The organism is Sapientia aquatica, assembly GCF_004358105.1.
Classification (GTDB): Bacteria; Pseudomonadota; Gammaproteobacteria; order Burkholderiales; family Burkholderiaceae_D; genus Solimicrobium; species Solimicrobium aquaticum.
In genome coordinates this window covers 115,343-163,459 of sequence record NZ_SMYL01000008.1, presented here as the reverse complement: position 1 = coordinate 163,459, position 48,117 = coordinate 115,343, and the positions used below count along the sequence as shown (strand labels likewise).

Annotated in this window: 35 protein-coding genes and 1 pseudogene (1 of these 36 running past the window's edge); 21 read left to right on the top strand and 15 right to left on the bottom strand. The window is 49.0% G+C overall.

The annotated features are described in order from the left end of the window. The first annotated feature begins 406 nt into the window (after nt 1-406). Entirely contained in the window at nt 407-2,104 is a 1,698-nt protein-coding gene (locus E2I14_RS14650) for a M14 family zinc carboxypeptidase (RefSeq protein WP_133329832.1), read from the top strand. A gap of 69 nt (nt 2,105-2,173) precedes the next feature. Here the strand turns inward: E2I14_RS14650 and E2I14_RS14645 are convergent, their stop codons facing one another. After that, the gene (locus E2I14_RS14645; RefSeq protein WP_133329830.1) at nt 2,174-3,424 is read right to left on the bottom strand and encodes a DEAD/DEAH box helicase; all 1,251 of its coding nucleotides are present in this window, start codon (nt 3,422-3,424) and stop codon (nt 2,174-2,176) included. Between the two features lie 405 nt (nt 3,425-3,829). On the opposite strand from E2I14_RS14645, the gene E2I14_RS14640 reads away from it, so the two are divergent. After that, entirely contained in the window at nt 3,830-4,591 is a 762-nt protein-coding gene (locus E2I14_RS14640) for a hypothetical protein (protein ID WP_133329829.1), read from the top strand. A gap of 59 nt (nt 4,592-4,650) precedes the next feature. On the opposite strand, the gene E2I14_RS14635 is transcribed toward E2I14_RS14640, so the two are convergent. Beyond that, nucleotides 4,651-5,151 (bottom strand): GNAT family N-acetyltransferase, encoded by a 501-nt coding sequence (locus tag E2I14_RS14635; protein ID WP_165967849.1) that lies wholly within the window; start codon nt 5,149-5,151, stop codon nt 4,651-4,653. 265 nt (nt 5,152-5,416) lie between these two features. Between E2I14_RS14635 and E2I14_RS14630 the strand changes: the two genes are divergently transcribed. The 3 genes from E2I14_RS14630 to E2I14_RS14620 all read left to right on the top strand — a co-directional run bounded on the left by E2I14_RS14630 (nt 5,417) and on the right by E2I14_RS14620 (nt 9,347). Next, nucleotides 5,417-6,439 (top strand): NADP-dependent oxidoreductase, encoded by a 1,023-nt coding sequence (locus tag E2I14_RS14630; protein ID WP_133329827.1) that lies wholly within the window; start codon nt 5,417-5,419, stop codon nt 6,437-6,439. A 179-nt stretch (nt 6,440-6,618) separates the two neighbouring features. After that, a complete protein-coding gene (locus E2I14_RS14625; protein ID WP_133329826.1) occupies nt 6,619-7,026 on the top strand; it encodes a cupin domain-containing protein in 408 nt (135 codons plus the stop codon). Between the two features lie 119 nt (nt 7,027-7,145). Further along, complete coding sequence (locus E2I14_RS14620; RefSeq protein WP_133329825.1) at nt 7,146-9,347, top strand: OsmC domain/YcaO domain-containing protein; 2,202 nt, start codon at nt 7,146-7,148, stop codon at nt 9,345-9,347. 105 nt (nt 9,348-9,452) lie between these two features. Here E2I14_RS14620 and E2I14_RS14615 read toward each other — a convergent pair whose 3' ends face one another. The 10 genes from E2I14_RS14615 to E2I14_RS14570 form a co-directional block, all read right to left on the bottom strand. Next, nucleotides 9,453-9,938, bottom strand: a complete 486-nt coding sequence (locus tag E2I14_RS14615) for an FKBP-type peptidyl-prolyl cis-trans isomerase (RefSeq protein ID WP_133329824.1) — start codon at nt 9,936-9,938, stop codon at nt 9,453-9,455. 98 nt (nt 9,939-10,036) lie between these two features. Further along, on the bottom strand, nt 10,037-10,549 hold the full coding sequence (locus tag E2I14_RS14610; protein ID WP_227544752.1) for an FKBP-type peptidyl-prolyl cis-trans isomerase: 513 nt from the start codon (nt 10,547-10,549) through the stop codon (nt 10,037-10,039). A 158-nt stretch (nt 10,550-10,707) separates the two neighbouring features. Beyond that, nucleotides 10,708-11,400, bottom strand: a complete 693-nt coding sequence (locus E2I14_RS14605) for a TonB family protein (protein ID WP_133329822.1) — start codon at nt 11,398-11,400, stop codon at nt 10,708-10,710. Beyond that, entirely contained in the window at nt 11,401-11,799 is a 399-nt protein-coding gene (locus tag E2I14_RS14600) for an ExbD/TolR family protein (protein ID WP_133329820.1), read from the bottom strand. Nucleotide 11,800: 1 nt separating this feature from the next. Then, nucleotides 11,801-12,511, bottom strand: a complete 711-nt coding sequence (locus E2I14_RS14595; RefSeq protein ID WP_133329818.1) for a MotA/TolQ/ExbB proton channel family protein — start codon at nt 12,509-12,511, stop codon at nt 11,801-11,803. 95 nt (nt 12,512-12,606) lie between these two features. Then, nucleotides 12,607-14,850, bottom strand: a complete 2,244-nt coding sequence (locus E2I14_RS14590) for a TonB-dependent receptor domain-containing protein (protein WP_133329816.1) — start codon at nt 14,848-14,850, stop codon at nt 12,607-12,609. A gap of 332 nt (nt 14,851-15,182) precedes the next feature. After that, nucleotides 15,183-16,649, bottom strand: a complete 1,467-nt coding sequence (locus E2I14_RS14585; RefSeq protein ID WP_227544751.1) for an efflux transporter outer membrane subunit — start codon at nt 16,647-16,649, stop codon at nt 15,183-15,185. Nucleotides 16,650-16,658: 9 nt separating this feature from the next. Continuing rightward, a complete protein-coding gene (locus E2I14_RS14580) occupies nt 16,659-19,781 on the bottom strand; it encodes a multidrug efflux RND transporter permease subunit (RefSeq protein ID WP_133329814.1) in 3,123 nt (1,040 codons plus the stop codon). Then, nucleotides 19,778-22,924, bottom strand: coding sequence for an MdtB/MuxB family multidrug efflux RND transporter permease subunit (locus tag E2I14_RS14575; protein ID WP_133329812.1), 3,147 nt, complete (start codon nt 22,922-22,924; stop codon nt 19,778-19,780). Before E2I14_RS14575 ends, E2I14_RS14580 begins: the two co-directional genes overlap by 4 nt. A 3-nt stretch (nt 22,925-22,927) precedes the next feature. After that, on the bottom strand, nt 22,928-24,268 hold the full coding sequence (locus E2I14_RS14570) for an MdtA/MuxA family multidrug efflux RND transporter periplasmic adaptor subunit (RefSeq protein WP_133329810.1): 1,341 nt from the start codon (nt 24,266-24,268) through the stop codon (nt 22,928-22,930). A gap of 707 nt (nt 24,269-24,975) precedes the next feature. Here E2I14_RS14570 and E2I14_RS14565 point away from each other — a divergent pair. Then, the gene (locus E2I14_RS14565) at nt 24,976-25,785 is read left to right on the top strand and encodes a class I SAM-dependent methyltransferase (protein ID WP_133329808.1); all 810 of its coding nucleotides are present in this window, start codon (nt 24,976-24,978) and stop codon (nt 25,783-25,785) included. A gap of 159 nt (nt 25,786-25,944) precedes the next feature. Beyond that, nucleotides 25,945-26,358 carry a lactoylglutathione lyase gene (gene gloA / locus E2I14_RS14560; protein WP_133329806.1) on the top strand — a complete coding sequence of 138 codons (414 nt, stop codon included), beginning with the start codon at nt 25,945-25,947 and terminating at the stop codon, nt 26,356-26,358. 21 nt (nt 26,359-26,379) lie between these two features. Here the strand turns inward: gloA and arfB are convergent, their stop codons facing one another. Then, on the bottom strand, nt 26,380-26,787 hold the full coding sequence (gene arfB / locus E2I14_RS14555) for an alternative ribosome rescue aminoacyl-tRNA hydrolase ArfB (protein ID WP_133329804.1): 408 nt from the start codon (nt 26,785-26,787) through the stop codon (nt 26,380-26,382). Nucleotides 26,788-26,963: 176 nt separating this feature from the next. Between arfB and E2I14_RS14550 the strand changes: the two genes are divergently transcribed. From E2I14_RS14550 to E2I14_RS14540, 3 genes are all read left to right on the top strand, one after another. Then, nucleotides 26,964-29,270, top strand: coding sequence for a TonB-dependent receptor plug domain-containing protein (locus E2I14_RS14550; RefSeq protein ID WP_227544750.1), 2,307 nt, complete (start codon nt 26,964-26,966; stop codon nt 29,268-29,270). A 289-nt stretch (nt 29,271-29,559) separates the two neighbouring features. After that, complete coding sequence (locus tag E2I14_RS14545) at nt 29,560-32,037, top strand: ATP-binding protein (protein WP_133329802.1); 2,478 nt, start codon at nt 29,560-29,562, stop codon at nt 32,035-32,037. Nucleotides 32,038-32,088: 51 nt separating this feature from the next. After that, entirely contained in the window at nt 32,089-34,314 is a 2,226-nt protein-coding gene (locus tag E2I14_RS14540) for a CHASE domain-containing protein (RefSeq protein WP_133329800.1), read from the top strand. Nucleotides 34,315-34,364: 50 nt separating this feature from the next. On the opposite strand, the gene E2I14_RS14535 is transcribed toward E2I14_RS14540, so the two are convergent. Both E2I14_RS14535 and E2I14_RS14530 read right to left on the bottom strand, forming a co-directional pair. Further along, entirely contained in the window at nt 34,365-34,757 is a 393-nt protein-coding gene (locus tag E2I14_RS14535; RefSeq protein WP_133329794.1) for an Hpt domain-containing protein, read from the bottom strand. After that, nucleotides 34,754-35,152 (bottom strand): response regulator, encoded by a 399-nt coding sequence (locus tag E2I14_RS14530; RefSeq protein ID WP_227544749.1) that lies wholly within the window; start codon nt 35,150-35,152, stop codon nt 34,754-34,756. The genes E2I14_RS14535 and E2I14_RS14530 overlap by 4 nt, the downstream gene beginning before the upstream one ends. A 439-nt stretch (nt 35,153-35,591) precedes the next feature. On the opposite strand from E2I14_RS14530, the gene E2I14_RS14525 reads away from it, so the two are divergent. The 11 genes and pseudogenes from E2I14_RS14525 to E2I14_RS14475 form a co-directional block, all read left to right on the top strand. Beyond that, nucleotides 35,592-35,999 carry a response regulator gene (locus tag E2I14_RS14525; RefSeq protein ID WP_133329790.1) on the top strand — a complete coding sequence of 136 codons (408 nt, stop codon included), beginning with the start codon at nt 35,592-35,594 and terminating at the stop codon, nt 35,997-35,999. Between the two features lie 75 nt (nt 36,000-36,074). Further along, nucleotides 36,075-36,983 (top strand): annotated as a pseudogene (locus E2I14_RS19915) (methyl-accepting chemotaxis protein); the annotation flags it as partial. A 463-nt stretch (nt 36,984-37,446) separates the two neighbouring features. After that, nucleotides 37,447-37,824 (top strand): response regulator, encoded by a 378-nt coding sequence (locus E2I14_RS14515; RefSeq protein WP_133329786.1) that lies wholly within the window; start codon nt 37,447-37,449, stop codon nt 37,822-37,824. Between the two features lie 39 nt (nt 37,825-37,863). Continuing rightward, entirely contained in the window at nt 37,864-38,154 is a 291-nt protein-coding gene (locus E2I14_RS14510) for an STAS domain-containing protein (protein ID WP_133329784.1), read from the top strand. Continuing rightward, entirely contained in the window at nt 38,151-40,427 is a 2,277-nt protein-coding gene (locus E2I14_RS14505) for a chemotaxis protein CheA (protein ID WP_133329782.1), read from the top strand. The genes E2I14_RS14510 and E2I14_RS14505 overlap by 4 nt, the downstream gene beginning before the upstream one ends. Then, nucleotides 40,424-43,285, top strand: coding sequence for a methyl-accepting chemotaxis protein (locus tag E2I14_RS14500; protein ID WP_165967847.1), 2,862 nt, complete (start codon nt 40,424-40,426; stop codon nt 43,283-43,285). Before E2I14_RS14505 ends, E2I14_RS14500 begins: the two co-directional genes overlap by 4 nt. A gap of 48 nt (nt 43,286-43,333) precedes the next feature. Continuing rightward, nucleotides 43,334-43,855, top strand: coding sequence for a chemotaxis protein CheW (locus E2I14_RS14495; protein ID WP_133329780.1), 522 nt, complete (start codon nt 43,334-43,336; stop codon nt 43,853-43,855). A gap of 65 nt (nt 43,856-43,920) precedes the next feature. Next, the gene (locus E2I14_RS14490; RefSeq protein ID WP_133329778.1) at nt 43,921-44,742 is read left to right on the top strand and encodes a CheR family methyltransferase; all 822 of its coding nucleotides are present in this window, start codon (nt 43,921-43,923) and stop codon (nt 44,740-44,742) included. After that, nucleotides 44,739-45,239 carry a chemotaxis protein CheD gene (locus E2I14_RS14485; RefSeq protein WP_133329776.1) on the top strand — a complete coding sequence of 167 codons (501 nt, stop codon included), beginning with the start codon at nt 44,739-44,741 and terminating at the stop codon, nt 45,237-45,239. Before E2I14_RS14490 ends, E2I14_RS14485 begins: the two co-directional genes overlap by 4 nt. Then, on the top strand, nt 45,236-46,321 hold the full coding sequence (locus tag E2I14_RS14480; protein ID WP_133329774.1) for a protein-glutamate methylesterase/protein-glutamine glutaminase: 1,086 nt from the start codon (nt 45,236-45,238) through the stop codon (nt 46,319-46,321). The genes E2I14_RS14485 and E2I14_RS14480 overlap by 4 nt, the downstream gene beginning before the upstream one ends. A 9-nt stretch (nt 46,322-46,330) precedes the next feature. Then, nucleotides 46,331-48,117, top strand: the 5' portion of a protein-coding gene (locus tag E2I14_RS14475; protein WP_133329772.1) for a PAS domain-containing protein. The gene runs 1,387 nt beyond the window's last position; only the first 1,787 of its 3,174 coding nucleotides appear in the window; the start codon lies at nt 46,331-46,333; its stop codon lies off the right edge, out of view.

The window sequence follows — 48,117 nt, the reverse complement described above, 5'->3', positions numbered from 1 at the left end:
GTTTTAAGCAGTAAGTGGTATTCAAACAGATGATTCATGGCGTCAGAACCGGACAGACGCACGGGGATTAGGGCGGATGGATCGTTGATTTGTGGGATGGCTGGGCTGTGGATGGAGAGGGTGCGGGTGGGATGCGGCATGGAGGTTCCTAATGTGCGTGGGAAATAGTAAAAATAGCATATTTATTTAGCAATAAAAACAATTCTATGAATCTTACGTTTTTTGCAGGAATTGACGTAATGAGTTTATTTTGTGTTGTTGGTGGTGGGGGCTTGTGAACTTCGTGCACCCAACACAGCTTAAACATGGTCGTTGAAGTGGGTAGATATAGGGTAATTTTTAAAAATGCTACAATGCCGCGCATTCATTTTTACATCGTATTCCCAATTTAATTGCAAGGATTGCCATGCTGCCTGACTTACTGACTCCCTATGAAAAAGGGAATAAAAACCAAACGACGACTTGGGAAGAATGCATCGCTTTTTATCAACATTTAACAGCACGCTTTCCGAACGTTGTGCGCTTGTTTCAGATCGGTACTTCTGATGGCGGCGTGCCTTTGTATGCAGGTGTGGTGACTGCGGACGGGGTGTTTGATTTAGAAGAAATTAAGCGCGAAGCGCGGCCGGTTTTTTTTAATAACAACGGTATTCATCCGGGCGAGCCGGAAGGCATTGATGCGTGTATGGCGTTGGTGCGTGATTTTTGTATTGAGCCGGGACGCTTGGCGGCCTTGGGTCGCACGGTGTTTTTGTTTGTGCCGATTTATAACGTTGATGGTTGCTGGAATCGCCAGAATACCTCGCGCGTAAATCAAGATGGGCCTGAAATGTTTGGCTTCCGCGGCAACGCTTTGAACATGGATTTGAATCGCGATTTTATTAAATGCGATAGTTTAAATGCGCAGGCGTTTAATCAACTGTTCAGCGCGTGGAGCCCGGATGTCATGGTCGATACGCATACTTCTAACGGGGCCGATTACAGCTATACGATGACGCTGATTCAAACGCAGGCGGATAAATTAGGTGGCGGTTTAGGAACGTTTTTGCGTGCAACGATGTTGCCAGAAATTTTCGCGCAAATGGAGCAACGCGGCTGGCCGACCTGCCCTTATGTGAACCCGCATAACCAAGTGACCGATATCCCTGATGATGGCATTGAAGACTTTTTAGAAGTTCCACGCTTCTCCACAGGTTACGCCGCGTTGCATCACACCATCGGTTTTATGCCAGAGACGCACATGCTTAAACCTTACGCTGATCGTTATGAATCCATGCGTAATTTAGTGGAAGTGGTACTAAATTTTACGATCAAGCATGCTGATCAAATCCAGCAATTACGCGCCGCCGATAAGCACGCGGCTGCTCAAAAAACGCAATGGCCAGTCCAATGGAAAGCCGATCAAAGTAAGCCTTCGCATTTCCGCTTTAAGGGTTACGCTGCCGTTTATCGTCCGAGCTTGATCGGTAACTACACGCGCCTAGCCTACGACCGCAATCAACCGTGGGAAAAAGATATCGCCTATTACGATAATTTTGTGCCGGACGTTACCGTGCCAGCGCCAAAAACTTACGTCATCCCGCAAGCATGGCGCGAGGTCATTGCGCGTTTGCAGTGGAATGGCGTGCAATTAGAACGCGTTGTAGAATCGGGTCTGCATACGCTGCACACCTATCACGTTAAGAAGTTCACTTCTCGCGCTACGCCGTATGAAGGTCATATGTTCCACGATGAAGTTGAACTCGAAACACGTACCGAACAAATCATGCTGCGGGCTGGCGATTATCTGCTGCACCTCAATCAAGCCAACGCCCGTTACGCGGTTGAGACCTTGGAGCCGCAAGCGCACGATAGTTTTTTTAGATGGGGATTTTTTAATAGCGTGCTGGAGAAAAAAGAAGCATTTTCAAATTACGTGTTTGAAGACACCGCGCTGGAATTGCTTAATTCCGAACCTGAATTAAAAGCTAAGTTTGAACAATGGAAGACCGCCAATCCAGCTTTGTTATCGGATCAAGAGCAAGTGTTGAGTTTTATCTTCGCGAACTGCAAGCGCTATAACGAACCTGAGTGGCTGCGTTATCCCGTTTATCGGATGATGTGAGATTGATTGATGTAATTAGCAAGCGCTTGCGATGGGGTTTATCCATCGGAAGCGCTTTTTTATTTGAGGCTAACTTTTATTTTCTTGCGCTGCTAAGGCGCGCAATTTATCTTTTTTGCTTGGGCGCTTACCTTTGATGCCGCCATTCGATTTATCTTCGGTGGACACTGAAACGTCTTTTTCCGTCGGTTCAAATCCAGCAATAATTTCGCGCTCCACTTTGACCTGTTGACGCTGCTCGATCAAGCGGAAATGCGCTTCATTTCCAGTGCTAATAAAGCTGACCGCCAAGCCCGCTTCACCCGCCCGACCTGTGCGACCTATTCGATGGACATAATCATCGGTCGAGCGCGGCAAATCGAAATTAACCACCACCGGTAAGTTCGCAATATCAATCCCACGCGCTGCCACATCAGTTGCCACGACCACCCGAATGCGTTGCGCCTTAAAGTCAGCTAAAACCTGTGTGCGTTTGCCTTGACTTAATTCACCGTGAAACGGCTCGGCAGCGATGCGTGCTTTGCGTAATTTGAGTGCGATCACTTCGGTTGCATAGCGACTGGCTGCAAAAACCAAAACGCGATCCCAGTTTTCACTATCAATTAAATGGCGTAGCAGTTGCGTGCGGTTAGCCGTATCAACCACGATAGCGCGTTGGCTAATCTCAGGAGTTGTGATTTCGGTCGCTGCAATATCGATGCGCGTTGGTGACTTTAAAAAGTCTTGCGCCAAGGCTGATAATTGCTCGGGAAAGGTCGCTGAAAATAAACAGTTTTGGCGCTGCGCCGGTAACAACTTCAGTAGTTGATTGAGTTCATCCTGAAAACCCAATTCCAGCAAACGATCTGCCTCATCCAACACCAAGGTCTGCACGCTTGAGATCGACAGCGCATTGTGCGCAATTAAATCCAGCAGGCGTCCGGGAGTAGCCACCACCATATCCGCGCCGCCGCGCAAATGCATCATCTGCGGATTGATCGATACCCCGCCAAACAATACCGCCAGCTTAATTGGCTTGGGTAAAAATGCCGCCAAGCTGCGCAAAGTATCGCCCACTTGGGTCGCCAATTCGCGCGTTGGCACCAAGATCAACACACTGACTTTACGCGGCGTGGCAGGTGTTTGTTGGTTCCAGCGCTGCAACAGGGGTAAACAAAACGCCGCCGTTTTCCCCGAACCCGTTTGTGCACACGCCACCAGATCGCCGCCGCCCACGATGACAGGAATAGCCGCGGATTGGATTGCTGTTGGCGTGCTATAGCCGCGTTCAGATATCGCGCGTTGCAGATCGGGAATGAGTTGGAGTGAGGAAAATGGCATGGAGGGCTTTACACAGACGCTAGAAAAGCCGCCATTTTAGTGTAGCTGGCGTGGTTGTCCAAATTAGCTTGTTAGGAAGATATTGATCATCGAGCCGCTAACTTGTTGATAGCTCCTTCGAGGGGCGACGGCGCTGGACGCTTAAAAATTTGTATTAAATCACCAAAATACCAAACGGTAATATTAATACCAATCAGTATCTTTTTTGATTGATTGGTATTAGACTTCAGAAAGCGGTTAAATTAAGCCCTAAAAAGGTGGAATTTGCCGCACGAAGCCCAGCGCCGTGATTCAACACAAACTTGAGCCACAGTTTGCGGATAGATCGACCAATTCCCCATTGGCGGAACAAGGCTCGACGGCTCAACGAACGAATCCTAAACTGACTTTTTACGGAGAAAATACATGAAAAAACTGCCATTTGCGCTATCTGCAGTAGGTATATTTCTATGTGCCTTGGATATCCAAGCACAGGAGACGCACGATAGCTTTGAGCTAGAAGGCGGAATAATTTCCACCCAAAATATGGAAATTCATGGTTTCAATCAGGGCGACGCGACCAGCGATTTTAAAAAAAGTACCGCCGACGTGCGCATGGAATATTGGCGTCGCGAGGCGAACGATTGGGATTACGGCGTTGTGCTGCAACCGTTGACGGTCAACTATTCCGGTCGCCTTTCCAATACATTGACCTACCACGGTATTGATTATCAGAAGGGTGATCAAGCATCGCTTCATTATGAATTCCCCACGCTGCGCTTGACAGCCAATTACCCGATGTACCAATCCCAGGATAGTAAAGACTATATTCGTCTGGGCGGTTCCGCCATCGTTCGCTACGCAAGCGTAAAGCTAGCGACTAACAGCCATTCATTTGCCGACACTAATTTGCTGGCGCTGCCGGTTTTTAATGTCGAAGCCAATAAAAGCCTGGGCAATAGTTATAGTTTATTTACCCGCTCTGATTTTCTGCCGAGCGTTAACGGGAATACATTTTTAGACGGCTTGTTTGATATTTTTGTCGGAGTTCGCACACAACTCGGCAGCGGCGATACCGTTGATGTGGGCGTTCGATCGTTTTTTGGGGGCTATGATCCCAAAGAAAAAGACAATTACGCAAATCGGATATTTTTTAATGCGGTAGTGGTGCGGTATAGCTGGAAATAGTGCGGCACACCGCTGCGGAAGGCGTTGGCGATTGATTCACTTCAATTGCGTAAAGGGTCTTAAAGCGTCTTTTGCGCTGGGATCATGAATAACATTTGCGGACGAATTCGATGCTCATTCTCTGGAATTGGCGCGGCGATGCTGTAGGAACGGATCGCGCCGCACGACAGATAAAATCGTTCGGCGTTGGGGTCAGCGTTAATCGAGATTGCTCTGGCATCCTGTTGTTGCGCTAGTTCGACGGCAAACTGAAATAGCTTTTTCCCTATGCCCTGATGCATCCACGCTTCGGCGACAAATAAATGGCTTAGCTTCCACGTCATTTTGGCGGGCAGTAACACCATTACTGCGACAACTTCCTCCTCAACGACAGCGACGTGCACCCTCCCGCTAAAAATATCGTCCGCTTGCACCGCTAATTCGCCACGCCAAGCCGCTACTTGTTCGGGCGTATAGCCCCAGCGCGCCTTGGATGCAATGGACAATGCCGTTAGTTGCTCTGCCTCCCCGACCAAAGCCAGTCTGATTTGTACATCGATCGCATTTTCTGAAGTGGTCATTGTTGTTCCATTCATCCTAAAAAGAAATCGGGCGTTTCGGTCTGAGCGCGAAGTTATTGTTGTCGCGTCCTAGCTGTTTGAAAAAATTGAGCTAAAACGAATGTTTCGGATAATAACGAATTATTGGGTAACGGCGAAGTAGTGAATCACATAAACTGGGTTGATTGTTAAATAATTTTCAATGATTTGTAAAAAAAGCAGACCAGCGACCCGATTGGACTTGCTGTAAGCTGTCGGCCTTTCAGTCTTTTTGCGGGAGTTTGTTATGTCTTTGTACACCAATCGTCAGTGGTTTTACGTCAAACGGCCCGAGGGCAGAGTCGGTGCCGAACATTATGAATTGCGCGAAACACCGATGGATGAGGAGTTGGCGATTAACGAAGTGTTGGTCGAGCAGCGTTTCATTAGTGTCGATCCCTACATGCGCATTCAGCAGGCTGAGCGCAACACCTACGATCTGCCGCATCCGCTCGGCATTGTGCAACGCGCCGCCACAGTTGGTCAGGTGCTGCAATCAAATAGTAGTCAATTTAAACCGGGCGATTGGGTACTCGGTTACAGCGGCTGGCAAACACTGGCCAAATGCCACATCAGCGAATTGCAAAAACTTGACCCCGAACTGGCACCCGTTAGCACCGCGCTCGGTGTGTTGGGTATGCCGGGGCGCACGGCGTGGTTCGGCTTGATGGAAGCAGGTCGTCCGCGGGCCGGCGATACGTTGCTAGTCTCGGGCGCGGCGGGTGCGGTTGGTTCCCTCGTAGCGCAATTTGGTAAAAAAGCCGGTTGCAAAGTGATTGGTATCGCTGGTGGTCCGGCTAAGTGCGAATATTTAATCAATCGCTTGAAATTGGATGGCGCAGTCGATTACCGCGCTTTCTCCACTACAGCAGCGCTGGCGCAAGAGTTGGAACGCGTTACCGGTGGTTGGGATGTGTATTTTGATAACGTTGGTGGTTGGATTACCGATGCGGTGATGCCCTTATTGAAGTTACGGGCGCGGGCCGTGATTTGCGGCGCGATTGCCCAATACGACGGCGGCTTGGATCAGCCGGATTTAGGGCCGCGCTTCTTGCAGCACATGCTATTTAAGCGCGCCACGATTCAAGGAATTTTGGCGCGCGATTTTACCCATCGCATGGAAGAGCTGCGCGCCGCGGTTGGGCCTTGGGTGAAATCGGGCGAGGTGTTTTTGGACGAGACAATAGTGGAAGGCTTCGATCAATTGCCGGAAGCGTTAAATAGTTTGTTTGAGGGCGCTAATACGGGCAAATTGTTGGTCAAGGTTTAACACTTGCTTAGCCATTCTGGTGATAGGTGAATTCTTGCTGTAAGCTGGCGACTTTCCTGAAAGCGGCCTTGATTAGGCTGCTTTGTTGAACTCGGTGAGCGGCGCGATAAGCTTAGGTTGTGGCGCGAACTTGGCAAGATATTCCGAAACTCGCGCTGTATAAGCCAATAGGATTTCGTATGACTTTCCCAAAATCGATCAGCAGTTTTCCGATTCACCTTGGACTCGGCGCGGTGGCGGAAGCGCTGCCTGAATTTACTGGCGAGATGAGTTGGTACGAGCACTATTCCCAGCGCTGCGCTATCGATGGCAATGAGGGTCGATTGGTTAGCCTGCATAGTTTCGACGCTCCGTGGAATTCGTGGGAGATGCATCCTGCTGGCAGCGAGGTTGTTGTGTGTATTTCGGGTGCGATTACGTTGCATCAGGAAGATCAGAGTGGAGCGCGGCAAACGGTGCTACTCAATTCTGGTGAATACGCCATAAATCAAGCCGGAATCTGGCACACCGCCGATGTGGTTGAGCCCACAACGGTATTATTTATTACCTCTGGACTAGGCACGCAGCATCGCGCCCGCACTACGTAAGCCAACGCTGGCGGTAAGCTTTGCTTGAGTTTGGTGCGACTTGCGGATCACGCTGTTGCCCAAATTATTTGCCTCATCTCTTTGAACATTGTATTGAACATTATTTTGGAATTCCCTGTATGGAAATTAAAGTCAACTTTCTCGACAAGCTGCGCCTAGAAGCCAAGTTTGATGATTTCACGGTGATCGCTGATCAGCCGATACGCTACAAAGGCGATGGCTCAGCGCCAGGGCCGTTCGATTATTTTTTAGCTTCGTCCGCATTGTGCGCGGCCTACTTCGTGAAGTTGTACTGCAACACGCGCAATATTTCGACCGAAAATATTCGGCTCTCGCAAAACAATATCGTTGATCCTGATAACCGCTACCAGCAAATTTTTAAAATTCAAGTTGAGTTACCGGCCGATATATCGGACAAAGATCGGCAAGGGATTTTGCGCTCGATTGAACGCTGCACCGTTAAAAAAGTAGTGCAGGCCGGACCGGAATTTGTGATTGAAGAAGTAGAGAATTTAGATGCCGATGCGCAGGCTTTGTTGACCATTAATCCGGCTAACGACGCAGGCACGTTCATCTTAGGCAAGGATCTGCCGCTGGAACAAACGATTGCCAATATGTCGTCGCTGTTGGCAGGTTTAGGTATCAAGATTGAAATCGCTTCTTGGCGCAACATCATTCCCAATGTGTGGTCTTTGCACATCCGCGACGCGCATTCACCGATGTGTTTTACCAACGGCAAAGGCGCGACCAAAGAGAGCGCGTTGGCGTCTGCCTTGGGCGAATATATTGAGCGGCTAAGCAACAATCACTTTTATGCGGGCTCGTATTGGGGCGAGGAAATCGCCAACGCCGATTTCGTGCATTACCCCAATGAACGTTGGTTTAAGCCGGGCAAAAAAGATGCGCTGCCGCCCGACATTCTCGATCAGTATTGTCTCGATATTTACAACCCCGACGATGAATTGCGCGGCTCGCATTTGATCGACACCAATTCCGGCAATGTGAAGCGCGGTATTTGTGCGCTGCCGTTTGTGCGTCAATCGGATGGCGAGGTCGTGTATTTTCCGTCCAACTTAATTGAAAACCTGTACGCCAGTAACGGCATGAGCGCCGGCAATACCTTGGCGGAAGCGCAGGTGCAATGTTTGTCGGAAATTTTTGAGCGCGCCGTAAAGCGTGAAATTTTGGAAGGTGAACTGAGCTTGCCCGATGTGCCGCAAGAAGTGTTAGCGCGCTTTCCGGGTATCGTGGCGGGTATCGCTGGTTTAGAAGAGCAAGGCTTTCCGGTCTTAGTCAAAGACGCTTCACTCGGCGGTCAATATCCCGTGATGTGCGTGACCTTAATGAACCCGCGCACCGGCGGCGTGTTTGCTTCATTCGGCGCGCATCCTAGTTTGGAAGTTGCCTTGGAGCGCAGCTTGACGGAATTATTGCAAGGACGCAGTTTTGAAGGTTTAAACGATTTGCCGCAACCGACTTTTGTCAGCAATGCGGTGACCGAACCGAATAATTTCGTCGAGCATTTTATTGATTCCAGCGGCGTGGTGAGTTGGCGCTTTTTCAGTGCTAAATCCGATTATCAATTTGTCGATTGGGATTTTTCAGCAAAAGATGAAAACGCCAACAGCACAGAAGCGGCAACCTTGTTCGGCATCCTGCAAGAAATGGGCAAAGAAGTCTATGTTGCGGTCTATGACCAGCTAGGCGCAACCGCTTGCCGCATCTTGGTACCGGGTTATTCGGAAGTCTATCCAGTTGAAGATTTGATCTGGGATAACACCAATAAGTCGTTATTATTCCGCGCTGATATTTTGAATTTGCATCAGCTTGACGACGAACAGCTGGAATCGCTGTTAGAGCGTTTAGAGAATAATGAGTTGGATGATTACAGCGATATCTCAACCTTAATCGGTATTGAGTTTGATGAGAACACCGTTTGGGGGCAGCTCACCGTATTAGAGTTAAAACTTCTGATTCAACTGGCTTTGCAACAATACGAAGAAGCGCATGAATTGGTAGGTAGCTTTTTGCAATACAACGACAATACTGTTGAGCGCGGCTTGTTTTATCAGGCCTTAAATGTGGTGCTAGAAGTTGAGTTGGATGATGATCTGGAGTTGGACGATTACATCACCAATTTCCGCCGTATGTTCGGTAACGACAGAATGGACGCGGTGCTCGGCTCCTTAGACGGCAGCGTGCGCTTCTTTGGTTTGACGCCGACCAGCATGAAACTGGAAGGATTAGATCGTCATCAGCGGCTATTGGATAGCTACAAAAAACTGCATGCAGCGCGGGCGAAGTGGGTAGCTGCTGCGTAAAGAAATAATTTACTGGTGAAGCCAGTTCAAGCGCTCAATCCGACTTTAGTAGGCGGATTGGGCTAGTGCAAAAAGTTTGCCGCACCTTGTGCGAAATTCCCTAAGCTACTTAATTCCCACTAACTCGATATCGAAAATCAAGGCGGCGTTTTTAGGGATTAATCCGTGCCCCGCGCCGCGTTCGCCGTAGCCCAATTCACTCGGGATGATTAAGGTGCGTTTGCCGCCGACCTTCATGCCAATCACGCCTTCGTCCCAACCGGGAATGACTTGATGCGCACCGACATAAAACGTGAAGGGATTGCCTTTGCTGCCGTCAGCCTTTAATGAACTATCAAATTTTTTGCCATGCAAATCGGCGGCATTGGCGTCGTACAGCCAACCGGTGTAATGCACGGTGATTTGCTGGTTGTTTTTCACCTCCGCGCCGCTGCCGATTACGCTATCTTTGCTACTCAATGCAACGACCTTATTTGCTTCGGCTTGGGCTACTGGATTGCTTGGCGCGGTTTCGGGTTTATCGCAAGCTGCTAGTGCCAATAAAACCAAGGCTGCGGCAATGGTTAGCTTATTTTTGATTTGTGGGTGCATGGTATTTTTAATTAGGTTACAGGGTATTGGTGATTTGAAAATTTGATGGCGGACGAATTAGTAAGTTGAATTCAACTTATTCAACAGCGAATTCCAACTTATTTGGCGCTTAATAATTCCACTTCAAACAGTAACGTCGCATTCGGAGGAATTACTCCGCCAGCACCGCGTTCGCCATAGGCCAATTCGCTCGGAATAATTAAGGTGCGCTTGCCACCGACTTTCATTCCTTGCAGCCCTTGTTCCCAACCCGGAATAACGCGATGTGCGCCAAGCGGGAAGGTTATCGGCTGGGCGCGGTCGCGTGAGCTGTCAAATTTTTTACCGTGGCCAGTTTTTTGGCTTGGATCGTACAACCAGCCGGTGTAATGCACGCTGACCAGATTGCCATCAACGGCTTCGGCGCCAGTGCCGATTTTGGTGTCGGTGATTTTGACTTGGGGTAGTTGTGCGGCTTGGGTGATTTCGGGCGCTGGCTGCTCAGTTGTCGCAGTTGTTGGCGTCGTGGGTGTTGTGGTTTCCGTGCTGTGTTCTTGCGCGAAGACTAGGCTGGATGCGCTGAGTAGTAGCGCTAGCATTGCGATTTTGAGGTGGTTTCGTGATTTGGTCATGGTTAGTCCCTGCAGTGTAGTACTTGTGGTGCTGGGATTATAAGGTATCGAAGACCGAGAGCGCAGAGAAGGCTGAGGTGGTTGTTGTAATGCGCGGTGTTTTGGCGTTGGGGCAGGGCGCCCACGAGGGGCGCCCTACGTTGCATTGACCGAGTTGGTTAATGCGTCGCTAGTTCTACCCAGATTTGATAGTGCAAATCTTGACCGCGTAATTGTTCTGGCGGTGCCGGGTAATGGGCTACTTGTACTGCTTGCAGCGCTGCTTTATCAAACAAACCGATACCGCAAGTTTGTAAGACGTGCGATTCCGTGACGTGTCCATCTTTGAGTTGGAACTCAACTCGGACGCGGCCTGAAAAGCGCATGGCTGCGGCGGCGGCTGGATAGAAATACGCCGCTTGCACGGCTTCGTGCACCTTGCCCGCGTACTCGGCGTTTGGATCGACTTTGCCAGTAGTTGGTGGTTGCGGTGGTGGGCTGGCTTTTACCGGCGCTGGTTGGGCAAAGGCTGTTTGCACATCCGATTCCACAGCGGCTAAGGGCGGCGTTGGTTCGGTCACGACGGGTTGTTGCGGTGGCGTCGGCGTTTTAGGTGGCGCGACCTTACTAACCATTTTGACCGGCTCTGGCTTTGGTTCGGGCTTGGGATCGGGCTTTTTCTCTGGCTCGGGTTCTGCTTGAGCTAGTGTCAGCGGCACGGGTTCGTGCGCCGCTTGTATGGCTGAGCTACTCGCTAACAGACCAGCAACACCTGCCACCAGCGCGACCTCGATTAGCAAGGCAAGACCAAAGGCTTGCGTGGCTGACGATTTGCCCTGAGTAGGAATTGCTTCGTAGGTTAAATCAGACATTTATTTCCCCGTCGGATGCCGAGTCGATAAACTGATCTCCGTTGCCCCACCTAATTTAATCGCATCAATGACTGACATCACTTGCTGCAACGAAGCGGTTTCATTGCCAGCAATGGTCACTGCCGTTTTGCTGTTATTGCGTTGCAATAACATGGCGGTTAACTGTTCGGACGTGATCGCTTGGTTTTCCACCAACAGAGTTCCGTCTGGGCTGATTTCGACCAATAGTTTTGGCGGTGGAATCGTGGCGGCCGTTGAGCTGGTTGGCAGCTTAGTGACATGGCCGGAAGTAGGAATCATCTTCAAGGTCATCATGGCAAAAAACACCAACAAAAACAGCATGATGTCGATCATTGGAATGATCTCGATCCGTGCTTTTTTAGTTTCTAAGTAACGCATATTAAGCCCTCGCAGGAGTGCGAATTAATTCGACTTGTCCGGCGCGATTGGCTAGCTCGGCGTCGCTAGTTGCAGCTTTTTGTTCGGTTGCGGTTTGACGGTTCACCATCATAATTTTGATGGTTTCTAATTGATGCAACACGATACGCACGCGGTTATGCAAGGCGTTGAAGAACAACAAGCCGATCATCGCAATCAACAAGCCGCAAGCAGTTGACACCAATGCTTCGGCAATCCCGCCAGTCACTTGTGCTGCGCCATTTTGTGCGTCGCCCAATACGTGGAAGGCGTTAAACATACCAATAATGGTGCCGAACAAACCAAGCAGTGGAGCTAAGGTAATAACGGTATCCAATACCCACAAGCTGCGATCCAACGTTGGTACTTCGTGCATGATGGCTTCTTCCAAATGGCCGCTCAACTCGTTACGTTTTTGTTCTAGGCTCAGCGCCGGCTTGTTGGCGTCATTGCGTAATACGGCGAATAAGCTTGCGTGCGGCAAGCTAGCTAATTTTTTAGAGAGTTCAATTTTTTCAATCGAAGCGTTCTCATTTTTGAGCATGCCGATCAATTTCTCGCCGCCTTTTTCCATCGATGCTAAGTAGCGGGTGCGCTCGATGATAACGGTCAGTGCCACCAATAACAGCAGCAACATGATGTACAGAATGCCACCGGATTCGTTGGCCAGATCAGCTAAGTAAGAGATATTCATAATAATTTCTTCAAGAGTACAAAGTGAAAATGGTGGACTTGGAAAAATCCAAGCCCACCGAATAAAACTAACAACTTATTTAACTAATCAATCGATTAGAAATCCGCTGTCAATGTCAATGAAACGCTACGTGCTGGCAATGTCGTGATCAAGTCACCCGCCAATGGGTTTGAATCAGAGCCACTACCTTTAATACCGGTGATGTTATGTTTGTCGAACAAGTTGTTCACAGCCAATTGGACTTTCGCTTTTTTGGCGTAAGCGACTGGATTCTTGATCGTGTAGTTGACAAACATATTGGTCAACACAACTGGGTTGATGGTGTACGACGAAGTGTATTGACCGTCGTTGTACATTTTGCCTACGCGCTTAGTCAAGACAGAAGCATTCCAATCTGCGTCGGTGTAGATTAGACCGAATGTTTCGGTGTCTTTCGGTGCGCCAGCGACCCAAGTGCCATTGCTATATTTAGTTGTGCCTGATGTGCCGTTAGCGTAGATGCTCAAACCGCTACCCAACAGCAATGTGCCTTCTAATTCCACACCTTGTGTTGTTTCAGTGCCGCTCGCTACGCAGATCTGTGTTGTTGGATCGAGTGGATCAACATTACAGGTGTAGCTGTTGTCGAGTTTGACGTGGAACACGTTGGCGTTGAAGTTCCAGTCATTGGCCGCGTACACAGTACCGATTTGGTAAGTAGTCGATTTTTGTACTTTTGGTGGCTGAGCGACTTTGGCATTTGGTACGTCAAAGACGGATGTAGGTGGAATCAAATCACCTTCTGCTGCCTGAACATAGGTTGTCCAGTTTGGTTGGATTTGATAATGCACATCCAGCGATGGCAATACATCGTTGTAGCTGATGCTGTTCTTAACATCACCCAAACCGCCGGTTGTTACACCGGTTGTTTTGCTGTATGTACCGCCCAATAAACCAACTTTTTTCAAGTCAGCTAAGTGGTCGTAGTTTTGCAAGTAGTAAGCGTACTTCACACCTGGAGTGATTTTCAGATCGTCAGTAACCTTGAACTCAAATTCAACGTAAGGTTGGAATGTTGTTGTTTGGTATTTTTCACTGAAACGCGGTGTTGCTTTATCTTGCCAGCCGTTTAATTCGTTAGAGTCGTATTGATGACGATCGCTGTTGGCGTATTCCAACCAAGTACCAGTGCGCAAGGTACCCAAGCTAGAATCTTGCGAAACGCGCAGCAAGTTACCAGTGGTGTGATACGAGTTCAACTTATCGATACCAGTTTCGTTCGCTGGTACGGCCGCTGTTGCTGGCACTGTTGGTGTGCTGACTGGAACTGCGCCGGCGATGTTTTGTTGATTGTGGTAGCTGTAGGAGTAGAGCTTGTCGTCCAACTTCCAACCGCCGCCCAAGTTCGATGCGACGCCGATGTAGGAGAAGCCAGTTTCAACGTTGTACAGGTTGTAGCCGAAGTAGTTTGATTGCGTTGGGTCGTTGCTGTTTAAATAGTTAGGACCGAATTGAGCTACTTGAGCGCGTGTCGGAGCGCCAGCGTCTAACTGATGATTACGCACGTCCATCCATGATGCAAATGCGGTAACAACCGTGTCTGAGTTGACGATGTATTGGTATTTAGCCGACAACGCACGACGATTTTGGTTGTTGTACGTTTGGTAGCCGTCGGAAGTCATTTGCTGAACGTTGACCAACAAGTTCGACGCACCGTTTGGACCAAATTGACCTGATTCGTTTTCCAACACGATCATGCCGGTGTTCCATGTGCCATACGAACCAGTAACGCTTGTGCGTTTATCTGTTTCTAAATTACGGGACAACAAATTCAACGAGCCACCGAAAGTCGCTTGACCAATCGTTGCAGCAGAACCTGGGCTGCGATCAACTACCGCGCCGCCGATTTCCATGGCTGGGAAGAATACGTAGGAGTGATGGCTAACACCGTTAGTGTCGTTGAATGGAATGCCATCAAAAGTCACTAAGTATTGGCTATCAGACAAACCGCGCACGGTTGTGTTGGAGTTACCTTGACCAACGCCGTTTGGGCTGTAGCTGAACGCGCCTGGAGTGACTTGGAATACTTGGCTGAAATCAGAAGCTGGAGCCATGAAGTCGCGCACGAAGGTATCGCTGACAACAGATTGAGCTGAGCGTGCTTCCAAAGGTGCTTGGGAGATCGCTGCTTTGCTGGCTTCAGTCACAGGTGCTGCTGCAGTTGCGCCGTTGCCGCTCGCGCCAACTGTACCTAAATCAGTGGTTTGTTGTGCAGAAGCGATCATTGGAGCAGCTAAGCACATTACAGAGAGAGCGCGGATAACATTGAGTGCGCAAGGCTTCAGGTCAAACTGGTTCATCAAAGACTCCGTTGTGAGAAAAACGGCAATCTTAGGGTTGCTATATGTCAACAATGTGAAGAATTTATTACGGTTCCATGACATAGCAACACTTTGTCACTTCTTAAATAAATTATTTCATCGTCTACGAATCATGCTAATTAACGGTTGCAGAAAGGAAAAACAATTCGGCAAGTGAATTAATCATTGGACGATTATTTCGTTGCGTGGATTACGCTGACGGCCAAAAAAGTTGGCGTTGGAGAGGCGGAGGGAGAATAAAAAAAGGAAGGGCTGAATTCCGCCCTTCCTTTACTTAGATGACCATGCCTTGCTTACGTTGTTTACTAGGCTTATTTTGTGACGGCGATTTGGTTTTGATCCAACCCAGTCCAACCTCCACCCAAGGCTTTGATTAGCCCGACTGCGGCTGCTAAACGTGAATTAGTAATTGTCAGTTCGGTACGTTGATTAGTTAAGGTCGTGGTTTGGGCGGTGACGACATTGAGGTAATTGACCGTTCCGGCCTTGTATTGATTCAGGGTGATTTCTAAAGACTTCTTAGCGGCAGCGGTAGCGGCGCTTTGCACCAAGGCTTCGTCTTTTAAGATACGCAGCGCGACTAAATTATCTTCCACGTTTTGAAAGCTAGTCAGCACAGTTTGGCGATAACTCGCCACGCTGACGTCGTAGGCGGCGATCGCTTGTGCATTCAAAGCCCGCTTGGCGCCGCCATCAAATAAAGTCGCCGCTAAATTCGGCCCCAACGACCAAACGCGATTCGGTAAGCTAATCCAATTGGCTACGCCGCTACTTTGGTAGCCGCCAGTCGCGCCTAAGGTTAAGTTCGGGAAATAAGCCGCCTTGGTAACACCGATTTGCGCGTTGGCTGCGGCCACCGAGCGTTCAGCCGCCGCAATATCTGGGCGACGCTCTAATAAATGGGAGGGAACGCCGAGTGGAATATCTGGTATTGCTGGCACGTAGGATGCCGCGCCTAGAGGAATGACGGCGATAGAAAAATTAGCCGGTGCTTTACCCAGCAGGACGGCAATGGCGTGTTCAGTTTGTCCGCGCAGAATACCAATGTCTAAGGCTTGCGCTTCGGTGCTGCGTAATTGGGTCTCAGCCAGTAAGACGCTGTCGGTTGAAACAATGCCGGACTTATATTGGTTTTGGGTTAATTTCAGCGAGCGGCGATATTCTTCCACTGTTTGATTGAGTAATTCTTGTTGCGCGTCCAAAACACGTAATTGAAAATAATTTACCGCCAACTGCGCTTGCAGACTCAACAGAGTTGCTTGCAGATTTGCGTAACTGGATAAAGCGGTGTTTTGTTGCACTTCCACTTCGCGTCGAATTCCACCCCACAAGTCGATTTCCCAATTGGCGGTCAGACCAAGGTTGTTGTTGGTTGTAACGCCAGCTTGCGCGTTACGTGCCTTGGTATGTCCGACATTGCCATTAAGCGTTGGCAGGTAGGCGGCTTGCGCATTATTTAGCAGCGCGCTGGCTTGGCGGTAGTTCGCTTCGGCCTGAGCTAAGGTTTGATTGCCCGCTGGGATTTGCTCAATCAAGGTGTTGAGATTGCTGTCGTTGAATACCGTCCACCATTTAACGGGAATGGATTGATCTTGTGGTTGGGCCGATTTCCAGTTTTCTTTGAAATCGTTTGGCATGTCGCTGTCGGACAGCGTCACAGGGCGCACGTAATCGGGACCGACCGCGCAGCCGCTTAATCCTAGCGTGCCAATTGCGCTCAGCAAAATCAGAGCGATGGAATTACTTAAAAGTGTTTTTTTCATTGTAGTTTGTTTCATCTGTCTTCCTTAACCAAGTTCTGAGTGCGCCGGCGCAGTGGTCGCGATGGTGGTCGTTCCGCGTAGCTTTGCTTTGATGCGTTTTCCGAGACCACTCATTTTATCCATGTAGAGGTACACCACCGGCGTGGTAAATAGGGTGAGCAACTGGCTGAAAATCAAGCCGCCGATAATCGTTACGCCAAGTGGTTGACGCAATTCGGAACCGGTTCCGGTACCAAACGCTAACGGAACCGCGCCTAATAACGCCGCCATGGTGGTCATCATGATCGGGCGGAAGCGTTGCAAACATGCTTGCTTGATGGCTTCAAACGGTGTTTTGTTTTCAGTGCGTTGAGCGACTAAGGCGAAATCGATCATCATAATGGCGTTCTTTTTCACCAAGCCGATCAGCAAAATAATCCCAATAAACGCCATCATGCTCAACTCCATTTTGACGAGCAGCAGCGCTAACAATGCGCCAACACCAGCAGATGGCAGCGTGGATAAAATCGTAATCGGATGCACCAAACTTTCATACAACACGCCAAGCACGATATAAATGGTTAGCAAGGATGCGAAAATCAAAAACGGCATCGACGAGAACGAATCTTGGAATGTTTTTGCCGTGCCTTGGAAGCTACCTTGTATCGTCGCTGGCAAGCCAATGCGCGCCTTGGTCTCATCAATTGCCGTGACGGCGTCGCTCAACACTGCACCGGGCGCTAAGTTGAATGAAATTGTGGTCGCCGCAAATTGACCTTGGTGATTCACATTCAACGTCGTGGTGGTAGGCTCAAACGTAGTAAAGGACGACAGCGGCACCATGGTTCCGTTGGTGGTCTTGATAAAAATATCGTTTAAGGTCTCAGGACGTTGCCAATACTCGGGCGACACTTCCATCACCACATGGTATTGGTTTTGTGCTTGATAGATCACCGAGACTTGGCGTTGACCAAAGGCGTCGTACAGGGCGGAATCAATCATGGCTTGGGTAATACCTAGGCGCAAAGCGGTTGGACGATCAATACTGAGCGTGACCTGCAAACCTTTGTCCTGCTGCGATGTGTTGACGTCCGCCAACTTCGGTAGCGCTTGCATCGCACGCAGCATTTTCGGTGCCCATTTATCGAGCTCTTTTAAATCGTCGCCCTGCAGTGTGTATTGATACATCGCATTGCCCATTCGACCACCGACGCGAATATCTTGCCGCGCTTGCAGGAACAAGGTGGCACCGGGAATGGCGGCCAATTTCCCACGTAATCGATTAATGACGTTGTCCGCACTGATCTTGCGTTCTTCCAGTGGCTTGAGGGTAATAAACATGCGCCCTGTATTGACCTGACTGCCGCCGGTAAATGCGGTAACGCTTTTCACCGCTGGATCGGCACGCACGATATCGACATAGGAAGACAGCTTAGGCACCATCGCTTGATACGAAGTCGCTTGATCGGCCACGATAGAACCCATAATCATGCCGGTATCTTGGGTCGGGAAAAAGCCTTTAGGCACAACCGAATACAGATAAATATTGAGCCCGATCACAGCAAACATGATCACCAAAGTAATGCGCGAATGACGCAGCGCGATATCCAAGCCGCGTTCGTATTTGTTCTGAAACCACACGAAACCGCGTTCGGTAAATTGATAGACTTTGCCGTGCTTTTCGTCTTTGGCAGGCTTTAATAATTTACCGCACATCATCGGCGTGGTGGTTAGTGATACCACCAAAGAAACCAACACCGCCGCCGATAATGTGACCGCAAATTCATGGAAAAGGCGGCCCACCAAACCACCCATCAATAACATCGGAATAAACACCGCCACTAACGAAATACTCATCGATAAAACGGTAAATCCGACTTCGCGCGCTCCGCGCAACGTTGCCTGCCACGGCGCCATGCCATCTTCGATATGGCGCGTGATATTTTCCAGCACCACAATCGCATCATCGACCACAAAGCCAGTGGAAACAGTTAGCGCCATGAGGGAGAAATTATCTAAGCTGTAGCCGCACAAATACATGATGCCGAAAGTGCCGAGTAAGGAAATCGGCACAGCAATCGAAGGAATAATGCTAGCCCGCACATTGCGTAAAAACAGGAACACCACCAAGATAACCAAGCCGATAGAAATCGCTAAAGTACGCTCCACATCACGCAGTGATGCGCGAATTGTAAAGGTCTGATCTAGCGTTACGGCCATGTCAATCGAGCTTGGAATAGACGCGGAAAGCACGGGCATGATGGCGCGGATACGATCCACTGTTTCAATAATATTGGCGTTGGGTTGCTTAAATAAAATCAACAAGACAGCCGGCTTGCCGTTGGCAATTCCAGTATTACGCACGTCTTCGACCGAATTCACCACCTTGCCTAGGCTACTCAATTGAATCGGCACGCCGTTGCGATAAGCCACGATTAGCGGCATGTAATCGGCTGCTTTCTTAGCTTGATCGTTGGTATACACCTGCCACTGGTGGGTATCGTCCGAAACCACGCCTTTAGGCTTATTGGCATTGGTGGTGGCTAAAGCGGTACGCACATCCTCTAAACCAACGCCGTATTTATTTAGTGCCAGCGGATTGAGTTCCACCCGCACTGCGGGCAAGGCGCTGCCCCCGACAATAACTTGGCCGATGCCTTGAACCTGCGACAATTTTTGCGACAAGGTGGTGGACGCAATGTCGTACATCTCACCTTGGGTAAGCGTCGTTGAAGTCAAGGCCAAAATCATGATTGGCGCGTCGGACGGATTGACTTTGCGGTAGGTTGGATTGCTTCGCAACGTAGAGGGTAGATCGACCCGTGCTGCCGCAATCGCCGCTTGTACGTCACGCGCCGCGCCGTCGATATCACGGTTTAAATCGAACTGCATCGTGATATTAGTCGAGCCAAGCGAACTCGTGGAGGTCATCTCATTAATGCCGGCGATGCGACCCAATGAGCGTTCCAGCGGCGTGGCAACGGTGGTGGCCATGATCTCAGGATTGGCTCCGGGAATTCCGGCAGAAACGGAAATAACTGGATAATCCACGCTCGGCATCGGGGATACCGGCAAAATCTGAAACGCCAGAACCCCGGCTAGCGCCACACCGATGGTAAGCAGCGTTGTGGCGACCGAGCGGCGAATAAAAGGTGCGGAGATATTCATTCGGAACGCGCTGGGTTGGTTGAAGGTAAATCGCTCATGTCTTCCACTTCATCGTCGTGCAGGCGTGAGCTGGAGTTAGGATTTATGCGACGCGCCAAACGGTCAAAAGCCAGATAGATAACCGGAGTGGTAAATAAGGTCAGTACCTGACAAACAATCAAACCACCGACAATGGTCACGCCCAGAGGATGGCGCAATTCGGAACCAACACCGCCACCTAACATCAGCGGCAACGCACCCAATAACGCGGCCATGGTGGTCATCATGATTGGGCGGAAACGCAATAAACACGCCTGATAAATCGCGTCACGCGGCGACATGTTTTGCTGCCGTTCTGCTTCTAGCGCAAAGTCAATAATCATGATCGCGTTCTTCTTCACAATCCCGATTAACAAAATAATCCCGATCACCGCAATAATGCCAAGGTCAGAGCCAAATGCCATCAAGGCCAACAACGCGCCCATACCGGCAGAGGGCAAGGTGGATAAGATTGTGATCGGATGAATATAGCTCTCATACAGCACACCGAGAACGATGTACACGGTCACAATCGCCGCCAAGATCAGCAGCAATTCATTACCTAGCGAAGCATTAAACGCTTGCGCTGCACCTTGGAAATTAACCTGCGTGCTGGCCGGAAGATTGATCGCTTTTTCCGCTTTCTTGATCGCATCCACTGCGTCACCCAAGGACACACCGGGCGCGAGGTTAAACGAGACGGTATTGGCGGGGAATTGACCAATGTGCCCGATGACGAGCGGCGTATGTTGCTCGGTAATCGTAGCGATAGTGCTTAAGGGAACTTGGGTGCCGTTAGTGCCGCTGACATAAATATTTTTCAGCGAAGCGGGATTGAGTTGGAACTCAGGCTTTGCTTCCAAAATGACCCGATACTGATTGGTTTGGGTAAAGATGGTGGACACAATCCGCTGCCCGAATGCGCTGTACAGCGTGCTATCTATCGTGGCTGGCGTAATTCCTAGGCGCGAAGCCGTGCTGCGATCAATGTTGACCGAAACTTGCAAACCTTGATCTTGCAAGTCGCTAGCCACATCGCGTAGCTCAGGCAGTTTTTGTAATTCCTCCACCAATTTTGGCGTGTTGATACTCAACTGCGCGGGATCCGCATCCTCCACCGAGAATTGATATTGCGTGCGACTGACACGGGTTTCAATCGTTAAATCCTGCACTGGCTGCATGTATAACGAAATACCTGGCACGTTATCCAATTGCTTTTGCAGGCGTTGAATGACTTGTGCCGCGCTGACATTACGTTGGTCGTGCGGTTTTAAATTGATTTGAATCCGACCACTGTTCAAGGTTGTATTGACGCCATCGACGCCGATAAATGACGACAGACTCTCAACGTCCGGATCTTTTAAAATCACCTTGGCGAGTTCTTGCTGGCGCGCAGCCATCGCAGGGAAAGAAATCGATTGTGGCGCTTCCGAAATACCCTGAATCACGCCGGTATCTTGCAACGGGAAAAAACCCTTAGGCACAATGATGTAGAGCACAACGGTGAAAACTAAGGTGCCGATTGCTACCAGCAAGGTTGCTGTTTGGCGTTCCAATACCCAGGTCAACCAAACGCCGTAACGTTCGATTACGCGCTCATAGAAAGCGCCTGACGCGTGGTAGAAGCGGCTCTGCTTTTCTTCTGGTGTGTGACGCAATAATTTAGCGCACATCATCGGCGTTAAGGTCAACGACACAATCGCTGAAATCACAATCGTGACCGACAATGTAATCGCAAATTCGCGGAACAAACGGCCAACGATGTCGCCCATGAATAGCAAGGGAATGAGCACCGCAATGAGTGAAATAGTCAGCGACAAAATCGTAAAGCCAATCTGCTTGGCACCCTTAATCGCGGCGGAATAAGGATCTTCTCCTTCTTCAATATAGCGTGCGATGTTTTCAATCATCACAATCGCATCATCGGCCACAAAGCCGGTTGAGATTGTTAAGGCCATCAAGCTTAAATTGTTCAAGCTAAAGCCCGCCAAATACATGACCGCGAACGAGCCGATAACCGACAGCGGGACCGCAACGCTAGGGATAATGGTGGCCGAAAGATTACGCAAAAACAGGAAAATAACCAGAACCACCAAGGCTACCGATAACATCAATTCAAATTGCACATCTTTGACGGAACTGCGAATGGTGTCGGTGCGGTCGCTCAAAATAGCGACATCAATGCCCGCTGGGATCGACGCTTTTAATTGCGGTAATAATTTTTTGACGTGATCCACCACATCAATGACGTTTGCGCCCGGCTGGCGTTGAATGTTGAGAATAATCGCTGGCTTTTCGTTCACCCAAGCCGCTTGTTTAACGTTTTCGGCATCCTCCACCACATCGGCTACGTCGGATAAACGTACCGGCGCGTTGTTGCGGTAAGCGATAAAAACGTTGCGGTATTCTTCGGCGCTGCGCAATTGATCGTTAGCGTCGATGGTAAAGGCGCGTGCTGGGCCATCAAATCCCCCTTTGGCTTGATTGACGTTGGCCGCTGCAATTGCGGTGCGCACATCTTCGATATTTAATCCGTAGGAGGAAATAGCAGTCGGGTTGACTTGAACCCGCACAGCAGGTCGCTGCCCACCAGAGATACTGACCAAACCGACGCCAGCGACTTGCGAGATTTTTTGCGCTAGGCGAGTATCGGCAAACGACTGCACTTGTGGCAGCGGCAGTGTCTTTGAGGTCAAGGCCAAGGTCATAATCGGCGTATCCGCTGGATTGACCTTGTTGTAAATTGGCGGGGCCGGTAGATCTGTTGGCAGCAAGGTGCCTGCGGCGTTGATCGACGCTTGAACCTCTTGCTCCGCGACGTCCAAACTAATCGCCAAGCTGAATTGCAAGGTGATTACCGACGCGCCGCCTGAACTGCTGGACGACATTTGATTGAGCCCTGGCATTTGGCCAAATTGGCGTTCTAGCGGGGCGGTGATCGATGAAGTAATTACCTCGGGGCTCGCGCCCGGATACAGGGTCACGACTTGAATAGTCGGATAATCCACTTCGGGCAATGCAGACAATGGCAACATCCGATAGGCCATCAGTCCGACCAGCAATAAGGCCACCATTAATAGCGAGGTGGCGACTGGCCTTTCAATAAAGGGACGGGATAAATTCATGATTTATTTAGCGCCCGCTGCAGGATTTACGTTATTTGGTTTGCCTGGCTCAGCTGATGCGGCTCCGTTAGCACCCGACTTATGTTTGCCATCGCCAGATTTGCCGCCTTTGCCATCCGCGGTATTGCTGGAAATATCAACCTTGGCGCCATCGCGCAATTTATCTGCGCCGTCGATGACGACCATTTCTCCAACGGCTAAACCTGAAACGATTTCGGATTTTTCACCCTGAGTAGTGCCGACAACGACCGTTCTTTCGCTCACTGTTTTGTCGCTGCCAACGACGTAGGCAAAGCTTGATCCGCTGCCGCGCTGGATTGCAGCGCTTGGCACGGTGATGACGTTGTGTTTGGTTTCGAGCAGCAATTTAGCGTTCACGAATTGGCTAGGGAATAAACTCAAATCGTCGTTGGCGAACTGCGCTTTCATTTTGACCATGCCGGTGGTTGGATCGACTTGGTTATCCACGGTTTGCAAATTGCCTGAAGTGATCTTGGCTTTGAATGCGCGATCGTAAGCGTCAACTGCGATGTGCTTTTCAGTTTTTAGCTTTTTCAGCAATGCCGGAATATTGTCTTCGGGCAGCGTAAATAGCACCGACATTGGTTGCAATTGGGTGATGATGACGATTCCGTTAGCGTCCGAGGCATGCACGATGTTGCCCAGATCGACTTGACGCAGACCGACGCGACCAGAAATCGGAGCGCTGACTTTGGTATACGATAAATTTAATTTGGCAGTCGCTAATTGGCCTTCATCGACTTTAACCGTGCCTTCGTACTGTTGCACCAATGCTTGTTGGGTATCGACTTGTTGCGCGGCCACGGAATCTTGTTTGAGCAAGGTGCGATAGCGTTCTAAGTCGATCTTGGCGTTCGATAGCAGCGCTTTATCGTGCATCAATTGACCTTCCGCTTGGGTCAACGCGGCTTGGAACGGACGCGGATCGACTTCGGCCAGAATGTCACCGCGTTTGACCATTTGGCCTTCGGTGAAATTAATTTTGATCAGTTCGCCATCAACGCGTGATTTGACCGTAACCGTTGCCAGCGGAGTAACTGCGCCGAGTCCGTTGAGGTAGACGTTGATGTCATCGGTTTTGGCGATCGCGGTAACGACTGGCATTGGGCGGCTGTCACCGAAACCACCTGGGCCGCGTTTTTTTACGCCCGGGCCATCGGCGGCAGCGCTAGGTGGCGCGCCATCTGCATTGGTTTGGTTGGATTTTTTGTAATACAGGTAACCGCCGCCCGCCACAATAATGATTGCCAAAAGCCAAAGCCATTTTTTATTGGAGTTCGTAGACGACGTCGATGCAGTAGTAGTAGGCGTGATTTTAGTCATGAGATGTAAAGGTAGATCGCTATCAAAGTTAGTCGAGCCAAATTGAATTCATCATCGATTAGCTAATGAAAAGCTAACATTTGGATTGTCGGTTTTTTAAAATTGCTGCTGAAAAATAATGCGGTATTAGACACTGGATCAAGAAGACTAGGCAAACAGTACTTTGTATAAGCATGTACAGAAAAATTGCTTAGTTCTCAGAGCGCAAAAGCTTATTTGTGATGCTTTATTGTGAGGCTTAATTCTTACGTTTAGCGCTTAATTTTGTGGGTCAATTTATCGTTGAAAAAACACCAATAAAAATGTGCTTTGTCGTCAAGCTGACACCCAGTAGTCCGTTCGATATATAACTGTCCCCGATTATTATTTTTATTGCGCGCCTTTGACTGTAATGTAAAAAAATTGTTCCATGGAAATTATATTAAAGGCTGAAAATGACTGAAAACGGGGCAAAATAAAGATTTAGTGTTGATCTTAGCAATACATAAAATTAGCTTTTGTGGCTCAAAAACCGACAAATGCGTGCCGTTAGCGTGTTAACGTATTAGTTGATAATGGCGACTTGTACCAGAGTTTGATACAGAAAAGGGATTGCTCAGAGGGAATTTATTCTTTAGTATCTGGCGAGATTTCGCATTTACCCCGGCGTTGTTTTGGTGTCTGATTCGCTGCTTAGCTGTTTGGCTGTTCCAACTTGGAGTTTACCGATGAAACGATTTTTACCCGCGCTAGTTCTTTTGTTAGCTGCGAACTTTGTTGCGCAAGCCGCTTTGGCAGACGATGGCTTACAAAGCGCGATTGCTGGGCCACAGCGATCTGAAGTCAACAAGAAACGCGACGCCGCGCGGCATCCGCTGGAAACGCTGCGGTTTTTTGGAATCACGCCAAAAATGACCGTGGTTGAGCTTTCACCGGGAAATGGCTGGTACACCGAGATTCTTGCCCCGTATTTGCAGCAGCAAGGCCAGTTGATCGAAGCATTGCAGAGTCCAGAATCGGAAAGCGATTACGGACGTAAAAGCTTCGCTAAATTCAAAGAAAAATTGGATGGCAATTTAAGCGTTTATGGCAAAGTCAAAACGGCCGTTTTTGAACCACCGGTGAGTTTAGAGTTTGCCCCGAACGAAAGCGTCGATATGGTGCTGACTTTTCGCAATATTCACAACTGGATAGTTGGCGGTGACGACAACATGAAACTGCTATTTAAAAATGTCTATGCCAGTCTCAAAAAAGGCGGTGTGTTTGGTGTGGTGGAACATCGCTTGCCAGTGGGACAAGTACAAGATGCCAATGCCAGCACCGGTTATGTGTCCGAAGCTTACGTCATTAAATTGGCGGAGAGCGTGGGTTTTAAATTAGCCGCTAAATCCGAAATCAATGCCAATCCGAAAGACAACGCGCTGCACGAAGGCGGCGTGTGGGCCTTGCCACCGACCTTTGCAAATAAAGAAAAAGATCGACAAATGTATACCGATATTGGTGAGAGCGATCGGATGACGTTGCGCTTCGTCAAATAAAGCGGTTTTGCAATTACTGATAAAATAGCTAACGGATTTCTCCTCATTGGTTGAGTGCTAGAGATAAGCATTCAACCAATTTTGTTTTCTGAGTAGGAATTTATCCCAAGCGTTATCCCAATCGGACAACCATTTCATCGTAACTGAAGGATGCAAAAAATGCGCATATTACATACCATGCTGCGAGTCGGTGACTTGCAGCGCTCGATCGATTTTTATACCAAAGTACTAGGCATGAAATTGCTTCGCGTGAGCGAAAATCCTGAATATAAATACACCTTGGCATTCGTCGGTTTCGGCACCAATCCAGATCACGCAGAATTGGAATTGACCTACAACTACGGCGTCGATAAATACGAATTGGGAACCGCCTACGGCCACATCGCCATTAGTGTTGTGAACGCCTATGAAGCCTGTGACGCGGCTCGTGCAGCCGGTGGTAACGTGACACGCGAAGCGGGACCGGTAAAAGGTGGAAGCACGGTGATTGCGTTTATTACCGATCCAGACGGCTACAAAATTGAATTAATCGAACGCAATCCAGACGGATCCCGAAAAGCCAATTCCGATTGATGCAGCTTCGCTCAACGATAATTAATAAGTGACTTTATGGCGCAACGCTTTGACTTCAGAGCGTTGCGTTTTTCCTTCTAAGCGGCGCGTCTTTGCGCCTTTGCTAGGTTTGGTCGGATAGCGCACTTTGGCAACGTAACTTGCCTCAGCGATGACTTGCTGCAGCCGCTGTAGCGCATCTTCTTTATTGCGTTCTTGGGTGCGGTGCGACTGGGCTTTTAAAATAATGACGCCTTGTTTGGTAATGCGTTGGTCGTTCGATTCCAACAGACGCTGCTTAAGCTGAGCCGGCAAGCTCGATGCACCAATATCAAATCGCAGATGAATTGCGGACGAGACTTTATTGACGTTTTGCCCGCCTGCGCCTTGCGCTCTAATCGCGCTGAGTTCGATTTCGTCGAGCGGAATGATGATGTTATCTTGGTTCATTGATATCGATCTTGATTAAAAAAATGGCGCGAAATTACACGGGTTTGCGCGGGGTGGTGATGGTATTGTTTCAGTGCGCTACAAATCAGTACACCAAGTTGCTGGCTATTTTAGAGATTGTCTACATAAAATGTACGTATTTTCCACATTGCAGTTTATTTCCTAAGCCTTTGATTATGTCATCTTTATTATCAGCGTCGCGTGTTGTGTTGTTGGGTTCTGCCTTAGTTTCAAGTACGTCATATGGATTTGACCAGCAAATAGGTCAATCAACTGCACCCACTAATAACGCCGCCCCAGCTGCTTCAAGCCCTGCAGTTCCTTCCACGCCAGCATCGACGACCCAAACGAATACCGATGCCACCACTCCAACTGCGAATGATTCAGTCGTAGGGCCAGCAAAGCCAAAACGTCGCGATGCGCCGGTTGATCCATCGGTGCCAACCGTGGTCATTAACGGCGGGGTTCAAACTGATATGGATGTGCGGCGGCAGTCAACGGCTTCCAAGATCATCATTGGTCGCGAAGATTTAGATCGCGATGGTGATAGTTCAGTCGGTGAAATTTTAAAGCGTTTGCCCGGCGTGACGGTGGGCGGAACACCGGGGCGTGGCGGTGATATTCGGATGCGCGGCATGGGCAGCGGTTATACCCAAATTTTGATCAACGGCGAACGTATGCCGCGCGGATTTTCGCTCGATACTTTGTCGCCAGATCAGGTCGAACGGATTGAAATTATTCGCGCTCCGGTGGCTGAATTTACCACCCAAGCCGTGGCCGGAATTATTAACATCGTGCTGCGTGAAGACTACAAGCAAAAAGATTCGCAATTAAAACTGGCCGACAGTGTCGAGCAAGGTCGGCATGGGCCTAATATTTCGCTCACCTCGCCCGGTGAGAATGGAGCGCTTAATTACACTTTCTCGGGTTCAGTATTTCAAAACCGCCGCCGTAATGAAAGTTTTACCGATAACGTGATCAACGATCAAGACGCACAGCGGATTGTGGATCAATCGACCGGTGTTTCCTCGGGCGTGCATTTATCGCCGCGGGTTGAATATAAATTTTCCAATGGCGATAAATTAGCGCTGCAGCCTTTTTTGCTGTATTCGCGCAGTCAATCTAATGGAAGCAGTTTATTAGATCAGCTCGACGGTCAAGCAGCGCCGTATGAATTCGCGGATATTCATACCGAATCGCATGTATATGTGTCGCGCTTATTTTCTAACTACAACCATCGGATGGACGATGGGGCCAAGCTGGAGTTGAAGTTTGGTCTCGGTAAATCCGAAAATAATTCAGACACCAATCGCCTCCAAACCGGTCAAGCGATTGGCTCAGAACAATTAATTACTACTAACAACACGAGCGACACTGTATCGAGCATAGGCGCGAAGTATTCCAAAATTCTCTCGAACGGCCACAGCATTGCAACCGGTTTTAATGCTGATTGGACGCGTCGCAGTGAAACCGAGGTCGCCACCAATAACGGCGCGCCGACTTTCGACGGTTCGGGCGATAATTTGAGCGCGCAGATTCGGCAACTGGCCGCCTATATTCAAGACGAGTGGGAAATCAATCCAAATTGGTCAGCCAACGCAGGATTGCGTTGGGAAGGAATTCAAACCAGCAGCACCTTGCCAACCGGTGAAGTCAACAATAAAAGCGGTGTTTGGGCGCCGTTATTCCACCTAGTGTGGCGCATTCCTGATATGCCTAAAGATCAATTGCGCAGCAGCATAACGCATAGCTATCGTCCGCCTTCTTTAAACGACATCATCGCGCTGCCATCCTTAGCGCAGAATAATAGTCCGATCAACCCTGACCGGATCGGCAATCCTTATCTCAAACCAGAAGTCGCCAACGGGATCGATTTTGGTTACGAACATTATTTGTCCCATTCCGGCATCTTGGCGGCTAATTTTTTCTATCGCGATATCCGCAATTTAATCCGCCATGAAACCAGTTTGGTTAATGGCCGCTGGGTGGCCGCTCCGGTTAATCTGGATTCCGCGACGACCCGCGGTATTGAGCTTGAAGCCAAGTTTGAGTTGCAGGATTTTTTCCCGCAAGCGCCGAACATTGCGCTGCGCAGTAACTACAGCCATTTTTGGTCTAGTGTGACCGACATCCAAGGGCCGAATAATCGCATCGACCAACAGCCTTCGCAAACAGCGAATTTGGGTATGGATTACAAGTTGGCGAAGTTGCCCTTGACCTTGGGTGGCAACATCAATTGGACACCGGCCTACATCGTTCAAAGCAGTACTACGCAAGCCAATTCGATTGGACTTAAGCGGCAAGTGGATATGTACGCCTTGTGGAAATTTAGCATCACGTCGCAATTGCGCTTCTCGGTCAATAACGCCGTCAATAGCGACTACTTAACGAGTACGATTTCAAGCTTGGGCTATCCTGAAGTCTCCAGCGTAGTAACCCCGACCTACACGACCTACTCCTTGCGCTGGGAATTGAAGTACTAATTTTTTACGCTTATCTACCCCTAAAAAACGCTCTTAATGGGCGTTTTTTTTGGTCTAAATTTTGTTCTATTGACTAGATTAATAAGCATAAAAAAATTGAGCTTAATCACCCGTTCCCGTCAACCTTGGGAGCAATGGCGATTGCCTGTCCAGTGTTTCTTGAATAGGCGTTTAAAACTTGGTTTTCCCCTCTTGTTTACTATACTTGCAAGAGATTGAGGTAGTTTGCAAGGCGAATCCTATTGATTAAATTAATTGCTAAAACGCAAATTGGATTGCATCTTTTCCTATGAAATTAAACGTCCTTACCGTCCGAATTAGCATCGTATTGATGGCGCTGCTGCTTTGTATCGCGTGGGGTTGTGGCGCTTGGATTTACCAAACCAATCAATTCAAACTGCGCGCAACGAGTTTAATTAGCAAAGAGTACGACTACGCCGGAACACGCGGCAAAACCATCTCGGCTGATTATCTGCGCAGCGTCAAATTTATGTACGGTTTGCCCGAAGTGCTGGCGTCGTTGGAAGAGTTGAGTGCGGGCTTGCAAGCGGCTGCGGCGTCTCATGAACGGGGCGAACGTGAGGCCAGGGAGCCGATTCCCGCGGTCCAAAAATTGAACCAATTACTGGTTTTGACCAAGGAAAAAATTGCCGCCGACGTGATCTGGGTAATGGGCGTCAATGGCGATACGGTTGCCAGCAGCAATTACCAGGATAAAGAATCATTTGTTGGAATCAATTATAAGAATCGCGATTACTTCACCACCGCGATGCAAGGCCATACCTCTTACCAATATGCTGTAGGAAAAATGACCCACCAGCCGGGCTTGTATTTTGGTGCTCCCGTCATACTCAAGGGCCGCATTATTGGCGTGGTGGTGGTCAAAATAAATCTTGCTCGCTTAGCGCACAATATCGATATTTCCAATACCTTTTTAGCAGATCAACACGGCGTGATTATTTTGTCCGATGATAAAAAGCTTGAGATGAAAGTCATGCCGGACAATACGATTGATAAGCTATCTAGCCAGCAGCGACTCTCGATTTACCAACGTGATCAGTTTGAACGCATTGTTATCCAACCTTGGACCGATACTCGTTATCCCTTGCTGCGCAAAATCCAAGACTACGCCGACCCGTATGTGATCAATGTCACCGATGTGAATGACGGACAGCTAAAAATTTATGTCGTGGCGCCAGTCAAAGAGTTGCTGACACTGGATCAAGATTTCTTCCGTTTTTTCATACTCACTACTTTATCCGGCACAGCGATATTAATTATGGTCGCGGGTTTGATGCTGTACCTGCACACCAATTACATCACGCGTAAATTCATCCAAATTCAGCACGACGAATTAAACGACGCGCAACGAATTGCTCAGATGGGTAGCTGGAGCTATGACTACCCAACCGACCAATTGCACTTCTCCGACGAGATTTTGAGTAATTTCTTTATGATGGACGCCGATAAATCGATGCCGAACATTGGACAGGTGCTTTCCAATATTCATCCCGACGATAGAGAGCGCGTTAAGCAAGTGCATAAAGAAAGTTTGCGGCGCGGTGAAGGCTATCAGATCGAATATCGCATCATCAAACCGGATGGCGAAGTGCGTAATGTGGTCAGCAACACCGTGATTACCAAAAATGAAAAAGGTCAAAGCATCAAGATCGCGGGAACCTGCAAAGACGTCACCGAACAATTGCGCACCTTAAGAGCGTTAGAAGACAGCGAAAATCATTTACGCCGCATCATTAATTCTTCATTGATTGGAATTATTCAAGGCGATAAAAATGGCGTCGTGTTGGAAATGAATCAAGCCTTTATGGACTTAACCGGCTACACCGAAATGCATCTGGTTAGCGGTCAATTGGCGTGGCGCGATTTAGCGCCGGATGAATTTAAAGATTTAAATTCGCGCCAAATTTTCGGTCAGAACAAAGCTCCTCTACCGTTCGAAATGCCGCTAACTTGTAGCGACGGTTTAGTCATTCAAACACTCATTGGCTTTGCTTTAATCGAAGACCTGAGCAGCGATTGGGTGTGTTTTGTGTTGGATCAATCCGAGCGCCATCGCATTAACCAGCTTAAGACCGAATTTATATCGGTAGTGAGTCACGAATTGCGAACTCCGCTGACTTCGATACGCGGTTCTTTAGCATTGTTAGAAGGTGGCGTTGGCGGCGTGCTACCTGAGAAAAGTTTGGAGCTGGTCAAAATCGCTCATCGCAACAGCCGCCGCTTGATCAATATCGTCAACGACATTTTGGACATGGAAAAACTCACTGCCGGAAAAATGCCGTTTGAAATGCAACTAGTCGATCTGGTCACCATCGTCAAACAAGCAATGGAATCCAATGAGGCCTTCGCCAGCAATTTAGAGGTGTATTTTATGTTGAACAGCCATCCGGAAACAGCGCAGGCCAAAGCCGATGCCAGTCGCTTGATGCAGGTACTGACCAACTTAATGTCCAACGCGGCTAAATTCTCGCCACCTAAAAAGCCGGTGAATTTATCGATTATCAAAATCGATAACCGCTGGCGTATTCAAGTGCAGGATTACGGAATTGGTATTCCGTTAGAATTCCGCTCGCGCATTTTCGGCACTTTTGCACAGGCCGAAGATGCCAATGTGCGCCAAAAAGGTGGCACTGGTTTGGGCTTGCATATCGCTAAAAAAATGGTGGAAAAAATGGAAGGGGAAATTGGCTTTGAATCGGAAGAAGGGCAAGGAACGTTGTTTTGGGTGAGTTTCGCTGCCTTATAAGTTAGCGCATCAATGGCGTAAATCGTCGATTACATAGGTAACTTTTAACACATGGACAGTGCGAACGAAAAAGCAGAACAATTGGCGTCGGAAATCGAAGCCAAGTTGAGCGCAGGTCAATCGTATTTGGTTGATCTGCGCCGGCTTTTTTCGGGCAAAAATAAGCCAGCTATTGTCACCTTAGTTTTAATTTTGGCTGCCACGGTGGCTGCTTGGTTGTTGCTATCGCACGAAGTGGAGAAAAATCGTGAGCATTTATTCGAGCAAAAATCCATGCAAGTTATTAAGAGTATTCAAGACCGCTTGTACGAGCATGAGCAGATCTTGTTTGGCGTCGCGGGATTATTTGATGCCAACACGTCAGTTGACCGCACGACATTTAAAAACTACGTGGCGCGTTTGCAATTAGAGAAAAACTTTCCGGGTATTTTGGCGGTAGGTTACGCCAAAGTTCTGCCTTCTAAACAGTTGCCTGAATATGTTGCAGCGATTCGCGCCGAAGGCTTCCCCAATTTTTCGGTCTATCCCGCACAGACCAAAGAGCTGTTCGCCGCGCCCGTGACTTACATTGAGCCGTTCGCAGGGCGCAATTTAGTCGCCTTTGGCTACAACCTGTACTCAGAGCCAATCCGCCGAAAAGCCATGTACGGCGCTGCCGAAACGGGCATGACCATGATTACCGAGAAGGTTAAACTGGTGCAAGAGAATCAGGGCAAGGTTCAGGCTGGATTCTTAATGTATGTTCCGATTTACCGCAAAGGCGTAACGATGACCACGCCCGCCGATCGCTTACGTGCCTTGCTGGGATTCGCTTATAGCCCCTATCGTATGAACGATTTGATGGCTGGCATTATGGGTGATAACGCTGCCGATATCGATTTCAAAATTTATGTCGATAGCCAGACCAATGAAGCGGGCTTGATGTTTGATTCCGCAGAGCAGGCCAAGGCGTCGGAGCGCGGCAAATACCAACAAGTTAAGCGCATTTCGGCCTACGGCGTGACCTGGGCGATTGTGCTTAATAGTAAATCGAAATTTGACGTCGCTTATTCATCGACGTTGCCCCTCGTGGTGCTGCTCATGGGGGGCAGCATTGCGCTGCTATTGTTCTTCTTAATGTCCTCGATGCTGGCGCAGCGCGATCATGCGATTTTTTTGGCGTTAAAAATGACTCAAAAAATTCGTTCCCAATCCAGTAAGTTGTCGCATAGCGAGGAGCGTTTCGAGTTGGCTCTGCGTGGTGCCAACGATGGATTATGGGATCGCAATATCGAAACTGGCACCGTCTATTATTCGCCGCGCTGGAAAATTATTTTGGGTTACAGCGATGATGAACTTCCTAACCAACAGCAAGAGTGGCTTAAGCGGGTTCATCCTGATGATGTGGAAGCGTTGCTCAGTAAAGAAAAGCGTTATTTAGATGGAGCGGTTGAGCGCTTCCAAAATGAATACCGCTTGCTGCACAAAGACGGACATTATATTTGGGTGGTGGATCGCGGTTTGATTCAGTTTGGCGAGGATGGCAAAGCCAGTCGCTTGATTGGTGTGATTAGCGACATTAGCGAGCAAAAACGGATTGATAAGTTAAAGAGTGAATTTATCTCCACCGTCAGTCACGAACTACGCACACCACTGACTTCGATCGCGGCTTCACTTGGTTTGCTTGAAGCGGGCGTGTTCGGTGATTTGCCCGCCAAAGCCTTGGGCTTGGTCGCCATCGCCAACAAAAATAGTAAGCGCCTAACTGTGTTGGTGAACGATATTTTGGACATGGAAAAGCTCATGTCGGGCAAAACAGTATTTCGTACTGACCAAATCGATATGATGGAAATTGTGCAGCAAGCCATTGAACTCAATGCGGACTACGCCAATTCGTACAGCGTGCAGTACAAATTATGCTCACCCGTGGGCGTGTACAGAGTGATTGGCGATCGTGATCGGTTGATGCAAGTGATGGCTAATTTAATGTCCAATGCGGCTAAATTCTCGCCTGCTGGTAGCGTGGTTGAGATTCGTATCCTCGCGCAAAAAACCATGGTGCGAATCGAGGTCGAAGATCACGGCCCTGGTATTCCAGATGAATTCCGGCATAGGATTTTTTCTGAATTCGCCCAAGCCGATAGCAGCGATACACGTCAGCAAGGTGGAACCGGATTGGGACTCAATATCACCCAAAAATTAGTAGCGCGTATGGACGGTGAAATTGGTTATGAAACCGAAGTAGGAAAAGGCTCGATATTTTGGTTCGCGCTACCCTACGCACCGAATCAGGGTTAGCGCGCAAACGGTTATGACTAAAATCAATCAATGATTTAATCAACAGCAGATTATTTGGCGGTTTCGGGCAACTTAAATTGAACCTGAGTCCATTGCATGAACTCGTGCAGTTCGATGTTTAATTCCGCAATTAATGGATAGTCCAGATGCGGGCGCTCTGCGTTTAACGATTTGAGCAAATCGTTGATACGGCGCTCGCATTGTCGCGCGCGCTTACCGAATTCATCATAGCCAAAGCTGCCTGCCGATCCAGCGATGGTGTGCAATTGGCGGTGCAAAGTTTCTAGCGGTGTGTTGTCACTATTGTCTGACTGAATCTTGTTAATTTCGTCTTCCATGCTGAGCAAATAGCCTGGGATGCGAGCTAAAAATACTTCCCCCAACGCGCGCAAGGCTTCCATGACTTCTGGCATTTGGGCATTGATGTCATCGTCGGAACTCATTTGCTTGGTATCCCGTTGTAGAGTTGGCGGACTTGCTCAGCGAGTTGCATAGGATCGAATGGTTTGGCGATGACGCCGATAGCGCCTAGCGATTTGTAATAGGCCACTTCGCTCACCTGCACTTTGGCGGTCATGAAGATTACCGGAGTGTCAGCCATGCTTGGCCATTCGCGCAAATGCTTGAGCGTAGTTGGTCCGTCCATCTCGGGCATCATGACGTCCAATAACATTAAATCGGGGGCGAATTGTTCGGTGGCCGTCGCAAGCGCCTCTTTACCTGAACTGCAAGTCAACAAGGTGAGTCCGCCGACCAGTTCCAAAGCGATTTTGGCTACCGCTTGGATATCCAAATCGTCTTCAACGTACAGAATTTTCGTTAGTGCTTGGCCCATCATTTTCCCCTTGATTAGTACTGCATAGTCGCCAGAAAACGTAAATGTGATAGTTTGAAAAGGACAATGTCGCACTTGATTATGTTAATTGAAATAATGCACCTACCCAACAGTCACAACCGAATACTGATCATCGTCGATACGCTCAAGCTACCCCAGCTCACGCAAGCGTGCTGCAACTAACTTTCCCTACATAAAGCTTGGTGAGAAACCAAGACACATTTATATCTATTTCGCTCTGAGAAACCCTTCTTGTTCTATATTGGTATAGCACAAAATTTCACATTTTATTAGGTCAAATTATTGGTTAAATTTCTCTCGCGTTAAATGTTGCAGCTTAAATAAATTAACCTTGAAAATTCAAATATCTCTGCTGTAATAGGGAAAAGAGATTGAGGCCAGCCCTCAGTTTCCCTATGGAAATACCGAGGGAGAGATCAGCATGGAATCAGGATCGATCAGGATATTGATCGTGGACGACAGTGATTTGAGTTGCGCTTTATTGAGCGTGATTTTGCGCAGCGATAACTACGACATTGTTGGTGTAGCGCAGGATGCAAAATCCGGTATCAGCTTGGCCAAAACCCATCAGCCCGACGTAGTGTTACTCGACATCGTTATGCCTGGCATCTCCGGCATTGACGCCATTGCCCCAATCAAAGAAGCCGCACCCAATACGACTATTCTAATGGTGACCGTAGCTGACGACGCCGACATGGTGACCGCCGCGATGGATCGCGGAGCCAATGGTTACATCATCAAACCGTTTAACTCCGATTCGGTTATTGGAACAATGCGCAAAGTAAAGGAGCAGTTTGTATTGGCTAAACCGGTGCCGGCACCGCGCTAGCTACAACGTGAATTAGCCCTTTGAGAATCATGCCTTACCTTTTTGACCGTTGGATTAATTTGGGAAGCTGCGACGATGCAATTAACAACAATTTATCAGCATATAGAGCGGATCAAAGCGTCTATACAAGCCAGTATTAATCCCAGTGCCTATCGCACTTTGATTATCGGATTCGCTGTGGTGGTGCTCTCGGCAGTGCCGCTATTTCAACATGTTGGGTTAATCCAGATCGTCGTATTTTTAGGGGTGACAACGCTATCTTCTTACAACGTTTGGCAATTAATTCGCGCCACCAATGCGCTCACTCACGACAGTCAATTGTTAGAGCGGGTCGAAGCCAGTAGCGCCGAATTACGCACTTTGTTTAGCGGCGTTATTGGTATTTGGCAGCCCCAGTCCGATTCGGTTAAAGATCAAATTGAAAAAGCCGGTTTGAAAGTGATCGACCATTTCACCTTAATGATTCGTGAATTTGATTGTGCTGGTTTCGGCGGTGTGAGCGGCAATGCGGATACCTCAAAAGAAGAAACCACCATTAATTTATTGACGCTGTGCGAGCAAGAATTAATGCCAGTCTTAACGTCGCTTGAAGTGATTATTCAAAGCAAAGACACCTTATTGATCAGCGTAAAAGAATTAGTCAGAGAGACGCTCGATTTAAAGGAAATGGCCGCTCAGGTTGGCTCAATTGCAGCGCAAACGAATTTGTTGGCGATCAATGCCGCCATCGAAGCTGCGCGTGCCGGCAACGCGGGGCGCGGTTTTGCGGTGGTCGCAGATGAGGTGAGAAAGTTGTCGCACTTGTCAGCAGAAACCGGTAAGCACATTGCCGATCGGGTGCAGCAAATCGGCGTGATTATGGAAGCCACCTTGAAGTCGGCCACGGCCACGTCGGATACGGATAAAAAAATTATTACCCAAACGGGGCAAGTGATTGGCACGGTTTTAGATCACGTGCGTACTCTTGGTGGTTCCGTGGATGAAATGCGTGAGCACGGCAATATTATTCGTGTGGCAGTTGAGGATGTGATGGTGACGTTGCAATACCAAGATCGGGTGACACAAATGTTGGATCTGCTGCACAACGATATGGCCCGTATGCAATCGGTGGTCGAGGCGTCTAACCTAGACCAAGTCCCGACGCCCGATGAGTGGCTCAATGCTTCGGACAGTTTGTACAAACGCCACCGCGGTATTTTGCACTCTAGCGCAGGTACTAAGGCGGCCACAGCAACTCCTAGTGCTGCCGTATCGACCGCATTCGGTATGGCAAGTAAGAAGTCTACTAAAAAGTCGTTCAACGCAAAAAGCAAAAGCAACGCAACTAATGCAGCAAGCCAGCCAGAAAATACGTCAGCAACACCGACTGCGACTTCAGAGCCTTCCAGTGAAGTCACATTTTTTTAATTGCTAACAACAAGGAATTTTAAACATTAGGGTAATCGATATGGCGAAGACAATTTTTGTTGTGGATGATTCGGCATCATTAAGGCGTGTGGTCAGTTTAGCGCTTACCGCAGCGGGCTATGACGTTGTGGAAGCAGCCGATGGTGTGGATGGCTTAAAGAAACTGGCTGAGCTAGCTGGCAAAAAAGTCCATCTCATCATCAGCGACGTCAACATGCCTAACATGGATGGTATTGAGTTCGTCACCCAACTGAAAAAACAAGCAGCTTTTAGATTTACCCCAGTCATTATGTTGACGACGGAAGGGGACGATGAAGTCAAGATGGCGGGAAAAGCGGCGGGAGCAAAGGCTTGGATCATCAAACCATTTAATCCAGATCAGATGCTCAACGCGGTATCAAAACTGATATTGCCGTAACCCACTGTAATTTCTAAGTGATAGAAAGCTGGTGCAACAATGAGTGGAAAAATTATCCCAATTGAAGGCTCCTTAACGATTGAGTGCGTAGGCGAACTGCAAGAGCTGTTGCGTAATGAGTTGGGTCAGTGCGGTGCTACAACAGTAACATTCGATCTGACCGAAGTGACCGACATCGACGGCGCAGGATTGCAATTGCTGTTGGCTTTTGCCAAAGCATTGGAAAAAGTAAACGCCCAGCTTCGATTACAGCATGCGCCAGAAAAGATTCAACAAGTCTTAGCTAAATACGGTGTGGCAAACCGCTTTCTACAAGGGGAATTGGCATGACTGAAAATGACCGCTTGTTAGACGATGCGCTACTGCTGTTTTTTGATGAAGCGCGCGAAATGCTGCAAGGCATAGAAGATGGTCTATTAAGTTTGCAGAGTAATCCGCAAGACCAGGAAATCGTCCATTCGCTATTTCGATCGGCGCACACAATTAAAGGTACGAGCGGTATTTTCAGTTTAGATCGGGTGGTCAAATTTACTCATCAAGTCGAAAGCGTTTTGGACCGGGTTCGTAAAGGGACTTTGACCATAGACGGGCCGTTAAGTGAAGCACTGTTTGCCAGTTGCGACATGATGGCTGCGCTACTTCAACAAGCTGAACAACATACCGATAATCCCGCCCAATTAGCGGACACCGATAATGCTGCGCAGGAATTAGCCGACAAATTAAGTCAATTTTTGGGTCTGCGTGACTCCACAAGCGCAGCACCTGCTAATGGCGCTTCAACCAGCAATCCGACTTCCAATCAAGGCAGTAACGCCGCAGAGCCGGTTTGGCATTTGTCGCTGCGCTTTGGTGTCGATACTTTCCGCAATGGTTTTGATCCGTTGACGGTGATTGAATATTTAAAATCCGCCGGTGAAATTATCTCGATTACGGTGGTTGATGCGAGTTTTCCTGATTGGGAAAATTTTGAGGCAGAAAGCTGCTATCTCGGTTTTGAGATTCGTCTAAAAAGTACTGCGACAAAAGCGGCAATCGAAAGCGCGTTTGAATTTGTGGCCGACGATTGTGCAGTACGCATTATTGCGCCGACGCGCCGCGCCTCGGATTTTATCGCGCTCATTAACGAACTCCCGCAAGAGCAACGCTTGGGCGACATCTTGGTCGCCTGCGGCGCGGTAACGCGCGAAGGGCTAGATCAAGCCTTGGCCTACCAAGTTGAAATAAACAATGACACTGCCGCACTCAGCGCGGGCAAACCAATCGGTGAGATTTTAATCGCGCAAAATAAAGTCGCCCCCGAAGTGGTGGAGGCAGCGCTAGATCGGCAGGTGCGTAATGGCTCAGGCGCGGCGCGTCAAGAAGGTGGCTTATTCGTGCGCGTGCCAGCGGATAAATTGGACGAGCTCATCAATCTAGTCGGTGAGCTGGTGATTTGTGGAGCAAGCGCGAGTCTGCAGGCAGTCAATGCCAAAGATGCCGGTTTGATTGGAACTACCCAGCAACTGAGTCGCTTGGTGGAAGAAATACGCGATGGCGCTTTGGGATTACGCATGGTTCGCATCGGTGAAACCTTTGTACGCTATCGCCGCGTCGTGCACGATGTGTCCACTGAATTGGGTAAAGTGGTCGCCTTGGAAATTGAAGGTGCTGACACCGAATTAGATAAATCGGTGGTCGAAAAAATTGGCGACCCGCTCATGCATTTAGTCCGTAATTCACTCGATCATGGCATCGAAATGCCGGATGTTCGGGTTGCTGCCGGTAAGCCCAGCAGCGGCACAATTAACCTCTCGGCGCGCCATGATTCGGGCAATATCGTCATTCAAGTCAGCGATGACGGCAAAGGTTTAGACGGAGAAAAATTGTTAGCAAAAGGGCGCGAACGTGGCTTGGTCGGTGAAAACCAAGTGCTGACCGAATCAGAAAAGTTTGAATTAATTTTTGCTCCCGGTTTTTCAACTGCCGAAAAAGTCACCAATCTATCTGGACGCGGTGTTGGCATGGATGTGGTGCGTAAAAATATCGAAGCGCTGCGCGGTTCAGTCAAAATTTCTAGTGAATTAGGGCGTGGCACGACGATAGAAATTCGCTTGCCGCTGACCTTAGCCATCATCGATGGTTTCTTGGTTCGCATCGGCGATGGCTCGTTTGTGATCCCGCTGCACGCGGTGCTGGAATGCATAGACGCTAATCCGAGCGAACTTAACCTCAATCAAAATTCAGCCGGATTTATTAAATTGCGCGGCGAAGTCCTGCCTTTATTAGATCTGCGTTCGGTGTTTGTCTGCCAAGGCAAAGCACCCGCCAAGCGCCGCATTGTTGTAGTGCGCAGCGGCGCGGGAAAAGCAGGATTAATCGTTGATCGTTTGGATGGCGAATATCAAACGGTGATTAAACCGCTGGGCAAGTTATTCCGTCATTTAAACGGAATCAGCGGCTCGACGGTGTTGGGTTCAGGTGAAGTAGCATTAATTTTAGATGTGGCAGCACTAGTAAAACTGGTCACACATCATAGAGTGGATGAAGTAGGCGATCGACAAAAAATGCTGTTACGCGATCTGCAAGCAATTGGTGTTGATCATGGTAATTTCAACCGGGGATGATGATGTCAAAACGTTTTAACTTATCCGACAAAAATAGTGTCGCAATTATTATTATGGTCGTTGCGGGCCTAGCTATTTCAATGAACGGCGCGGCCAGTTTTGGCCTGCCGCAGATAATTTTAATTGCCATTGGTGTTGGGCTCATTGCGTGGCTTAGCGCGAACCCGCCGCCCGATTTTAGTGAGTTGGCGCCTAGTCTAAAGGCTTACGCGCAGGGCAATTTTGCGGTTAAATGCGACGTCACAGGCGACGATATGCGCGCCACCCTAGCTCGCTCGATTAACGAGATTGGTGACAATTTTCAGCGCTTGCGTGCGCAACAAGCGGTAATGACGCAAAAGCACAACGAAGGGTGGATCGATGAAAAAATTGATACCAGCAAATTCACCGGTGCTTACGCTGAATTGGCAGAGGCGATCAATAGCCTGGTTAAATCGCATATCGACGTAAAAATGCACGTGGTCGATATCGTAACCCGATATGCCAAAGCCGATTTCTCGCAGGATGTAGAGCGCTTACCCGGTAAAAAAGCCACCATCACGGCGGCCATTGATGGTGTGCGCGATCAGTTAAAAGCAGCAGCGCAAGCCAGCTTGGTCAATTCGCGCATCAAAATGGCGCTGGATGCCACGTCCACATCAGTGATGATTGCCGATGTGGCAGGACAAATTATTTATTCCAATGAATCTGTGAGCAAATTGCTCGCCGAGGCGGAGCCAGATATTCGTAAAGAATTGCCGCAATTCCGTGCCCGTGAAGTCGTTGGCGGTAGTTTTGATCGCTTCCATTCTAACGTCGCGCATCAGCAGAATTTGTTAAGCCATTTGCGTGCGCCACACAAAGTAGATATTTCGGTTGGTGGTCGCTTCTTTGGTTTGATCGCCACACCGATGTTTGACGAAAAAGGTGAACGCTTAGGCACCGTGGTCGAGTGGAAAGACCGTGCGGCAGAAATCGCCGCCGAAAAGGCCGCCAGCGAAAACGCACGTATCAAAATGGCGCTCGACGCGACCTCCACCTCGGCCATGATTGCCGACGCCAACGGCGACATTATTTACATGAATAACTCGGTAGCAACCTTGCTCAAAGAAGCTGAGTCCGATATCCGCAAAGACTTGCCTGATTTCCGCGCTGATCAAGTCGTTGGTGGTAGCTTTGATCGCTTCCATAAAAATATTTCTCACCAGCGCAATATGCTGGCAAAACTGCGTGCGCCGCATAAAGTTGATATCACCGTGGGTGGAAGGATTTTTGGTTTGATCGCCACTCCGATGTTCTCAGATAAAAATGAGCGTTTGGGCACGGTGGTGGAATGGAAAGACCGCGCTTTTGAATTAGAAGCCGAGCGTTCCGCGCAAGCCAATTCGCGCATACGCCAAGCCTTAGATAAATGTTCAACCTCGGTAATGATTGCAGATGCTGCAGGCACAATTATCTACATGAATGAATCGGTCTCGGCCATGATGAGAAAAGCGGAGAGCGATATACGCAAAGACCTGCCTCAATTCAACACCGACGGCATTATCGGCGGCAGCTTCGACCGCTTCCATAAAAATCCAGCGATGCAGCACAACATGCTAGGCAGCTTGCGCGGAGTACATCGTACCCAGATTGTCGTGGGTGGTCGCACGATGGCCTTGATTGCTAGCCCGATTACCACACCTGCTGGTGAGCGTTTGGGTACGGTAGTGGAATGGAATGACCGCACGGCGGAAGTCCAGGTCGAGGGCGAGATTGCCAGCATTGTCGAAGGCGCTGTGCAAGGTAACTTTAATAATCGGATTGATCCGACTGGCAAATCCGGCTTCTTTGGCGTGTTAGCCAATGGCATGAATCGTTTAATGGACGCCAGTGAATCCGGTTTATCCGAAGTGGCACGAGTATTAAAGTCGATCGCCAGCGGCGATTTGACCCAGCGCATCACCGCCAATTACAGCGGTCTGTTTGGCGAATTAAAAGAGTATTCCAATACCACCAGTGATCAATTAGCGAGCATTATTAACGATGTGCGTAACGCGGCGGATTCGCTGAATTCGGCAGCTGAGCAAGTGAGTTCGACCGCCCAGAGTTTGTCGCAATCGGCCTCAGAACAAGCCGCTGGCGTAGAGCGCACCAGTAGCTCGGTGGAACAATTGGCTAGCTCTGTTGCACAGAATACCGAGAACGCCAAAGTCACTGACAGCATGGCCACCAAATCGGCTACTGAAGCGGTTGAAGGTGGCGACGCTGTAACCCGCACCGCCGAAGCAATGAAGCAAATCGCAAATAAAGTTGGCATCATCGACGACATTGCCGACCAAACCAATTTGTTGGCCTTGAATGCCGCAATTGAAGCGGCCCGTGCTGGCGCGTCGGGTAAAGGCTTTGCGGTGGTGGCGGCGGAAGTACGTAAATTGGCCGAACGTAGTCAAATTGCCTCCAAAGAAATCGGTGAGTTGGCCAGCAATAGCGTGCAGATGTCCGAGACCGCAGGGAAATTATTGAATGCCATGATTCCATCGATACGCAAAACCTCCGATCTGGTACAAGAAATTACCGCTGCGTCCGACGAGCAGACAACGGGCTTGTCGCATATCAGCAGCGCGATGGGCCAGCTCAATCAAGCCACCCAGCAAAACGCCGCCGCGTCCGAGCAACTCGCCGCGACTGCAGAGGAAATGTCTGGTCAAGCCGGTGCGCTTCAGCAATTGATGGATTTCTTTAAGTTGGATATTAACGATCCGATTCGCGTGGCACCTGACTCAACTCGCCGACCTACGCCAAGTATCGGTGGCGGCACGGGCAATAGCAGCACTCAGGCAAATGCGCGCGCTAAACCTGCGGCGTTGCTGGATGAATCGCAATTTAAGCGCTTCTAAAACGGGGTTCATTTGTGTTAGCGAGTCTTTACGTAACGGGCGGTTTTTATGGCGAAGCAAACATACGGTAACAGTACGGCGTTAGTGGACGAAGAAGATGTCACCGAGACGCGGCAGTATTTAACTTTTTCGGTCGGCACGGAAGTTTTTGCCTTAGCGATTGCGACCATCAAAGAGATTTTGCGCAATGTGCAGTTGGCGACCGTGCCGCTCATGCCTTCGCATATGCGCGGGGTCATTAATCTGCGCGGCGCGGTGGTTCCGGTGATTGATTTGGCGCTGCTATTTGAACGCAGCGCCACAGAAATCAGCAAGCGTACCTCGGTGATTGTGTTAGAAATCTCGGATGAAGGCGAGTCGCTTGATATCGGAATTATGGTCGATGCGGTATCTGCTGTCATTGAAATTGGTGAAGAAAAAATCGAGCCGGCACCAAGTTTTGGAACACCGGTGCGGGCCGAATTCATCGAAGGGTTGGGCAAGTTGGATGAGGGATTTGTAATAATTTTAAACGCTGAACGTACCTTCTCATTGAGAAATATGGCGCCTGAGCCCGAAGCCGATGCGTAGAAACTATCGGAGATAATTATTGGGACTTGGGTTTTGAATGATGTCATCCTTAAAGTGCGAAAGACATGGAATTAAATGGCATCAGCGATCTGGAATTTGCGACAGTTCGAGATTTTTTATTCCAAAAAACAGGAATCTCTCTAAATTCGTCCAAGAAGGCTTTGGTCTGCAGCCGTTTATTTAAGCGGGTTCAAGCCTTTAATTTGGATTCGTACTCGGATTATATTGCACTGATTAAATCAGGGCGCAATCCGGCCGAGCTGCAAATGGCGATTAATTTGCTGACCACGAATGAGACCTATTTTTATCGCGAACCAAAGCATTTCGAGATGCTTTCGGACATCGCGATCAAAGCAGATCGTGGTCATATTTTTCGCGTATGGAGCGCCGCCTGTTCGACCGGCGAAGAGGTTTATTCCATCGCAATGACGTTGGCGGAGTTAAGCCGCACCCATCGTGTGCCGCGCTGGGAAGTGCGCGGTTCCGATATTAGTACGCGGGTACTGGAAGTGGCGCGCGCTGGGCATTATTCGATGGAGCGTACCGAAGATATTCCAGCCGATTATTTAAAGCGCTATTGTCTGTGCGGAACGGGGCCTTACGCAGGTACCTTATTGGTGGATAAACCGTTGCGCGATAAAGCGGAATTTGCTCAAATTAATTTGATTGAGCCGCTGCCCAAACTGGTGCCGTTCGATGTGATTTTTTTACGCAATGTACTGATTTATTTTGACCAAGAAGTAAAGATCAAGGTAGTTAGCCAACTCATCGCCAATTTAACGCCGGATGGTGTGTTATTTATCGGCATGGCGGAAACCTTAAACGGTTTAATTGAGGGGTTGGTGTCGATAGGCCCGGGAGCTTATCGCCTAGAAAGACGAAAATGAGTAGTTTTAATGAAATTGCCGCACGCGAGATTTTCCTTAATCCCGGGGATATAGGTTGTGGTTTTAGAGATGAAGTGTTTGGCACCTTGCTGGGTTCGTGCGTTTCCATCGTCTTATGGCATCCCAAGCGGCAGTTCGGCAGTATTTCCCATTTTATTTTCCCTTCGACAGTGAGCGGTTATGAAGCCAATACCAAATATGGCAACTGGGCCTTTGCTCAGCAAAAAAATGACCTAATCCGCCACGGCGTCAATTTGCGCGAATGCGTGGTAAAAATTTTTGGTGGTGGACGGATGTTTGTGGATTCAAACATCAATGACGTTGGCGCGCGCAACATCGCCGCAGCACGCCAATTGATTGCGCAAGAAGGCTTAGTCATTACGTCCGAAAATGTTGGTGGCGACGGTTATCGTCGTTTGTATTTTGATGTCGAGTCAGGTGAAGTTTGGGTGAAATTCGATTGGATCGACAGTGATCAGGAAGATAAAGTGTTATGACTAATCGAATTAAAGTATTTATCGTCGATGATTCGGCAGTGGTGCGGCAGGTGCTCACTGGCGTGTTGGCGAGTGATCCCCAAATTGAGATTATTGGCACCGCCGCCGATCCCATCTTGGCGCAAGAAAAAATGATGTCCGAGTGGCCCGATGTGATCGTGCTCGATGTTGAAATGCCGCGCATGGATGGCATTACCTTTTTAAAAAAAATCATGGCCGAACATCCAACGCGGGTGTTGATCTGCTCGACCTTAACCGAGACCGGTGCAGCAACAACGATGCAAGCCTTGGCCGCTGGCGCGGTGGGCTTTGTCACCAAACCTAAGCTAGGTCTGAAATCGTTTCTATCTGATTCGTCCAGCGAGATGATACGGGCGGTTAAACAAGCGGCGCAGGCGACACCACGCAATTTTGGCAGAATCTTGCCTACCGCTTCGGCAAGCTCTGGAGCCACGCAGGGCACCACACAAGCCGCGCCGAAAGCTGCAAGTACTTCCATGGCCGAGTCGTCCAACAAAATCATTGCTATCGGCACCTCAACTGGCGGCACACAAGCATTGGAATTATTACTAACTTCACTACCGCGTGTTTGCCCCGGTATTGTCATCGTTCAGCACATGCCAGAAAAATTTACCGCGATGTTTGCCGAGCGATTAAATAGCATTTGCGAGCTAGAAGTGCGCGAAGCCAAAAACGGTGATCGGGTCAATATGGGGCGCGCCTTGATCGCACCGGGCGGCATGCATATGCGTTTGCTACGCAGTGGTGCGTTCTTTAATGTCGAGGTCTGCGATGGGCCGCCGGTAAATCGGCATAAACCTTCTGTGGATGTGTTGTTTAAATCCGTGGCAGCGCTGACACGCGACAATGCGTTGGGCATTATCATGACCGGCATGGGCGACGATGGCGCGCGGGGGTTGCGAGAAATGCACGATGCGGGCGCGCACACGATTGCCCAAGACGAAGCGAGTTGTGTCGTATTTGGCATGCCGAAAGAGGCGATTAAATTAGGAGGAGTAGATCGCATCGTTTCACTAAGTAATATCGCTGCTGAGATTAATCATTTTTCGAAAGATAGCTAAACAACCTTTATGCCAGCCGCTGAAATTCCCAGCAATGAAGAACAACGTATGCGCGCCCTCAAAGGGCTTGATATTCTGGATTCGGTTCCTGAAGAAGAATTTGACGCGCTCGTCAACACCGCGGCCATCATTTGTGAAACGCCGATCTCGGCCATTAGTTTGGTCGATACCGATCGCCAGTGGTTTAAATCGATTTTGGGCTTGCCGGGGGTAACAGAAACGCCGCGAGAATGTGCTTTTTGCGCGCACACCATTTTGGGCGACGACGTATTGGAAGTGAATGACGCGCAAATCGATCGGCGCTTTTTAGACAACCAATTGGTCATTGATAACCCGCATATCCGTTTTTATGCGGGCGCTCCGCTGGTGCTAAGCGACGGTTCGCATGTGGGTTCGCTGTGCGTGATCGATAGACAGCCGCGCAAATTAAAGCCGCATCAGCGTGAAGCATTGCAGTATTTAGCGATAGCGGTGAGTAAGGCACTTGAAGCGCGTCGCGCGTCGAACGCATTGGCGCTAAGCCAGCAAAAATTAGTCCGCTTGGTCGATATGGCTCCGGCGATGATCCATTCTATTAACATGGAAGGTCGCATCATCACGGTCAACGACCGTTGGTTAGAAACCTTGGGGTATCGGCGTGACGAAGTCTTGGGTCAGTTTTCCACTAGTTTTTTAACCGAGGAATCGAAAGCGCGCGCATTAACGGATGTGTTGCCGCAATTTTTCGCCACCGGTCGGTGCGATAAGGTGCCGTATCAAATGGTGTGTAAGTCGGGCGAAATCGTGGATGTTTTATTGTCCGCCGTCATTGAAAAAGATATTACTGGTGAGTTCATCAGCGTGGCGGTGATTGAAAATATCAGCAGCCAAAAACAGGCAATGCGCGAAACTAATAGCCTAATTAATGCGGTCAAAAGTCAGTTCATTGTCTCCATTACTGATGCCGCAGGTCTGTTCATTGAAGTCAACGACGCCTTTTGTGCACTAACAGGTTATAGCCGTGACGAGCTTCACGGGCACTCGCACAAGATGTTGCAATCCGGCTTAACGGCAAGCGAAACCTTGACCTTGATGTGGCAAGAATTATTAAGCGGGAAATCGTGGCGTGGCGAAATTTGCTACCGCAATAAAGTCGGTGAATTATTTTGGATCGATTGCTTGGTATCGCCCTTGTTTGATGAGCGCAACGAGCTAGATCGGTACATTTTTTTTAGTATCGATATCACTGAGCGCATTAAGCAAAACGTACTCAACCAAACCAATGCCGAGCGTATGTTCTTAGCCACCAATAGCGGCGGCATTGGCGTGTTTGATTTGGACTTGGAAAACGGCACGGTAAATTGGGATGGCTGGATGTACCGTTTATACGGTTTGCATGACGCCAACGATTTAGGTGTGTACGAATTGTGGGATGAAGCGACTACCGAAACTGTGCCGGAACCACGCCAGAATATTGGCGCGAGCTTGCCGCTGTGGCGCTCATATTTGCATCCCTTAGATCGCAAGCGAACGATCAAAGAATTGCAAGAGGCGATCAATGGCGTGCGCGATTTTAATACCGAATTTCGCATCATTTGGCGTGATGGCAGTATTCATTATTTACGCGCTACCGCTGTTGTTACGAAAGACGCTCAGGGCAAAGCCTTACGCATGGTGGGTGCCAATTGGGATGTGACCGAGTTACGCTCACTGAGCGAAAAGCTGGCCGCGCACGACGAATTAATGCGCGTCACCTTGCTGTCCATCACCGATGCGGTTGTCACCACCGACAGTGGCGGCATCATCACGTGGCTCAA

Coding starts and splice junctions, on each gene's coding strand:
- E2I14_RS14650 (WP_133329832.1), top strand. CDS start 407: ATGCTGCCTGACTTACTGACTCCCTATGAAAAAGGGAATAAAAACCAA.
- E2I14_RS14645 (WP_133329830.1), bottom strand. CDS start 3,424: ATGCCATTTTCCTCACTCCAACTCATTCCCGATCTGCAACGCGCGATA.
- E2I14_RS14640 (WP_133329829.1), top strand. CDS start 3,830: ATGAAAAAACTGCCATTTGCGCTATCTGCAGTAGGTATATTTCTATGT.
- E2I14_RS14635 (WP_165967849.1), bottom strand. CDS start 5,151: ATGACCACTTCAGAAAATGCGATCGATGTACAAATCAGACTGGCTTTG.
- E2I14_RS14630 (WP_133329827.1), top strand. CDS start 5,417: ATGTCTTTGTACACCAATCGTCAGTGGTTTTACGTCAAACGGCCCGAG.
- E2I14_RS14625 (WP_133329826.1), top strand. CDS start 6,619: ATGACTTTCCCAAAATCGATCAGCAGTTTTCCGATTCACCTTGGACTC.
- E2I14_RS14620 (WP_133329825.1), top strand. CDS start 7,146: ATGGAAATTAAAGTCAACTTTCTCGACAAGCTGCGCCTAGAAGCCAAG.
- E2I14_RS14615 (WP_133329824.1), bottom strand. CDS start 9,938: ATGCACCCACAAATCAAAAATAAGCTAACCATTGCCGCAGCCTTGGTT.
- E2I14_RS14610 (WP_227544752.1), bottom strand. CDS start 10,549: ATGACCAAATCACGAAACCACCTCAAAATCGCAATGCTAGCGCTACTA.
- E2I14_RS14605 (WP_133329822.1), bottom strand. CDS start 11,400: ATGTCTGATTTAACCTACGAAGCAATTCCTACTCAGGGCAAATCGTCA.
- E2I14_RS14600 (WP_133329820.1), bottom strand. CDS start 11,799: ATGCGTTACTTAGAAACTAAAAAAGCACGGATCGAGATCATTCCAATG.
- E2I14_RS14595 (WP_133329818.1), bottom strand. CDS start 12,511: ATGAATATCTCTTACTTAGCTGATCTGGCCAACGAATCCGGTGGCATT.
- E2I14_RS14590 (WP_133329816.1), bottom strand. CDS start 14,850: ATGAACCAGTTTGACCTGAAGCCTTGCGCACTCAATGTTATCCGCGCT.
- E2I14_RS14585 (WP_227544751.1), bottom strand. CDS start 16,649: ATGAAACAAACTACAATGAAAAAAACACTTTTAAGTAATTCCATCGCT.
- E2I14_RS14580 (WP_133329814.1), bottom strand. CDS start 19,781: ATGAATATCTCCGCACCTTTTATTCGCCGCTCGGTCGCCACAACGCTG.
- E2I14_RS14575 (WP_133329812.1), bottom strand. CDS start 22,924: ATGAATTTATCCCGTCCCTTTATTGAAAGGCCAGTCGCCACCTCGCTA.
- E2I14_RS14570 (WP_133329810.1), bottom strand. CDS start 24,268: ATGACTAAAATCACGCCTACTACTACTGCATCGACGTCGTCTACGAAC.
- E2I14_RS14565 (WP_133329808.1), top strand. CDS start 24,976: ATGAAACGATTTTTACCCGCGCTAGTTCTTTTGTTAGCTGCGAACTTT.
- gloA (WP_133329806.1), top strand. CDS start 25,945: ATGCGCATATTACATACCATGCTGCGAGTCGGTGACTTGCAGCGCTCG.
- arfB (WP_133329804.1), bottom strand. CDS start 26,787: ATGAACCAAGATAACATCATCATTCCGCTCGACGAAATCGAACTCAGC.
- E2I14_RS14550 (WP_227544750.1), top strand. CDS start 26,964: ATGTCATCTTTATTATCAGCGTCGCGTGTTGTGTTGTTGGGTTCTGCC.
- E2I14_RS14545 (WP_133329802.1), top strand. CDS start 29,560: ATGAAATTAAACGTCCTTACCGTCCGAATTAGCATCGTATTGATGGCG.
- E2I14_RS14540 (WP_133329800.1), top strand. CDS start 32,089: ATGGACAGTGCGAACGAAAAAGCAGAACAATTGGCGTCGGAAATCGAA.
- E2I14_RS14535 (WP_133329794.1), bottom strand. CDS start 34,757: ATGAGTTCCGACGATGACATCAATGCCCAAATGCCAGAAGTCATGGAA.
- E2I14_RS14530 (WP_227544749.1), bottom strand. CDS start 35,152: ATGATGGGCCAAGCACTAACGAAAATTCTGTACGTTGAAGACGATTTG.
- E2I14_RS14525 (WP_133329790.1), top strand. CDS start 35,592: ATGGAATCAGGATCGATCAGGATATTGATCGTGGACGACAGTGATTTG.
- E2I14_RS14515 (WP_133329786.1), top strand. CDS start 37,447: ATGGCGAAGACAATTTTTGTTGTGGATGATTCGGCATCATTAAGGCGT.
- E2I14_RS14510 (WP_133329784.1), top strand. CDS start 37,864: ATGAGTGGAAAAATTATCCCAATTGAAGGCTCCTTAACGATTGAGTGC.
- E2I14_RS14505 (WP_133329782.1), top strand. CDS start 38,151: ATGACTGAAAATGACCGCTTGTTAGACGATGCGCTACTGCTGTTTTTT.
- E2I14_RS14500 (WP_165967847.1), top strand. CDS start 40,424: ATGATGATGTCAAAACGTTTTAACTTATCCGACAAAAATAGTGTCGCA.
- E2I14_RS14495 (WP_133329780.1), top strand. CDS start 43,334: ATGGCGAAGCAAACATACGGTAACAGTACGGCGTTAGTGGACGAAGAA.
- E2I14_RS14490 (WP_133329778.1), top strand. CDS start 43,921: ATGGAATTAAATGGCATCAGCGATCTGGAATTTGCGACAGTTCGAGAT.
- E2I14_RS14485 (WP_133329776.1), top strand. CDS start 44,739: ATGAGTAGTTTTAATGAAATTGCCGCACGCGAGATTTTCCTTAATCCC.
- E2I14_RS14480 (WP_133329774.1), top strand. CDS start 45,236: ATGACTAATCGAATTAAAGTATTTATCGTCGATGATTCGGCAGTGGTG.